This window comes from Pseudomonas sp. ME-P-057, assembly GCF_030208975.1.
GTDB lineage: Bacteria > Pseudomonadota > Gammaproteobacteria > Pseudomonadales > Pseudomonadaceae > Aquipseudomonas > Aquipseudomonas lutea.
On record NZ_JARVSX010000022.1, the window covers coordinates 57,672 to 115,342 of the forward strand.

48 protein-coding genes and 3 pseudogenes (2 of these 51 cut by a window edge) are annotated in these 57,671 nt (G+C 61.3%); 16 read left to right on the forward strand and 35 right to left on the reverse strand.

What is annotated here, in order from left to right; all coding sequences use genetic code 11:
* The 5 genes from QRN48_RS12735 to moaA form a co-directional block, all read left to right on the forward strand.
* Positions 1 to 28, forward strand: partial view of an NAD(P)/FAD-dependent oxidoreductase gene (locus QRN48_RS12735; protein WP_285350932.1) — the end only. 1,181 nt of this gene lie to the left of the window's left edge; only the last 28 of its 1,209 coding nucleotides appear in the window; its start codon lies off the left edge, out of view; the stop codon is at positions 26 to 28.
* Positions 25 to 1,077: an ABC transporter substrate-binding protein gene (locus tag QRN48_RS12740; protein ID WP_285350933.1), complete on the forward strand. Its 1,053-nt coding sequence runs from the start codon at positions 25 to 27 to the stop codon at positions 1,075 to 1,077. Before QRN48_RS12735 ends, QRN48_RS12740 begins: the two co-directional genes overlap by 4 nt.
* Before the next feature lie 364 nt (positions 1,078 to 1,441).
* Positions 1,442 to 2,812: a cation:proton antiporter gene (locus QRN48_RS12745; protein WP_285350935.1), complete on the forward strand. Its 1,371-nt coding sequence runs from the start codon at positions 1,442 to 1,444 to the stop codon at positions 2,810 to 2,812.
* Between the two features lie 306 nt (positions 2,813 to 3,118).
* The gene (locus QRN48_RS12750; RefSeq protein ID WP_191943332.1) at positions 3,119 to 3,946 is read left to right on the forward strand and encodes a formate/nitrite transporter family protein; all 828 of its coding nucleotides are present in this window, start codon (positions 3,119 to 3,121) and stop codon (positions 3,944 to 3,946) included.
* Between the two features lie 76 nt (positions 3,947 to 4,022).
* Entirely contained in the window at positions 4,023 to 5,021 is a 999-nt protein-coding gene (gene moaA, locus QRN48_RS12755) for a GTP 3',8-cyclase MoaA (protein WP_037010387.1), read from the forward strand.
* Positions 5,022 to 5,068: 47 nt separating this feature from the next.
* Here the strand turns inward: moaA and QRN48_RS12760 are convergent, their stop codons facing one another.
* From QRN48_RS12760 to mrdA, 27 genes and pseudogenes are all read right to left on the reverse strand, one after another.
* Positions 5,069 to 5,398: a thioredoxin family protein gene (locus tag QRN48_RS12760; protein WP_285350938.1), complete on the reverse strand. Its 330-nt coding sequence runs from the start codon at positions 5,396 to 5,398 to the stop codon at positions 5,069 to 5,071.
* Positions 5,399 to 5,562: 164 nt separating this feature from the next.
* Positions 5,563 to 6,384, reverse strand: a complete 822-nt coding sequence (locus QRN48_RS12765) for an alpha/beta fold hydrolase (protein ID WP_037010390.1) — start codon at positions 6,382 to 6,384, stop codon at positions 5,563 to 5,565.
* Positions 6,385 to 7,094: 710 nt separating this feature from the next.
* On the reverse strand, positions 7,095 to 9,101 hold the full coding sequence (locus tag QRN48_RS12770) for a methyl-accepting chemotaxis protein (protein WP_285350940.1): 2,007 nt from the start codon (positions 9,099 to 9,101) through the stop codon (positions 7,095 to 7,097).
* Between the two features lie 138 nt (positions 9,102 to 9,239).
* Positions 9,240 to 9,989 (reverse strand): phosphonate metabolism protein PhnP, encoded by a 750-nt coding sequence (gene phnP / locus QRN48_RS12775; RefSeq protein WP_285350941.1) that lies wholly within the window; start codon positions 9,987 to 9,989, stop codon positions 9,240 to 9,242.
* Complete coding sequence (gene phnN / locus QRN48_RS12780; protein ID WP_285350943.1) at positions 9,980 to 10,546, reverse strand: phosphonate metabolism protein/1,5-bisphosphokinase (PRPP-forming) PhnN; 567 nt, start codon at positions 10,544 to 10,546, stop codon at positions 9,980 to 9,982. The genes phnP and phnN overlap by 10 nt, the downstream gene beginning before the upstream one ends.
* Complete coding sequence (locus QRN48_RS12785; protein WP_285350945.1) at positions 10,546 to 11,709, reverse strand: alpha-D-ribose 1-methylphosphonate 5-triphosphate diphosphatase; 1,164 nt, start codon at positions 11,707 to 11,709, stop codon at positions 10,546 to 10,548. Before QRN48_RS12785 ends, phnN begins: the two co-directional genes overlap by 1 nt.
* Positions 11,703 to 12,461, reverse strand: a complete 759-nt coding sequence (gene phnL, locus QRN48_RS12790; protein WP_285350947.1) for a phosphonate C-P lyase system protein PhnL — start codon at positions 12,459 to 12,461, stop codon at positions 11,703 to 11,705. The genes QRN48_RS12785 and phnL overlap by 7 nt, the downstream gene beginning before the upstream one ends.
* A 22-nt stretch (positions 12,462 to 12,483) precedes the next feature.
* Positions 12,484 to 13,314, reverse strand: coding sequence for a phosphonate C-P lyase system protein PhnK (phnK, locus tag QRN48_RS12795; RefSeq protein ID WP_285350949.1), 831 nt, complete (start codon positions 13,312 to 13,314; stop codon positions 12,484 to 12,486).
* Positions 13,311 to 14,210: an alpha-D-ribose 1-methylphosphonate 5-phosphate C-P-lyase PhnJ gene (locus QRN48_RS12800; RefSeq protein ID WP_052075086.1), complete on the reverse strand. Its 900-nt coding sequence runs from the start codon at positions 14,208 to 14,210 to the stop codon at positions 13,311 to 13,313. The genes phnK and QRN48_RS12800 overlap by 4 nt, the downstream gene beginning before the upstream one ends.
* A complete protein-coding gene (locus QRN48_RS12805) occupies positions 14,207 to 15,280 on the reverse strand; it encodes a carbon-phosphorus lyase complex subunit (protein WP_191943342.1) in 1,074 nt (357 codons plus the stop codon). Before QRN48_RS12805 ends, QRN48_RS12800 begins: the two co-directional genes overlap by 4 nt.
* Complete coding sequence (gene phnH, locus QRN48_RS12810) at positions 15,280 to 15,912, reverse strand: phosphonate C-P lyase system protein PhnH (protein ID WP_285351039.1); 633 nt, start codon at positions 15,910 to 15,912, stop codon at positions 15,280 to 15,282. The genes QRN48_RS12805 and phnH overlap by 1 nt, the downstream gene beginning before the upstream one ends.
* A 26-nt stretch (positions 15,913 to 15,938) precedes the next feature.
* Positions 15,939 to 16,418, reverse strand: coding sequence for a phosphonate C-P lyase system protein PhnG (phnG, locus tag QRN48_RS12815; RefSeq protein ID WP_052075088.1), 480 nt, complete (start codon positions 16,416 to 16,418; stop codon positions 15,939 to 15,941).
* A gap of 14 nt (positions 16,419 to 16,432) precedes the next feature.
* The gene (gene phnF, locus QRN48_RS12820) at positions 16,433 to 17,110 is read right to left on the reverse strand and encodes a phosphonate metabolism transcriptional regulator PhnF (protein WP_285351042.1); all 678 of its coding nucleotides are present in this window, start codon (positions 17,108 to 17,110) and stop codon (positions 16,433 to 16,435) included.
* A gap of 126 nt (positions 17,111 to 17,236) precedes the next feature.
* The gene (gene phnE / locus QRN48_RS12825; protein ID WP_037010404.1) at positions 17,237 to 18,025 is read right to left on the reverse strand and encodes a phosphonate ABC transporter, permease protein PhnE; all 789 of its coding nucleotides are present in this window, start codon (positions 18,023 to 18,025) and stop codon (positions 17,237 to 17,239) included.
* A 95-nt stretch (positions 18,026 to 18,120) separates the two neighbouring features.
* Positions 18,121 to 19,125, reverse strand: a complete 1,005-nt coding sequence (gene phnD, locus QRN48_RS12830; protein WP_285350954.1) for a phosphonate ABC transporter substrate-binding protein — start codon at positions 19,123 to 19,125, stop codon at positions 18,121 to 18,123.
* Between the two features lie 59 nt (positions 19,126 to 19,184).
* Complete coding sequence (phnC, locus tag QRN48_RS12835; RefSeq protein WP_285350957.1) at positions 19,185 to 20,018, reverse strand: phosphonate ABC transporter ATP-binding protein; 834 nt, start codon at positions 20,016 to 20,018, stop codon at positions 19,185 to 19,187.
* Positions 20,019 to 21,651: 1,633 nt separating this feature from the next.
* Positions 21,652 to 22,416 (reverse strand): methyl-accepting chemotaxis protein, encoded by a 765-nt coding sequence (locus tag QRN48_RS25400; RefSeq protein ID WP_420806895.1) that lies wholly within the window; start codon positions 22,414 to 22,416, stop codon positions 21,652 to 21,654.
* Between the two features lie 93 nt (positions 22,417 to 22,509).
* A pseudogene (locus QRN48_RS25405) lies at positions 22,510 to 23,544 on the reverse strand (HAMP domain-containing protein); the annotation flags it as partial.
* 760 nt (positions 23,545 to 24,304) lie between these two features.
* Positions 24,305 to 25,288, reverse strand: a complete 984-nt coding sequence (locus QRN48_RS12845; protein WP_285350961.1) for an oligopeptide/dipeptide ABC transporter ATP-binding protein — start codon at positions 25,286 to 25,288, stop codon at positions 24,305 to 24,307.
* The gene (locus tag QRN48_RS12850) at positions 25,285 to 26,325 is read right to left on the reverse strand and encodes an ABC transporter ATP-binding protein (RefSeq protein ID WP_285350963.1); all 1,041 of its coding nucleotides are present in this window, start codon (positions 26,323 to 26,325) and stop codon (positions 25,285 to 25,287) included. Before QRN48_RS12850 ends, QRN48_RS12845 begins: the two co-directional genes overlap by 4 nt.
* Complete coding sequence (ddpC, locus tag QRN48_RS12855; RefSeq protein ID WP_285350964.1) at positions 26,322 to 27,221, reverse strand: D,D-dipeptide ABC transporter permease; 900 nt, start codon at positions 27,219 to 27,221, stop codon at positions 26,322 to 26,324. Before ddpC ends, QRN48_RS12850 begins: the two co-directional genes overlap by 4 nt.
* Entirely contained in the window at positions 27,222 to 28,238 is a 1,017-nt protein-coding gene (locus QRN48_RS12860) for an ABC transporter permease (protein WP_285350966.1), read from the reverse strand. It lies immediately after the preceding gene.
* Positions 28,239 to 28,360: 122 nt separating this feature from the next.
* The gene (locus QRN48_RS12865; protein ID WP_285350968.1) at positions 28,361 to 29,917 is read right to left on the reverse strand and encodes an ABC transporter substrate-binding protein; all 1,557 of its coding nucleotides are present in this window, start codon (positions 29,915 to 29,917) and stop codon (positions 28,361 to 28,363) included.
* 256 nt (positions 29,918 to 30,173) lie between these two features.
* Positions 30,174 to 30,728 (reverse strand): D-alanyl-D-alanine dipeptidase, encoded by a 555-nt coding sequence (gene ddpX, locus QRN48_RS12870; protein ID WP_285350969.1) that lies wholly within the window; start codon positions 30,726 to 30,728, stop codon positions 30,174 to 30,176.
* 194 nt (positions 30,729 to 30,922) lie between these two features.
* A complete protein-coding gene (locus QRN48_RS12875) occupies positions 30,923 to 31,774 on the reverse strand; it encodes a MurR/RpiR family transcriptional regulator (RefSeq protein WP_285350970.1) in 852 nt (283 codons plus the stop codon).
* A gap of 488 nt (positions 31,775 to 32,262) precedes the next feature.
* Positions 32,263 to 33,984 (reverse strand): ubiquinone-dependent pyruvate dehydrogenase, encoded by a 1,722-nt coding sequence (gene poxB / locus QRN48_RS12880; protein ID WP_191943352.1) that lies wholly within the window; start codon positions 33,982 to 33,984, stop codon positions 32,263 to 32,265.
* 597 nt (positions 33,985 to 34,581) lie between these two features.
* Positions 34,582 to 36,516, reverse strand: coding sequence for a penicillin-binding protein 2 (gene mrdA, locus QRN48_RS12885; protein WP_052075091.1), 1,935 nt, complete (start codon positions 36,514 to 36,516; stop codon positions 34,582 to 34,584).
* A gap of 517 nt (positions 36,517 to 37,033) precedes the next feature.
* On the opposite strand from mrdA, the gene QRN48_RS12890 reads away from it, so the two are divergent.
* The 4 genes from QRN48_RS12890 to QRN48_RS12905 all read left to right on the forward strand — a co-directional run bounded on the left by QRN48_RS12890 (position 37,034) and on the right by QRN48_RS12905 (position 42,260).
* Complete coding sequence (locus tag QRN48_RS12890; protein ID WP_191943353.1) at positions 37,034 to 37,780, forward strand: gluconate 2-dehydrogenase subunit 3 family protein; 747 nt, start codon at positions 37,034 to 37,036, stop codon at positions 37,778 to 37,780.
* Positions 37,781 to 37,786: 6 nt separating this feature from the next.
* On the forward strand, positions 37,787 to 39,550 hold the full coding sequence (locus QRN48_RS12895; RefSeq protein ID WP_285350975.1) for a GMC family oxidoreductase: 1,764 nt from the start codon (positions 37,787 to 37,789) through the stop codon (positions 39,548 to 39,550).
* The gene (locus tag QRN48_RS12900) at positions 39,547 to 40,773 is read left to right on the forward strand and encodes a c-type cytochrome (RefSeq protein ID WP_285350977.1); all 1,227 of its coding nucleotides are present in this window, start codon (positions 39,547 to 39,549) and stop codon (positions 40,771 to 40,773) included. Before QRN48_RS12895 ends, QRN48_RS12900 begins: the two co-directional genes overlap by 4 nt.
* A 365-nt stretch (positions 40,774 to 41,138) precedes the next feature.
* Positions 41,139 to 42,260 carry an SMP-30/gluconolactonase/LRE family protein gene (locus QRN48_RS12905; protein ID WP_285350979.1) on the forward strand — a complete coding sequence of 374 codons (1,122 nt, stop codon included), beginning with the start codon at positions 41,139 to 41,141 and terminating at the stop codon, positions 42,258 to 42,260.
* Positions 42,261 to 42,407: 147 nt separating this feature from the next.
* Here the strand turns inward: QRN48_RS12905 and QRN48_RS12910 are convergent, their stop codons facing one another.
* The 7 genes and pseudogenes from QRN48_RS12910 to QRN48_RS12940 all read right to left on the reverse strand — a co-directional run bounded on the left by QRN48_RS12910 (position 42,408) and on the right by QRN48_RS12940 (position 50,695).
* Positions 42,408 to 42,758 (reverse strand): hypothetical protein, encoded by a 351-nt coding sequence (locus QRN48_RS12910; RefSeq protein ID WP_285350981.1) that lies wholly within the window; start codon positions 42,756 to 42,758, stop codon positions 42,408 to 42,410.
* A gap of 219 nt (positions 42,759 to 42,977) precedes the next feature.
* Positions 42,978 to 43,427 carry a hypothetical protein gene (locus QRN48_RS12915; protein WP_285350983.1) on the reverse strand — a complete coding sequence of 150 codons (450 nt, stop codon included), beginning with the start codon at positions 43,425 to 43,427 and terminating at the stop codon, positions 42,978 to 42,980.
* Positions 43,428 to 43,791: 364 nt separating this feature from the next.
* Positions 43,792 to 43,956: pseudogene (locus QRN48_RS25410) on the reverse strand (RHS repeat-associated core domain-containing protein); the annotation flags it as partial.
* A 65-nt stretch (positions 43,957 to 44,021) separates the two neighbouring features.
* Positions 44,022 to 44,429: a hypothetical protein gene (locus QRN48_RS12925; protein ID WP_285350985.1), complete on the reverse strand. Its 408-nt coding sequence runs from the start codon at positions 44,427 to 44,429 to the stop codon at positions 44,022 to 44,024.
* A gap of 420 nt (positions 44,430 to 44,849) precedes the next feature.
* On the reverse strand, positions 44,850 to 45,269 hold the full coding sequence (locus tag QRN48_RS12930; protein WP_285350986.1) for a hypothetical protein: 420 nt from the start codon (positions 45,267 to 45,269) through the stop codon (positions 44,850 to 44,852).
* Positions 45,270 to 45,604: 335 nt separating this feature from the next.
* A pseudogene (locus QRN48_RS12935) lies at positions 45,605 to 49,857 on the reverse strand (RHS repeat-associated core domain-containing protein); the annotation flags it as partial.
* Positions 49,858 to 50,281: 424 nt separating this feature from the next.
* Positions 50,282 to 50,695 carry a winged helix-turn-helix transcriptional regulator gene (locus QRN48_RS12940; RefSeq protein ID WP_285350987.1) on the reverse strand — a complete coding sequence of 138 codons (414 nt, stop codon included), beginning with the start codon at positions 50,693 to 50,695 and terminating at the stop codon, positions 50,282 to 50,284.
* 81 nt (positions 50,696 to 50,776) lie between these two features.
* Here QRN48_RS12940 and QRN48_RS12945 point away from each other — a divergent pair, with 81 nt between their 5' ends.
* From QRN48_RS12945 to QRN48_RS12960, 4 genes are all read left to right on the forward strand, one after another.
* Positions 50,777 to 51,634 carry an SDR family oxidoreductase gene (locus QRN48_RS12945; protein ID WP_285350988.1) on the forward strand — a complete coding sequence of 286 codons (858 nt, stop codon included), beginning with the start codon at positions 50,777 to 50,779 and terminating at the stop codon, positions 51,632 to 51,634.
* 220 nt (positions 51,635 to 51,854) lie between these two features.
* Positions 51,855 to 52,163 carry an RcnB family protein gene (locus QRN48_RS12950; RefSeq protein ID WP_285350990.1) on the forward strand — a complete coding sequence of 103 codons (309 nt, stop codon included), beginning with the start codon at positions 51,855 to 51,857 and terminating at the stop codon, positions 52,161 to 52,163.
* 80 nt (positions 52,164 to 52,243) lie between these two features.
* The gene (locus QRN48_RS12955) at positions 52,244 to 52,564 is read left to right on the forward strand and encodes an RcnB family protein (RefSeq protein ID WP_037010448.1); all 321 of its coding nucleotides are present in this window, start codon (positions 52,244 to 52,246) and stop codon (positions 52,562 to 52,564) included.
* Positions 52,565 to 52,714: 150 nt separating this feature from the next.
* Positions 52,715 to 53,644, forward strand: a complete 930-nt coding sequence (locus QRN48_RS12960; RefSeq protein WP_285350993.1) for an AEC family transporter — start codon at positions 52,715 to 52,717, stop codon at positions 53,642 to 53,644.
* A gap of 298 nt (positions 53,645 to 53,942) precedes the next feature.
* Here the strand turns inward: QRN48_RS12960 and QRN48_RS12965 are convergent, their stop codons facing one another.
* Positions 53,943 to 54,860 (reverse strand): LysR substrate-binding domain-containing protein, encoded by a 918-nt coding sequence (locus QRN48_RS12965; RefSeq protein ID WP_191943362.1) that lies wholly within the window; start codon positions 54,858 to 54,860, stop codon positions 53,943 to 53,945.
* A gap of 186 nt (positions 54,861 to 55,046) precedes the next feature.
* Between QRN48_RS12965 and QRN48_RS12970 the strand changes: the two genes are divergently transcribed.
* The 3 genes from QRN48_RS12970 to QRN48_RS12980 all read left to right on the forward strand — a co-directional run.
* Positions 55,047 to 55,796 carry an SDR family NAD(P)-dependent oxidoreductase gene (locus tag QRN48_RS12970; RefSeq protein WP_191943363.1) on the forward strand — a complete coding sequence of 250 codons (750 nt, stop codon included), beginning with the start codon at positions 55,047 to 55,049 and terminating at the stop codon, positions 55,794 to 55,796.
* Positions 55,797 to 55,893: 97 nt separating this feature from the next.
* A complete protein-coding gene (locus tag QRN48_RS12975; RefSeq protein WP_037010455.1) occupies positions 55,894 to 57,195 on the forward strand; it encodes an MFS transporter in 1,302 nt (433 codons plus the stop codon).
* An 18-nt stretch (positions 57,196 to 57,213) separates the two neighbouring features.
* On the forward strand, positions 57,214 to 57,671 hold the 5' portion of the coding sequence (locus QRN48_RS12980) for a transketolase (RefSeq protein WP_285350995.1). The gene runs 391 nt beyond the window's last position; the window shows 458 of its 849 coding nt (coding positions 1-458); its start codon is at positions 57,214 to 57,216; its stop codon lies beyond the right edge, outside the window.

Genomic DNA, 57,671 nt, shown 5'->3' on the forward strand with positions numbered 1-57,671 from the left:
ATTGCTCAGAGGAAGGTCGAACCCATGATCCAGATGAAACGTTTTGCCCTGACCGGCGCGTCCTGCCTGCCGCTCGCCCTGCTGCTCGGGTCTCTGCCGGCCCAGGCCGAGCCGACCCTGTATCTGGGCATGAACGGCGGCACCATGGAACGCCTGTATGCCGACCATGTGTTGCCAGCGTTCGAGAAAGCCAACAACGTCAAGGTGGTCATCGTGCCCGGCACGTCTTCGGACATCCTCGCCAAGGCACAGGCCAGCAAGGACAATCCGCAGATGCACGTGATGTTTCTCGACGACGGCATCATGTACCGGGCGATTTCCATGGGCCTGTGCGGCAAGCTGAACCCGAGCGCGGCGCTGGCGGACATTCCGGCCAAGGGCAAGATCAAGGAAGAAGCGGTGGCGGTGAGCCTTGGCGTCACCGGGCTGGCTTACAACAGCAAGATGTTCCAGGAAAACGGCTGGAGCGCGCCGACGTCCTGGGCCGACATGGCAGACAAGCGCTATAAGGAGAAGCTGGTGTTCCAGTCACTCGCCTCCTCGACATTCGGGCTGCACGGATTCCTGATGTTCAACCGGCTGCAGGGCGGCGACGAGACCAATGTCGAGCCGGGCTTCAAGGCGTGGCCGAAGACGGTCGGGCCCAACGTGCTTGAGTACATTGCCAGCTCGGCGAAGATTTCTGAAATGGTGCAGACCGGCGAAGCGGCCTTGTTCCCCCTGACACCGACCCAGGTCACGGCGCTCAAACTCAAAGGCGTCCCGGTGGAGTACGCGCCGCCGAAGGAAGGCGCCGTGGTGCTCAACGTCGCCGAATGCACGATTGCCAACAACGATCAGCCGGAACTGGCGCAGAAACTGGCGGCCTTTCTCCTGACCCCGGAAGCTCAGGCGCCAGCGCTGGAAATGGGCGACCAGATCCCGTCCAACCCCAAGACCCCGACCACCGACAAGACCCGCGGTCAGGTCGAAGCGATGAACAAGTACCTGGAAACCGCCGTCACCATAGATTGGGACCAGGTCAACCAGGTCCGGCCGGAGTGGAACGCGCGCTGGAGCCGCACCATCGAGCGGTAGGACGGGCAGTTTGCGCGGAACCCGGCGTGCGCAGTGGTCAGTGGTGTGCTGATCGTCCCCAACGGCCTCTTCCCGGCTGAAGCCGGTCCCACACTGGTCCGCGTCGCTGGTTGATCGTCCCCACGCTCCGCGTGGGAATGCCGCCCGGGACGCTCCGCGTCAATCGCTCTGACGCAGAGCGTCAGCAAATGCATTCCCACGCAGAGCGTGGGAACGATCGGGTCTGTCAGGTCCGGCGTAACGCAACGGCGTATGCGGGCACGCCCGGGCGCTGCTTATAAGCTCAATCCCACATCCGTTCCAACTATCACCGCCTCGTACAGTCACACAGTCATTCCCGCCCATTGACTGATGACGAATCCGGATGAGTTTCATTCTTTGCACGACCGTCTTCGGTGTCCTGCTGATGCTGCTGGCACTGACTTCTTCCTACCTGCGCTGGCTGCCGGTGACCACCTCGGCGGTGTGTCTGGCGTTTGGCGCGGCGATTGGCCCGTGGGGCCTGGACATCGCGCAGCTGGATGTGCGCGACGCGCGCCACTGGCTTGAACGGCTGACTGAAATTGCCGTGTTGTTTTCACTGTTCAACACCGGCATCAAGCTGCGCCTGCCGCTGCACCGGGGCGCCTGGTATTCAGCGTATCTGCTGGCCGGGCCAGTGATGCTGGCGACCATTGCCGGCGTCAGTCTGGTCGCGCACTACTGGCTTGAGCTGTCATGGCCGATCTCGCTGTTACTCGGCGCAATGCTTTCGCCCACCGACCCGGTGCTGGCAGGGCTGGTACAGGTCAACAGCGCCCAGGACCTGGACCGGGTGCGCTTCGGCCTGTCCGGCGAGGCCGGGCTCAACGATGGCACGGCGTTTCCGTTCGTGATCTTCGCCTTGATGTTCATCACCCATGGCTTCTCGGATTTCAACTGGACCCAGGCCTGGCTGCTGAAGAACATCATCTGGGGCGTGCCGCTCGGATTGCTGCTCGGCTATGGACTCGGCCGCGGCGTCGGCCACTTGATGATCTACCTGCGCATCAAGAACGCCGACAGTACCCAGTCGCCCAATGACTTCCTTGCCCTCGCGCTGATCGCCATCGCCTACGTGACCGCCGAAGGCCTTGGCGCCTACGGGTTTCTGGCGGTGTTCGCGGCCGGCATCGGCTTGCGCCATGCCGAGGTCAAGACCACGCAGTCAGAGGTCCCGGCCGAGCACGTGGCGATTCCGGTGCTGGGCCACACCCACAGCGATCCTGAGTCGGCCATCATGGGCGATCGCGAATCGCTGTCGGACAGCCAGCTGGCGGCCGGGGTAATGATGGGTGACATGATGGTCTTCGGCAGCCTGGTCGAGCGCGCCATGGAAGTGTTGCTGATCACGCTGCTGGGCGCCGCGCTCGCTACCTACTGGGACTGGCGCGCTGTCGGGTTGGGTCTGGCATTGTTCTGCATCATCAGACCGCTGAGCGTGTGGCTGATGATCAGCGGACGCCTGCTGACCCGGCCCCAGAAGGCACTGGTCGGCTGGTTCGGCATTCGCGGCATCGGCACCCTGTATTACCTGTGCTACGCGCTCACCCACGGCTTGCCGGCCGAAGCGGTACACACCACCATCAGTCTGACGCTCTCAGTGGTGGCGCTGAGTATTCTGGTACACGGCATCAGCATTCAGCCGCTGCTGGAGTGGTACGAGCGCAGCATCGCCGGTGACGCAGAAGCTGAAAAGACCGACCGGGCGGACTGACTGCGTTTCAAAATCTCATCCGCTTCAGCTGCCAAAGCCGCGTGATAGACAGTGTCGATGAAGCCATCAGAACAAGCGATTGGACGCTATAGACCCCGATCGGTAGCGTGCTCACTAATTGATCGGGTCTTTTGGGCGTCTTCTGCCCTGCGGTTTAACGTCGCAGCGGGGCGCTCATCGGCGATCGGCGCCGTGTCGGCTGACACCTTCGCGCAACAAGACTGGATGCTTGAACCCCTCCTTCATTACCGCGTCGCTGGCTCAGACAGTCGCGACGCCGTTCATTGCGTGCGAGCCCGGAAGCCTATGTCCATCAATACTCCCCAGCAGATCGCCGAGATCACCATCGAAGCCGGCGTGAAGAAGTCTCACATGGCCACTCCGGCGATTCTGGTGCTGGGTTTTCTGGCTGGCGCGTTCATCGCCCTGGGCTTTTTGCTGGACATCCACGTCAGTACCATGATCCCGACGCAATGGGCCTCGCTGGGTAACCTGCTGGGCGCTGCCGTATTCCCGATTGGCCTGATTCTGGTCATTCTGGCCGGTGGCGAGCTGCTGACCGGCAATATGATGAGCCTGCCCACCGCTATGTTCGCCGGGCGCATCCCCTTGTCGGCGGTGGTCCGCAACTGGGCGCTGGTGACGTTGGCCAACCTGCTCGGCGCGCTGTTCGTCGCTTATTTCTTTGGTCACGTCCTGGGCCTGACCGAAGGCGCGTATCTGGCGAAGACCCTGGCCATCGCCAAGGCCAAGGCCAGCGCTGACTTTTCGCAGGCCTTTATTTCCGGCATTGGCTGCAACTGGCTGGTGTGTCTGGCGGTCTGGTTGTCATATGCGAGCAAGGACGTCACCGGCAAGATCCTTGGCATGTGGTTCCCGATCATGGCCTTCGTCGCCATCGGCTTTCAGCACGTGGTAGCCAACATGTTCGTGATCCCGGCGGCGATTTTTGCCGATGCCCTGAGCTGGACCGATTTCGTCGAGAACTTCGTCGCGGTGTTCCTGGGCAATGCCGTGGGGGGTGCAATTTTCGTCGGGCTCGCGTATTACGTGTCCTATTCCAAAGCCATTCAGGCTTCGGCCACCGGCGCCCAGGCGGCGGTCATCGAACCACAGGCTGCCGGGAAGATTTAACGCCGTACTCGCGGGCCGTCTATGCAGATGGCTCGCGCGCTGTTTCTGCCACGCAACACGCTGTCGAGAGGAAGTAATGTCAGATCGAGTCCTGATGGACAGCTATTCACGCAAGGTTGATTACGTCCGCCTGTCGGTCACTGATCGCTGTGATTTCCGCTGCGTGTATTGCATGGCCGAGGAAATGACCTTCCTGCCGCGTCAGCAGATCCTCTCTCTCGAAGAAATCCATCAAGTGGCCGAGCGCTTCGTTGCGCTGGGCACCAAAAAGATTCGCCTCACCGGCGGTGAGCCGCTGGTGCGTTCCGGTATCGTCGGATTGTGCCGCAGCATCGCCGCCCTGCCCGGCCTGCGCGAGCTGTGCATGACCACCAACGGCTCGCAACTCGACAAGCTGGCAGTGCCATTGTTCGAAGCCGGCCTCAAGCGCCTGAACATCAGCCTGGACAGCCTCGACCCTGCGCGTTTCAAGGAACTGACCCGCACCGGTGACCTGAGCAAGGTCATTGCCGGGATCGACGCCGCCAACGCGGCAGGCTTTCAGCGCACCAAACTGAACTGCGTGGTGATGCAGGGCCGTAACGACCACGAGATCAACGACCTGGTGGCGTTCGCGATTGATCGCGGCGTCGACATCACCTTCATCGAAGAAATGCCGCTGGGGGTTATAAGCGAGCACAGCCGCGCCGAGTCGTTCTTCTCCAGTGAGCAGGTGCGCGAGCGTATCGCCGAGCGCTACACCCTGGTGCACTCCACCGAATCGACTTCCGGGCCATCGCGCTACTGGCGTGTGGCCGAGGCGCCGAATATCCGCATCGGCTTTATCTCGCCCCACAGCCACAACTTCTGCGCAACCTGTAATCGAGTGCGCGTCACGGTCGAGGGTCGCCTGTTGTTGTGCCTGGGCAACGAACACTCGGCGGATCTCAAAGCCGTGCTGCGGGCCAACCCCGGCCAACCGGAGAAGCTGGAAAACGCCATCGTTAACGCCATGCAGCTCAAGCCCTGGAAGCACAACTTCGAGCTCAACGACGATGTGCAAGTGGTGCGCTTCATGAACATGACCGGGGGCTGAGGGCTTCCTGAAGCTCCCCCGCTCAGGCGCAGCTGAGCCGTCGCGCCCTAGCCTTCCTGTACCAGGGTTTCGAACGCTTCTTCAAGGTCGCTTCCGCGAGTGGGCCTGACCAATCTCAACACTTCCTGCCCGTCACGCATCAACACCAGCGTCGGCCACAGCTTCACTTTGAACGAACGCCCCAATTTGCGACCGCTGCCATCTTCGATCTTGATGTGGCGCACCTGCGGGTAATCGGCGACGACCTTCTCGATCAACGGCTGCGCCGCGGCGCAGTGCCCGCACCCGTTGGTACCGAAGTCGACCACGACGCAACCGGGCATGGCATCCAGTTCGGCGCGCGACAGGGTTTCGGGGAGATAAGGTTCGGTGGGCATGGCGGTGCTCTCTCTCTCTGCCAGGACGATGTTGTCAGTCTAGCGACGCGTGTTGCCGATGGGTATCGCCAGCACGCGTGAGTTTGCAGGCCAGCATCCTGGTTGGCCAGGCATCGGTGTGCCGACGGTTACCGAAACCGTCGGCACACGCCCTTACAAGCGGGTCAGCCCTGGATGAAGCCCAGCAGGATTTCGTTGATCTCTTCATGCTGCACAGTGCACATGCCGTGGGAGCCGCCTTTGACGACGTGCAGGGTCGAGCCTTTGACCAACTCGTGGCTCTTGTAGCCAGACGCGGCAATCGGCACGATCTGGTCGTCGTCGCCATGCAGGATCAGGGTCGGCACATCGATTTTTTTCAGGTCTTCGGTGAAGTCGGTTTCCGAGAAGGCCTTGATGCAGTCGAACTCGCCCTTGACGCTGCCGAGCATGCCGATGGACCAGAACGAGTCGATGGCGCCCTGTGAGGTTTTCGCACCGTCGCGGTTGAAGCCGAAGAACGGAACGGCGAGGTCTTTGAAGAATTGCGAGCGGTCAGCGGTGAAGCCGGCGCGGATGCCGTCGAAGACGTCCATCGGCAGGCCTTCGGGGTTGGCCGCGGTTTTCAGCATGATCGGCGGTACGGCGCCAATCAGCACGGCTTTGGCGACGCGGGCAGTGCCATGGCGGCCGATGTAGCGGGCGACTTCGCCGCCGCCAGTGGAGTGGCCGATCATGATGGCGTCGTTGAGGTCCAGCGCTTCAAACAGTTCGGCGAGGTCGTCGGCATAGGTGTCCATGTCGTTGCCTTCCCAGGTCTGGCCGGAGCGACCGTGGCCGCGGCGGTCGTGGGCGATGACGCGGTAGCCTTTCTGGCCGAGGAAGAGCATTTGCGCATCCCATGCGTCGCCGTCGAGCGGCCAGCCATGGGAGAAGACGATCGGCTGGCCGGTGCCCCAGTCTTTGTAGAAGAGTTCGGTGCCGTCTTTCAGGGTCAGGGTGGACATGGGGCGCAATCCTCAAGAGGGGGTTTGGGGGAAGGTTGAGCGTAGTCGGTGATTCAGATGCTGGATTGCTGATATGTGCTTGTTTGCGTATGGCAGGGTCTGAGGCAAATCAAGATCTACAGCTAGATCAATATCTACAGCTAGATCAAGGTCAAAAGCGGTTCGGCCTAACGGCCTCGGGTTTCGCCTTCGGCGAGTTACTTGATAGAGCCCCAAGTAACCAAGGGCTTGTGCTCCTGGTTTGGCCCCTCCTTCGTCGGGGTTCCTTCACTCCGGTCTTGCTCCGTGGGCCCGCGCCGAACGGACATCCATGTCCTGACGGCGCTCTCGCCGCATCCATGCGGCTCGACCCACTGCGCAAAACCTGCGTTCAGCCTGCACCCAAGTCGCGTTTTGCGGTGTCTGGAATTTTTGCGGATGAAGAGCAGAAGCACAGCAACAGCAGAACAACAGCAGAACAACAGCAGAGCAAGTGCGGAGCAAATGCGGAGCAAAAGCAGAGCCAAAGCTTCCCGGCTAAAGCCGGTCCCACAGGGTGTACGCGGTGCTGCTAGTGGGACCGGCTTTAGCCGGGAAGAGGCCGGTGTGGGCGCCATCAATTTCGGGGCAGACACCATCAACGTGGGAGTGAGCTGGCTCACGAAGACGGCGTTTCGGACGCTGAAGGTCTGGTCGTGCTCACGCCCAGCCTGGGCAGCGCACCAAGTGCTTCAGGCCTGATTGCCACCCCGGCTCAATGCCCCCAGACGACCGGAGATGGACTGCATGCCTTTGCCCAGTTCGCGCAAGGTGCCGGCGTCCCTGGCGCCTTGTTCGCTGGAGGCGTGGATGCGCACCGCCAGTTCGTTGATTTCGTGGGTGACATGGCTTTGCTCCTGGGCGGCGACGGCAATCTGATGAGCGCGCTGGACGATGTCGTCGAAGCTGAACACGGTGGTGCCCAGTGTGGCGGCGACGCTGACGGCTTGCTGCACCGACTCACGGGTGCGGGTGGCACCGCTTTGCATGGTCGAGACGGCCGCGGTGGAGGCCTGACGCAATTGCGAGATCATCTCCTGAATCTCGTTCGCCGACGCCTGGGTTCGCCCGGCGAGGGTACGCACCTCGTCAGCCACGACTGCAAAACCGCGGCCCTGCTCGCCTGCGCGCGCCGCTTCGATCGCCGCGTTCAGGGCCAGCAGGTTGGTCTGTTGGGAAATCGATTTGATCACCTCCAGGACGCTGCCCACGCGCTCGATGTCATCGCCCAGCTGGGTGATGGCGCCGGCCGCCCCGGCAATGTCCGTCGCCAGCACCTCGATGGACTGGCTGTTGTGGTTGACCTGATCCTGGCTTTTTTGGGCGTCGCCCAGGGAACGGCGGGCGGTGTCGGAGCAGTCCGTGGTGTTCTGGGCAACTTCGTTCGCACTGGCCGACATCTCGGTGATCGCCGTCGCCAGCAAGGTGTTGTCTTGACGCTGGGATTCGGCCCGCTCGGCCACGCCTTGGGACAGCTGCGCCAGTTCGTTGGCCTGGCGCTCCAGGGACAGCGATTCCTCGGCGATGCGATGCAGCATGTTGCGCAGCGAGCCGGCGTATTGATTGACCGACTCACGCAGCGCGCCGATCTCGTCGGCGCGCAAAATCGCCAGCTGGGTGTCGGTCTGACCGCCCTGCCCCAGACTCGAGATCTGTGCAGTGGTTTCCTCCAGTTGCGCCAGCAGCCGTTTGCCGGCCAGCCAGGCCAGACCCAGCAGCACGCCAAGCAGCGGCAGCAGGAACAACAGAATCTGTCCGGTGAGGCGGTTGGCCAGGCCGACGACGCGGGCTTCCGGCGTCACCAAGCCAATGCGCCAGCCCGTGCCAGCCATGGTCGCCAGCGTGACGTACGCCGGACCGTCAAGCCGACCATCGTGCTCGATTCTCAGGGTCGACAGTGCTGAGGTGTTATTGGCGAGCTGATCAGCCACCGGCTTGAACCAGGCGTGTTCCTGGCTCAGCCCGCTAACGGTCAACAGGCCCTTGGTGCCTTTCGCGTCGGGGAAATACAGCAGGTTCCCTGAAGGATCGACCGCGAATGCGTAGCCGTCTGTCACGCCGCCTTTCTCTTTGAGGAAGGCGGCCAGACCGTCAAGCTTGAGGTCGATGGTCGCGACACCGGCGAAGGCGCCCTGCGCCCGATAAGGGACGCTGCAGGTGGTCATTGCCACGCCGCTGACCGGATCCTGATAGGCATCGGACCACACGCAACGACCCGCCGGCGCGGATTTGGCCCCGGTGTACCAAGACTCAGCCTGATACGGCGGTGTCTTGACCTGGTTGTATTCGTCTGAAAAGCCCAATCGATTGCCGGCGTCCCGTGACCAGAAAAAACTGCGGCGCTCGGTGCCTGCGGCGAAGGCGTTGGGCTCCGGCCACACGCCGCCACCGGCGATCGCGGCATCCCCCTGACTGTCGATCAGTCCGGGGAAATTGCTCATGTACAGGGCTTCGTCGCGGGGCAAAGACTCTGCCAGCAGCGCCATGGCAGCAGCCGTGCCTTCGATGCGGCTCAACGGCAGCGCCAACTGACGGGTAATGGCACTGGCTGACTGCTCTGCCGACTCGGTGCCGGCGGCCACCAACTGGGGTTTGCCGCCCAGAGTCATGACCGCGAAAATCGCCACGGCCGTGAGCACCAGCAACGTCAGGATTCCCAGGGTCATTCGTCCAGCGATACGGCAGGGAATCAAAGACATGGTCAAACTCCGAAGAAAATGTAGGGCTACATTTGCAACGGCCATCACAGGCAAAAGTTGAAGCCGCACCGAGGTTTAAGCGACCAGAGCGACAGGTGGTAACAGGACGACTCACCAAACCTCGCCTGCCAGCCCCGTTCAGACCTTCATTGCGTCCCGCGCCACCCGAACGTGTTCGGGCAAATCCTCGGCATGCTCCATTAGCCAGGCATCCAGGGTATGCCCGACATGGGTCAGCACTGCTTGTCCAGGCTTGAGCTCGTCAATGGTTTTGAGCGCGAGGGTCAGGTCATTGTGGTTGCGCGGTGCGTGCGGTTGGGGCGGCATCGAGCAATCCAGAATCAGCACGTCAAGCGCTTCGCGCTGCAGGAAGGTTTGCGTATCGTGGGGCAAGCCGACGGTGTCGGTGAGGTAGGCGATGCGCCGTCCACCGCCTTCCAGCAAGTAACCCAGGGTTGGCCTGGAATGCAGCAGCGGCAGTGCCGTGACCTGGAGGTCGCCCAGCCCGCGGCTTTCGAATGGCATGAAGGGTCGGCTGAAATCCAGAATGCCCGGGTGTTTGTACAGGTCCGCCAGCCCTTCCGGGTCCGCCGGGCCGTGGACCGGAATAACCAGGCCTTGCCCCCAGCGCAGGTGCAGCAGGCCCTGGGCGTGGTCGGCGTGGTAGTGGGTTTGCAAAATGCCGCTGAGGCTGCGCGGTGGGAAACGTTCGGTGAGGTCGGTCAGGCCGCTGTCGATCAACCAGCGTTGTTCGCCCACTTCGACCAGCGCACAGCAGGGGCGCCGGCGCAGTCGCTCATCGTGACGGGCCGCGTGGCAGGCGGCGCAGTCACACCCGTAAACCGGGACTTGCCGCGCATCTCCTGTGCCCAGCAAGGTCAGGCGCATGCGTCGGCGCGCTCCAGGTGTTGCATGAGCCTGCCGACCGTTTGCTCAAGGGGCCCCGAGTTGTCGAGCACGATTAATTCCGGGTCATCGGCGAGCAGGCCTTGGGTGAACTGCGCATTGCGCGCCAGTCGCGTCTCGATGTCTTCGGCCGACTCCCGCGCCCGGCGTTGCAAACGTTCGCGCAGCACGGCTTGATCAACCGTCAGCAGCACTACGCTCATGTGCGGGTAACGCGCGCGCGCCTGAGGCAGGTGGCCGCGCGAGCCGTTGATCAGCACGTCCTGACCTTCCGCCAGCCACTGATCGATCTCTATCGGGATGCCGTAATGCAGGCCGTTGGCGAACCAGTCCAGCGCAAAGGCGCCTTCGGCCTGCAGGGCTTCAAAGCGCTCGACGCTGACGGCCTGAGCCGCCTCGCCGGTGGCCTCGGCCGAGCGTGTGATGACCCGCCGCACGATTCGGCAGCCCCGCGCGGCCAATGCCTCGCGGGCAGCGTCCAGCAGGCTGTCCTTGCCCGAGCCCGAAGGCCCGATGAGATAGATCAACCTGCCCGTCATCAAAACACCCTCTTCGCTTGTCGCCATACCTGCTCAATGATCGGCAGCGTGCCCACCGCCTGGGCGTGGATCAAGTCAGCCCGCAGGCCTACCCGAATCTCGCCGCGATCGTACAAGCCCGCCGAACGCGCTGGCGCGAGGCTGACCGTGCTGACCGCGCGTGCCAGTCCCGCGCCTGTCGATCCGCCTGCCGCTTCCAGCTGCGCACCCAACGTGAACGCCGCCTGCAACAGACTGGCCGGATAGTAATCGCTGGAGAGGATATCCAGTAGCCCTTCTTCGGCCAATCTCGCCGCTGCGATGTTCCCCGAGTGCGAGCCGCCGCGCACGATATTCGGCGCGCCCATCAGCACGCTCATGCCCAGACGACGGCAGCCCTGCGCGGCTTCCAGTGTGGTCGGAAACTCGGCGATGGTCATGCCGTACGCCGCCGATTCCTCCACGTGGGCCAGAGTCGCGTCATCATGGCTGGCCACCGACAAGCCACGCTCCAGACAGATATCGACAATGGCGCGGCGGTATCGGTCGCTGTAGGTTTTCGAATTGGCCACCTGCTCGACGATGAACGCGTCCATCTGCTCGCTGCTCAAGTGGTACTTGCCCATGTAGTACTCACGGTATTTGGACTCAAGGGCGAACTGGCGCTGGCCCGGCGAGTGGTCCATGGTCGAGACGAGCTGTACCAGCGGTTGCTCCACCAGGTCGCGGAACACGCTCAAGGTATCGGGATGACACACTTCGCAGCGCAGGTGCAGACGGTGCTCGGCGCGGGTCATGTTGGCGGCGTTTGCCTGGGCAATCGCCTCGACCATGCCCGGCAGTTGCTGCATGCGCTTGCCCTTGGGGTTGACGTCGCCGATGGACAGCGCGTCGAAGACCGTGGTGATGCCAGCCGCGATGATTTGCGCATCGTGGCTCATCACCGCCGAGGCCGACGGCCAGTCCACACCGGGCCGCGGGCTGAGGTGTTTTTCCAGGTTGTCGGTGTGCAGCTCCACCAACCCTGGCAACAGGTAGTCGCCGTTGAGGTTCTGCGCCTGGGGCAAGTGGCTGACGCGGTCGTCGACCTCGCTGATCAGGCCGTTACGCAGCACCACGGTGCCGAGGAACACGCCCTGGGCAGAAACCACACTGGCGTTGGTCAGGATCTGTTCGTTCAGCATTGTGCGGCCTCCTTCAGCGCCGAAGTTTCGGTGGTCGCGCGTGCCGGATTGGCAGCTGAATCGAGCGCAGACGGTGTCATGTCCAGATGCCGGTCGCAGACGGCTTCACGGGCGACGCGGTCATGGAAGATGCCAATCACCGCAGCGCCTGCGTGTTTGGCTTCATTGATCAGTTCAAGCACTACCTGACGATTATCGTCGTCCAGCGAGGCCGTTGGTTCGTCGAGCAGCATCACCGGCCACGGCACCATAAAACCGCGCGCGATGTTGACGCGCTGCTGCTCCCCGCCGGAGAACGTCCCCGGCGCCAGTTGCCACAAACGCTGGGGAATGTTCAGGCGAGCGAGCAGATGCTCGGCCCGCGCCTGGGCGTCTTGCCGGGTCCAGCCCCGGGCCAGCGCTGGCTCCATCACCACGTCCAGCGTCGCGACGCGCGGGATGACCCGCAAAAACTGGCTGACGTAGCCCAGGGTCTGCTGGCGCACCTGCAATACCTGGCGCGGGGTGGCACCGACCAGTTCCAGCCACTCGCCCTGATGCTGCACGCGAATACTTCCGCCTGCGGGGAGATAGTTGCCGTACAGCGTGCGCAGCAACGTGCTTTTGCCTGCCCCGGAATGGCCGTGCAGGACCAGGCATTCGCCGGCACTGACGGCGAAATCAAGGCCATCCAGCACGTTGAGGACGACACCGCTCTGCTGATGCAGGGTGAAAGTTTTCGAGAGGTCACGGACCTCGATCAGCGTGTTCATTGAAAGCACCCCGGAAGTCGGATCATGGCTGCAGCACCGAAGACACCAGCAGCTGCGAGTACGGGTGTTGCGGATCGTCGAGGATCTGATCGGTCAGGCCGGTCTCCACCACGCGGGAACGGCGCATGACCATCAGGCGATCGGCGAGCAGGCGCGCCACGGCCAGGTCGTGGGTCACGAGCACCACTGCCAGGTCGAGCTCGCGCACCAGCCCGCGCATCAGGTCGAGCAAGCGCGCCTGCACCGACACATCGAGGCCGCCGGTGGGCTCGTCCATGAACACCAGTCGTGGGCCGGACACCAGGTTTCGAGCAATCTGCAAGCGCTGCTGCATGCCGCCGGAGAATGTCCGTGGCAAATCGTCGATGCGCGCCGGATCGATCTCCACCTGATTCAGCCAGTCCAGCCCCGCCGCGCGCAGCGCCTGATAATTGCGCACGCCCTGGGCCATCAAGCGCTCACCGATGTTGGCGCCGGCCGACACCGCCATGCGCAGGCCGTCCCGGGGGTTCTGCTCGACGAACCCCCATTCGGTGCGCAGCAGGGTGCGCCGCTCGGCCTCGCTGGCGCTGTACAGATCCAGCCACTCACCGGCGTGTTTGTGGCCGTCGGCGCGGCGGTAGTCGATGACGCCGCTGTCCGGCGGGCAGCGGCCACTGAGCAACGACAGCAGGGTCGACTTACCCGAGCCCGACTCACCGACGATGCCCAGCACCTCACCGGGGTACAGCTCGAAGCTGACGTCCTGACAGCCTTTCTCCGGCCCGTACAGTTTGGTCAGGCCGCGCACTTTGAGCAGCGGCTGGGTGCGATCGCTGACGACGTCACGGTCGATCTGTTGAGCAACGTTCATTGTGCGGCCCTCCCCTGACTGACGCGTTGTGCGCAGTAATCGGTGTCCGAGCAGACGAAGCTCTGGGTGCCCTGATCGTCGAGGATCAGCTCGTCGAGGAATGACTCGCGGCTACCGCAGATGGCGCAGTTGTGCGCCCATTGCTGCACTTCGAAGGGGTGGTCCTCGAAGTCCAGGCTGGTGACGCGGGTGAACGGCGGCACGGCATACAGGCGCTTCTCGCGACCCGCGCCGAACAGCATCAACGCCGGGCTCATGTTCAGCTTGGGGTTGTCGAATTTGGGGATTGGCGATGGGTCCATGACGTAGCGCTCGTCCACGGTCACCGGGTAGGCATAGGCGGTGGCGATGTGGCCGAAGGTGGCGATGTCTTCGTAGAGCTTGACGTGCATGACCCCGTAATCATTCAGCGCGTGCATGGTCCGGGTCTCGGTTTCCGAGGGCTCGATGAAACGCAGCGGCTCGGGAATGGGCACCTGATAGACCATGATCTGATCGGCGTGCAGCGGCGTTTCCGGTATCCGGTGACGGGTCTGGATGATCGTCGCTTCGGGGGTTCGCTCGGTGGTGGCGACGCCGGCGGTGCGGGCGAAGAAACGCCGGATCGACACGGCGTTGGTGGTGTCATCGGCGCCCTGATCAATCACTTTGAGTACGTCTTCGGCGCCCAGAATCGCGGCGGTCAGTTGCATGCCGCCGGTGCCCCAGCCATACGGCAGCGGCATCTCGCGACCACCGAACGGCACCTGATAACCGGGAATCGCCACCGCCTTGAGCAGGCCGCGCCGGATCATGCGTTTGGTCTGCTCGTCCAGATACGCAAAGTTGTAAGCCTCGTCGCGCGGCAGCTGGGGTTGTGGCTGCGGGTGCGGCCGAGGTTGCGTGGCGGCGTTCATTGGGCCTGCTCCTTGGAGGGCGTGCGCAGTTTGCGGATCAGTTCCAGTTCGGCCTGGAAGTCGACGTAGTGCGGCAGCTTGAGGTGGGAGACGAAACCGGCGGCTTCGACGTTGTCGCAGTGCGCCAGGACAAATTCCTCCTGCTGCGCGGGCGAGACGATTTCTTCGCTGTATTCATCGGCGCGCAGTGAGCGGTCCACCAGCGCCATGCCCATGGCCTTGCGCTCGGCGTGACCGAAGGCCAGGCCATAGCCGCGAGTGAACTGCGGCAGCTCGGTGGCAGAGCCGACGAACTGGTTGACCATTTCGCACTCGGTCACTTCGATGGCGCCGATGCAGATTGCGAAGCCCAGCTCTTCCGGCTCGATCCAGACGTCGACGTCGCCCACTCGAATCTCGCCGGCAAACGGGTGGTTGCGCCCGTAGCCACGTTGGGTCGAATAGCCCAGCGCCAGTAAAAAGCCCTCGTCACCGCGGGCCAGCGCTTGCAGTCGCTCGGCGCGGCTGGCCGGGTATTCCAGTGGCTCGCGGGTGATGTCCGCCACCGGCGCACCGGTGTCGGTTTCCTCCTTGATCAGCCCCTCTTTGGCGAGCAGCCCGGAGACCCGTGGACACGCCTGCACGGTCGCCCCGGCCTGCACTTGGGGGCCGGGAAACTCACCCTCGGCCAGCAGGGTGAAATCCAGCAGGCGGTGGGTGTAGTCAAACGTCGGCCCCAGCAACTGCCCGCCCGGCACGTCCTTGAACGTGGCCGACAGACGCCGGTTGAGCTGCATGCTCGCGGTGTCGATCGGCAGACTGGCACTGAAGCGCGGCAGCGTGGTGCGGTAAGCGCGTAGCAGAAAGATCGCTTCAACCAGATCGCCCGCCGATTGCTTGATCGCCAGGGCTGCCAGTTCGGCGTCGTACAGCGAGCCTTCTGTCATCACCCGGGCCACGGCCAGGGGCAGTTGCTGACGGATCTGCTCTACGCCGAGTTCGGCGACGGCGGTATCGCCCCGACGCTTCCTGGCCAGCAGCGCGTGAGCATTGTCGATGGCCTGTTCGCCACCCTTGACGGCAACGTACATCAGGCAGCTCCTCTCGACGGTTGGAGATTGGCGGGCTGCGACTTGAGCAGCACCTGGGTGCTGCGCGGCAGGCCCAGCAGTTCGCTGCCGGCGACGAAGAACACGTCGATGCCACGGGGGAAGTCGTTGCGGGCTTCGCGCTCGCGCCAGAACGCTTCCTGCAGCGGCAGGCTGACGTGGTTTCGGGTTTCGATGCCCGGGCCTTGCCAGGCCAGCTGGGTACCGCCCTGCAGGCTCGGCAGCTGAACCAGCAGCGTGCAGGACTGGTCCGGGTAGCGGTCGTTGCCAAGGTCGAAGCCGCTGAGGTCATGCAGCTGGCTGTCATCAAGCAAGGCGAAGCGTGCGTTTTGCCGGTCGCTGACAATCGGACAGCCGCAATGGAACGTCAGGTTGGCGCGAATCGCCTGAGTGTCGAAAGTCGGGGCAAGCCACAGCGGCGTGTCGACGTCCAGCAACGCCAGGCACAAGGCGTGGCTGGCGGCGGCGAGACCCTCCAGGTGCGGCGGGGTCTGGGTGGCGAGCAGACTCTGGGCCACACCGGGACCGGCCAGGGCCTTGAGCGCGGCGCGAAAGCTGCGCTGGGCGTCCAGCACCGGATCGGCGAACGCGGGCTGCAACAGCGATGCAGGCAAGGATTGAGTTGCGAGAGAGGTGCTCATCAGTTTTCTCCTCTGACCAGGGTGAAGAAGTCCACTTTGGTCGCAGCGGTTTCGGCGTGTTGTTGAGCCCGGCGCAGGTCTTGCGCCCGGGCCAGCGGGTCAATCAGGTCACTGATCCAGTGCGCCCGGCGTGCGCCCTGCAAATGCGCGTCGGCCAGAGCGGCGAGCTCGGCGTGGGCCTTGTCGCGGCCGGCCAGGTAACTGAAGCCGGTACGGCCATCGGCCAGGCGCACCACGCAACGTGTCACGGTCATTTCGCCGACGTTGAACGGCGCGCCGCTGCCGCCCATGCGGCCTCGCACCAGGGCCATGCCGATTTCCGGCGCGCGGATCAGTTGGTAATCGGCGTCGCGCAGCGCAGCTTCGTGGGGCAGCAGTTCGGCGCGACGGCTGCGCGCGAGCACGCCAATCCAGTGCTGGCGGGCAGCCTGGTCAGACGCTGGAGCATCGGGTGTGTCATGGGCAGGTGTGGCAGTCATCGAGGGCATCTCCATCAGGTGACGATCTGATACTGGAAGCGGTCGGAACGGCTGGTGGAATGGGCAATCTCCACCGCGTTTCCAACTGCGTCATGGGAAAGGGTGAGCACCGTCAGCGCAGGCAGATGGCGCGGCATCAACAGCACGCTGGCTTCTTCGCGACTGGGCAAGCGCGCACCGATCAGGCTGAACGTCCGGGTCAATGGCAGCTGCCGCTCGGCCAGGAACTGGCGCACCGAACCGCTGGTGTAGTCGGCAATCAACGGCGCGCGAGTGGCGCAATAACGATGGCGAATCAGGCAAACCGGCTGGCCGTCGAGGCGGCGCAGGGTCTGCAGTTCTATGAGTGGCGCGTTGAGAGGCAGGCCCAGATGCTCGGCCTCCTCCGCGGTGGCGGTGCAGTGCCGACGCTGCAGCAACACCGCCTCGACGCCATGACCCAATGCCGACAGCGATTCGCTGTAGGCGCTGCCGGCGGCAACCGGGTAGACCAGCGGCCGCCCCAGCACCTGCGTGCCTTTGCCCTGGCGGCGCAGCAGGCTGCCTTCACGCACCAGTTCGTCGACGGCACGGCGCAACGTGTGACGATTGACCTCAAAGCGTGCGGCCAGCTGCACCTCGGCGGGCAGGTAGTCCCCGGCGCTGTAGCGGTTGAGTTCGCTGCGCAGGGTGTGCGCCAGTTCGAGGTACATCGGTTCGCGCTGCGCGGGCTGGCGGCTAGAGGCTGCCAGCGGCGCAGCGGGGTGAAGCAGGACTTCGGTTTGTCTAGACAACTGCATGGCTAAAAAAAGGGTTCGCACCCTCTCCTGTCGTGGTCGTTAGATGAACTGCTTGCGCAGGCGCTGGGAGAAGATGTCGATGACGCTGACCACCACGATGATCACCAGCAACACCGAGCAGGTCTGGGTGAACTGGAACGCCCGGATGTTTTCCCAGAGGATCACGCCGATCCCGCCGGCACCGACCATTCCCACCACCGTCGCCGAGCGCACGTTGGATTCGAAGCGGTACAGCGCATAGGAGATCCACAGCGGCATGACTTGCGGGATGACCCCGAAGATCACTTCCTGCAGGGCACTGGCGCCCGTGGCACGCACGCCCTCGACCGGGCCGGGGTCAATCGCTTCCACCGCTTCGGCGAACAGCTTGGCCAGCACGCCGGTGGTGCTGATCCACAGCGCGAGGACGCCCGCGAAAGGCCCCAGCCCGACGGCCACCACGAACAACATTGCGAAGACCATTTCGTTGATCGAACGGAAGGCATCCATGACCCGACGCAGCGGCTGGTGAATCCACCAGGGTGTGATGTTGTCGGCACACAGAATGCCCAGCGGCACCGAGCAGACGATGGCCAGCAGCGTGCCCCACAGCGCGATCTGCACGGTGACGATCATTTCCTTGAGATAGGCCCGCCATTCGTGGAAGTCCGGCGGGAAAAAGTCGGCGGCAAAGGTGGCCATGTTCCCGGAGTCGCGGTACAGCGCCAGCGGGTTCATCTCGGCGCCGTGCCAGGCCCAGGCCATCATCGCCAGGAACAGGCCCCAGCCCAGGTATTGCGGCCAGGTCCGTTTGCCGGCGGTTTGCAGGTAAGCAGCGTGAGTGGTCATAAGAAGTCCGGTTGCGAACGGGTGAACGGTCATGCCGGGCGCGCTGAGCCGTGACGCTTGAGGCAGCGTCGTGAGGCGCCAGCGCGCCGGGTGCATCAACCCGCCTTGGCGGTGCCTTGTTTTTCCAGCTCGGTGATGCGGTCCTGCAGCTTGGCGAGACCGGCGTCGATGTCTTTCAGGCGCGTGGCCTTCTCATCGGCGCTGAGGGTGGTGCTGGCCGTGGTTTCGGTTTTCTGCTTGAAGAGCTCAAGCTGGCGGATGGTCAGCAACTGGTCGTCCGAGGATTTGAGGAACTTGCTCATCTGCATGTTCTTCAACACGGCCTTTTCTTCATCCGTGTCGCCGTAGTTGGCGAAGAAGTCGCGGATCTTGTTCTTGTCCGCGTCCGACAGGCCCTTGCGCCAGACCATCGGGTCGGCCGGGATCAGCGGCGATTTCCAGATCACTTTGAGCAGCGCGGCTTTGTCTGGCTGAGTGACTTCCAGGCGGTCCCAGCTTTCGGTGTTGAAGGTCGCGACATCCAGCTGCCCTTTCGCCACGCTCAGTGCGTTGACTTCATGGCTGGAGTTAAGCGTGCGCTTGAAGGCGGTGGCCGCATCGACATGGTTCTGGGCGAAGACGTAATAGCCCGGCACCAGATAGCCCGAGGTGGAGTTCGGGTCGCCGTTGCCGAAGGTCAGTTCCTTGGAGTGCTTGAGCATGTCCTCGACCGAATTGATCGGGCTGTCCTTGCGCGCAATGATCACGCTCCAGTAACCCGGCGCGCCGTTGGCCGCAGCGGTCTGAGCGAAGATTTCGCCGCCGGAACGGTCGACCGCCTCCATGGCCGCCTTGTTGCCCAGCCAGGCCACGTCCACCTTGTTGAAACGCATGCCCTGAATCAGGCCGGCGTAGTCGGAGGCGAAAGTGGCATTGACCTTGAGCCCGGTCTTTTTCGACATGTCGTCGATGAAGGGCTGCCAGACGCTTTTCAGGTTTTGCGACGACTCGGTGGACATGATGCCGAAGTTGATGACGTTGTCGTCTGCCTGCGCAGTGCCCATCAGGCAACCGGCAATCACAGCGGCAGACGCGAACACGCGCCCGATACGGTTCAACATGGAGAACTCCTGAAGCGGGGTTGGGGTGAGGGATTCGCGGCGCAAAGCGCCTTGGCTGGTCAGGCCCGGGCCATGACCAGCCGCGCCGGACGTTCGGCAGGACGTGCGTTGCCGTCGAACATCAGGCTGGTATCAGCGTCGGCGCCGTACAGGTCATTGAGAAACTGGCCGTTGAGCTCGGCGCCGTTGCCATCGAAATGAATCCGCCCGCCTTTCAGCGCCACGGCGCGCGGGCAATAACGCACGGCGTAATCGACCTGATGCAGGGTGACCACGACGGTCTTGCCGTCCTGGCGATTGATGTCGGCGAGAATTTCCATGACCTTGCGCGCGGACTCGGGGTCCAGGGAGGCGATCGGTTCGTCAGCCAGAATGACTTCGGCCTGCTGAGTCAGCGCGCGGGCGATGGCCACGCGTTGCTGCTGCCCGCCAGACAGCGTCGAGGCCCGTTGCGGCGCCAGGTCAGCCAGGCCGACGCGCTCAAGATTGGCCATGGCGCGGGCCTTTTCCTCGGCATTGAACAGCCCAAGGCTGCCACGCCAGCGCGGCATGCGGCCCAGACAACCGAGCAGCACGTTGTCGAGCACGCTGAGGCGATTGACGAGGTTGAATTGCTGGAAGATGTAGCCGATGTCCGCGCGCAGACGGCGCACCTTGCTGTTGAGACGGCCCGAGGCCTGCACTTCACGGCCCAGCACCTGGACGCTGCCGCCGTTGTCACGGTCGCAACAGGCAAGGCCGGCGAGGTGGCGCAAAAGCGTGGACTTGCCGGAGCCGGAAGCGCCGATCAGCGCCACCATTTCTCCGTGTTGTATAGACAATGCGAGGTCAACCAAAGCGGTCTTTCGGGCGAATGTCTTGTTCAAGCGGTCGACATGAATGGCTGCGGTCATGGGCTTCTCTGGTCTTGTGATTCCAGCGTCCTGCCGGGAGTGAATGATCAGACGCACGACCGTCCATGGCCGCGTTCGGTGCGAGTGACATTAGGGGCAGCCTGTGGCAGTTCCATGAATCGACGATGACTGTGGGGTTGCACTTCGGAGACGGTTTGATGCGGGATTTTTCGCGAGGATCGTGGACAGGTTGGCGCGCAAGGGCGATCTAGCCGCCGCCCGCGCTAGACAAGTTGCACGGATGTCGAGGCTGAATGGGCGAGTCCGAAGGTGAGGCTGAAACAAATAATTCGTGCCGTTGGTCCGTTGGCCTATCGCGATACAGCAAGTGCGACTGCATTAGCCGTACAGCGTTGGTCGCAGCACTGCAGAACAGATCCCTGGCAGCGGTTCTGCAGAAGCCGACTTGCTGGCGAACGCGGAGGGCCAGAACCGAAAGTGTCGGCTGCCGAAACCGGTTCGCCAGCAAGCCGGTTCCTACAGTTCCGCGTCGTGCCTGGGTTGGTGGGGCTGGCTTTAGCCGGGAAAGCGCCCGGTGTCACACCGCAGAAGTGGCGTGTTGAAACTGGCCTCTTCCCGGCTGAAGCCGGTCCCACTGTGGAATGCGTTTCGTCCAAGAGGGCCGGGTTCAGCTTGCGATGGACGCAGAGCGTCCCGGGATGCATACCCACGCAGAGCGTGGGCACGATCAGATGCCTGGCAGCGGTTCTGTAGGAGCCGGCTTGCTGGCGAACGCGGTGGGCCAGAACCGAAAGTGTCGGCTGCCGAAACCGGTTCGCCAGCAAGCCGGCTCCTACAGTTTTCGCGTCGTGTCTGGGTTGGTGGGGCTGGCTTTAGCCGGGAAAGCGCCCGGTGTCATACCGCAGAAGTGGCGTGTTGAAACTGGCCTCTTCCCGGCTGAAGCCGGTCCCACTGTGGAATGCGTTTCGTCCAAAAGGGCCGGGTTCAGCTTGCGATGGACGCAGAGCGCCCCGGGATGCATACCCACGCAGAGCGTGGGCGCGATCAGATGCCTGGCAGCGGTTCTGTAGGAGCTGGCTTGCTGGCGAACGCGGTGCGCCAGAACCGAGAGTGTCGGCTGCCGAAACCGGTTCGCCAGCAAGCCGGCTCCTACAGTTCCGCGTCGTGCCTGGGTTGGTGGGACCAGGTTTAGCCGGGAAAGCGCCCAGTGTCACACCGCAGAATTGAGCGTATTAAGACTGGCCTCTTCCCGGCTGAAGCCGGTCCCACTGAAAGCACTGCGGATACCTGTGGGACCGGCTTCAGCCGGGAAGCTGTTGCTCTGCTTTTGATTCGCTTTTGATCTTCATAAGCAAAAAGCCCAGACACCGCCAATCGCGACTTGGGTGCAGGCTGAACGCAGGTCTCGCTCCGTGGGCCGAGCGGCATGGATGCCGCGAGAGCCGCCCCCCGCCATGGATGGCGGATGGCGGCGGGCCAACGGAGCGAGACCGGAGTGAAGGAACCCGACGAAGGAAGATCCTAACCAGGAGCAAGCACCCTTGGTTACTTGGGGATGGTGCGACTTTCGACTTTTCCAAGTAACTCGCCGAAGGCGAAACAGTCTGCCCCCAGGCAGGCGCCCTTGATCTTGAGGATCTTGATCTTGAGGATCCTGATCCTGATATGCGATCTAGATCCGAAACGTCCCCACCAAATGCTGCAACCGCGCAGTCTGATGCTCAAGATGAGCACACGCATCCAACGTGGACTTCAGGTTATCCACGCCTTCCTGATTAAGCGTATTGATCTCCGTAATGTCGACATTGATCGACTCCACCACCGCCGTCTGCTCCTCGGTCGCCGTCGCCACCGACTGATTCATACCATCGATCTCGCTGATCCGACGCGTCACGCTGTTCAAGCGCTCCCCGGCCTGATTGGCAATCACCACACTGCTCTCACTCTGACGCTGGCTCTCGGTCATATTGATCACCGCGTCGCGAGCGCCGACCTGCAACTCCTCGATCATCCCCTGCACCTGCTGCGCCGAATCCTGCGTACGGTGCGCCAGGTTTCTCACCTCATCGGCGACCACCGCAAACCCACGACCCGCTTCCCCTGCCCGCGCCGCTTCGATGGCAGCGTTAAGCGCCAGCAAATTGGTCTGCTGCGAGATACCGGTGATGACTTCCAGAATCTGCCCGATATTGGCCGTCTTGTTGTTCAGCGTTTCAATGTTGGCACACGACTCGCTGATCTTCTCGGACAGCTGATTCATTGCCTTGATCGTCTGGCTGACAACGCCCTGGCCTTCGCTGGCCAGTTGCGTGGCTTCGCTGGAGTGCTGCGACGCCAGCGCGGCGTTCTGGGCGATTTCCTGGGCGGCAGCGCCGAGCTGGTTGATCGCGGCAGCCACGCTGCTGGTGCGGCTGGTTTGCTGATCCGAATTGCCCATCGACGAGTTGGATGCGCCCACCACACGAGCGGCCACCTCGCCCAACTGCCCTGCCGTCGAGGCCACTTCGCGAATCGAGCCGTGGATGCGCTCGACGAAGCGGTTAAAGGACTGCGCCAGTGCACCGAATTCGTCCTGCGAAACAATGGCCAGACGCTTGGTCAGGTCGCCTTCACCGTCGGCAATGTCCTGCATCGCGCGGCTCATCTGGTGCAACGGCTGCATCAGCACGCGGATCAACAGCCCCAGCGCCAGCATGATGATTGCCACGGCGATGACCATGGCGAAGATCGCCGAGGAGCGGAATTCGCTGAGCATCGAATAGGCCGCGTCACGGTCGAGGACCAGCGCCACGTACCAGTTGGCCGAAGACAGGCCCTCCACCTTGGTGAGCGAGATGATCTGCGCCTTGCCGCCGGACTCGATTTCCGCAACCCCGGGCGCAATGCTCGGCGCGCCGTTTGGATAGGCTTCGCTGACGTTTTTGAGCAACAGCTTGCTGTCCGGGTGAATCAGAATCTTGCCGTCGGCGCTGACGATGTACGCGTAGCCGTGGCCACCGAAGTTCAGCGAGTTGATGGTCTTGCTGATGGCGTCCAGGGAAATGTCCGCGCCGGCCACGCCGATCATCTGCCCCTGCTGGCGCACCGGCGTGGCCAGGGTCACGACCAGCTTGCCCGACGAAGCGGCAATGTAAGGCTCGGTGACGATGATGCCCTGCGCCGCATCGGCCGCCTTGTACCAGCCACGGGCACGCGGGTCGTAGTCGGCCGCGCGATTGCCGGCGGGCACGGAGAACATCACACCGTCCTTGCCGCCGAAATAACTGAGCTGAAAGTTGTCCGGGTAGACCGGCAGCCCGATGACGCGCTGCAGGCTGCTCGCCGCCGGGCCGTCAACAGCGATCTGCTGGGCCATGGAGTTGAGCAGCTGAGTGCGGCTGTCGAGCCAGGTTTGAATGTTTTGTGTGGTCAGACTGCCCAACTGTTGAAGTTCGGAAGCGACGTTGTTTTTCAGGGTTTCACGTTGGCGATAATCGTTCACCAGAATGAAACAGGAAAAGGCAACTACCACTATCAGTGCAGCGGCCAGCAGGATCTTTCTGCTGAAACCCAGACGTTTGATCATATGAGTATTTCCATAACCGGAGATGACAGCGACGCGAATGCGGTGCCGACAGGTGCGCTGCCCCCTGCACGCGGTCTGCAGGGGAAAAATAGGCACGGCATGAAAGCTGTTTCGGCCGCGACGGTGCGGAATTTAGGGCAGTTATAGATGAAAGTTCGGGGGCGGTTAATTGAGGGAGATCCCAGTCAACTTCCATTCAAACGCACAGCGTTATTTCAATGAGTGGATCCAATAAAGACCATTGCTTATATAAGGCTTAATTAACAGCCGCTAATGTTCAGGCGTTAATTGGTAAAGCTTTGTGTGTGGCTACGTGACGCAGAGCGTCAGGTTCTGCACTCCCGCGCGGAGCGTGGGAACATCAGTGAATTGAAAGGTGTACACGCCCTGTAGGAGCCGGCTTGCTGGCGAACGCATCACCCCAGTCAATATGTCATCGCCTGACTGCCCGGGATTGTAGGAGCGCTTGCCCGCCAAGGCATTTCATCAGGCACTGATGCGCTGACTGACATAACGCATTCGCGGGCAAGCGCGCTCCTACAGGTGTGATGACAGCCCGTGCGGTGAATATCCATGCGACCTGGAGCGTCAGGGTCTGCATTCCCACGCGGAGCGTGGGAACGATCATGTCATCGCCTGACTGCCCGGCACTGTAGGAGCGCGCTTGCCCGCGAAGGCATTTTTCCCGGCAATGATGCACTGACTGGCACACCACATTCGCGAGCAGCCGCACTCCTGCGGGTCTGATGACAGCCCTCCCTTACGACGCCAGATGACAGCGCACCCGCTCGCCTTCTGCTGCGCCTCTGACGGGAAGCAGCGCCTGAGGCTGTTCGCAGCCAGCCGTGGCTTTGGGGCAACGGTCGCGAAAGAAGCACCCGGTCGGCAGCGTGCGGTTGCCCGGCAGCTCCGTGGGCGCCGAGGCCTGCGCCTCATCCACCGCCACGCCCAGACGCGGCACCGCCTCCAGCAGCAGTTGCGTGTACGGATGCCGCGGCCGCTCCAGTACCTCGGCGGCGGTGCCCAGCTCGACGATCTGCCCCAGGTACATCACCGCCACCCGGTCGGCCATGTGACGCACCACCGAGACGTTGTGGGAGATAAGGATGTAAGTGAGGTCGCGGCTGCGTTGCAGTTCGGCCAGCAGGTTGAGGATCTGCGCCTGCACCGAAATATCCAGCGCCGACGTTGGCTCATCAAGGACGATGATGTCCGGGTCCGAAGACAGCGCACGGGCAATTGCAATGCGCTGACGCTGCCCACCGGAAAACTGATGGGGAAAGCGCTCCAGGTACTCGGTACGAATGCCCACCTGAGACGCCACTTTCGCAGCGATGGCACGCATCGCCTGGCGCGGCGCAGACCGCTGCACGAATAGCGGTTCAGTGATGATTTTCCACACTGGCAATCGAGGGTCGAGGGACGACTGCGGGTCCTGAAAGACGATCTGTACGTTGCTGCTGCGCTCTTGCTCGGTGCTGTAAACCCAGGCCAGCCGGCCCGCCGTCGGCTTGATCAGCCCCATCAGCAATTGCGCCAGCGTGCTTTTACCGCAGCCGGATTCACCGACCACGCCCAGGGTTTCACCGGCGCGGACCTGCAGATCAATGCCGTTGAGGGCATGGGCAAAGGCCTTGGGACGACCGAGCCAGTCTTTGCCCATCGGGTAATGCACGCGCACGTCGTGCAGGGCGAGGATGGCCGGGCTTTGGTCCGGCAAGGGTTTGAGGGCCGAGCGGTTCATGTCCGCGACTCCTGTGCGGTGACGGGGTGGGGAACGCTCAGCCAGCAGGCGCTCTTGCGGTCCGCAATGACATTGAGGGTGTGCATCGGCGGACGCTTCACGCATTTGGGCATGGCGAAGGCGCAGCGATCACGGAACGTACAGCCGTCCGGCAACGCCGACAGATTGGGCACCTGACCGGGGATGGTCATCAGATCCTGCCTTGGCTCGACCTGCTCCGGCAAACCACTGAGCAGCCCTCGGGTGTAAGGGTGTTGAGGGTCGGCCATGACCTGCGCCGTGACGCCCTGCTCCACCACCGCGCCGGTGTACATCACGTAGACGCGGTCGCAGAACTGCGACACCAGCGCCATGTCATGGGTGATCAGCAAGATCGCCGTACCGCGTGCCCGCGCTTTCTCGCGCAGCAACAGCAGGACTTGTCGTTGCACGGTCACGTCGAGCGCCGTGGTGGGTTCGTCGGCAATCAACAACTGCGGATCGCAGGAGAACGCCAGGGCGATCATCACCCGCTGGCGCATGCCGCCGGACAGCTCGAAGGGGTAGCTGTTCATCACCTGCTCGGGGTCGGCGATGTGCATGTCGCGCAGCAAAGCGATGGCTTTGGCCTTGGCTTCGGCCTTGCTCAGGCGCTGGTGGTGAATGATCACGTCTAGCATCTGCCGGCCGATCCGGCGGGTCGGGTTGAGCGCGGTCATGGGTTCCTGGAAGATCATCGCCGCGTCACGGCCGCGCACACTTAGCAGGTCCTTCTCTTTGGCGGTCAGCATGTCGCGGCCAAGGATGCTCAACCTGCCGCTTTTCACCTCGTAAGATCGCTCCGGCAGCAGGCGCAGGCTGAGCATCGCGGTGACCGACTTGCCAGAGCCGGACTCGCCGATAACACCGACGATCTCACCGGGATCGACGTGCAGCGACACCCCGTTGAGCGCCTTGACGGTGCTCTTGTAGGCCGGGAATTCAATTCGCAGGTCATCAATGACCAGCACCGGTGCAGGCCCGGCAAGGGGCTGTTGAGCAGTAGCGGTCATGGTCATTTCCCCTGTTGCCGTGGGTCGAGCAGATCACGCACGCCGTCGCCCAAAAGGTTGAAGCCGGTGGCGGTGATCAGAATCGCCACGCCGGGAAAGGTCGAGTACCACCACTGATCGAGGATGTAGTTACGACCCGTGGCGACCATCGCGCCCCACTCCGCGGTCGGCTGTTGCGCGCCAAGGCCGATGAAACCCAGCGCCGACGCCATGAGGATGGCGCTGCCGATGTCCAGGCTCAGCTGCACCAGCAACGGCGGCATCGCGTTACGCGCGACGTGCCAGCTGACCATGTGCCAGCGCCCGGCACCGAAGGTCTCGGCGGCTTTGACGTAACCCATCTGGCGGATACTCAGGGCCTGCCCCCGGGCCAGCCGCACGTAGAACGGAATCCGCACCAGCGTGATGGCGAGCATGGCGTTGAACAGGCTCGGGCCGAGCGCAGCGGCCAGGGCCATGATCAGCACCAGAGACGGCACCGACAGCATGATGTCCATCAGGCGCATGATCAGACCGTCGAAACGTCCGCCAATGATCCCCGACAGGCAGCCGAGCAACCCCCCGGCCAGACACGATGCGAAGGCCACAAACAGCCCGACGCCAACGAATTGCCGGCTGCCGTACAGCACGCGGCTGAACAAATCGCGGCCCACTTCATCGGTGCCAAACCAGTGGGCGGCGGACGGCGCAGCCAGGCGTTGGCTGAGGTTCAGGGCGTTGGGGTCATGGGACGCGAGCCAGGGCGCGAACACCATCACCAACAGCACCATCATTGTGATCAGCAACCCCGCCATGGTCAGCGGACTGCGGCGCACTTGGTGCGCCAGGTAAGCAAACGTGTCTTGCCAGCGCGATGCCGCCGGCAGTGGCGCCACGGCGGGCGCGGTGATCGGAGTGGACATTCAGTTGACCTCGCCAATGCGCGGGTCGATCAGGCGGTACAGCAGATCGATCGCCATGTTCAGCAGCACATAAATGAAGGATACCATGATCGCGAAACCCATCACGGCGGGGAAATCCAGGGACTGGATAGACTTGACCACGTAAGCGCCCATGCCCGGCCAGGCAAACACGGTTTCGGTGAGCACCGCGCCGTAGAGCAGATCGCCCAGGGTCAGGCCCAGCACCGTCACCGAGGGAATCAGCGCGTTGGGCAATGCGTGGCGCAGGATTACCGCCCACTTCGACAGGCCGTAGGCCCGCGCGGTACGGATGTAGTCTTCGCCCAGCTGATCGAGCATCGCCGAACGGATCTGCCGCGCAACCACCCCCAGGTTGACGAAGCCCAGGGTGATGGCCGGCAGGATCAGATGCTGCAATGCGTTGAAGAACAGCGCCGTGTCGCCGGCCAGCAGCGAGTCGATCAGGTAGAAACCGGTGACGGTCCGCGGCGGCTCCAGCCCCTCGTCAAGGCGACCGCTGCCCGGCAACCAGTTCAAATGGCCGTAGAACAACACGATCAGGCCCAGCCCGAGCCAGAATGCCGGGGTAGAAATCCCCGTCACTGCCAGGGTTCGCGCCACCTGGTCGATGAAACGGTTGTGATACACCGCCGACAGCACGCCCAATGGCACGCCCACCAGAATCGACAGGGTCAGCGCGACGAGGGCCAGCTCCAGCGTGGCCGGGAAGAATGCTTGCAGGTCTTCAAGCACGGGACGATGGGTGCGAATTGACGTGCCCAGATCGCCTTGAAGCAGGTCCATCATGTAGCGGCCGTACTGTTGATACAGCGGCAAATCCAGCCCCAGTTGATGGCGGATATTTTCGACAATGGCGTCAGTGGCACGGTCGCCCGCGATCAGCCGCGCCGGGTCGCCCGGGATCAGGTGGGAAATCGAAAAGGTAATCAGGGAAACGCCGAACACGACCAGCAGCAGGCCGCCGAGGCGTTTACGCAGCATATTCAGGAAGGCCATCAGGCACCTCGGTCACGCAGTCGATCAATAACGCGAAACAGCTCGCGGACACAGCGTTGCACCGCATGGGCCGCCAGAGCGACGGAGCCATGCAATGCGACAGCGACTTACCGGTGAAACGCTTACTTGGTGATCGTGCCGACGTTGAACACTTGCTCCAGCATCGGGTTGAACACGTAGCCCTTGACCTTCTCGCTCATCGGCAAGGTGTAGGCCTTCTGATACAGGTAGGCGTAGACGCTGTCGTTGAGCACGATCTTCTGCGCCTGCTGGTAGAGCTCGATGCGTTTGCCCATGTCGTTGGTGGTGGCCGATTCGCGGATCAGCGAGTCCACCGCCGGGTTGTCATAGAACGAGCGGTTGCCCGCCAGCCCCTTCAGCTTCGAGTCGAAGAAGAAGTTCATGAACATGTAGGGGTCGGCGAAGTCCGGGCTCCACGAGCCGATGGCGATGTCGAAGTCGCCGCTGCCCAAGCGTTCACGCATGCTCGCGTTGGCGAGCTTTTCCAGCTTCAGGTTGACGCCCAGCGGCTGCAGTCCCGCTTGCAGGGTCAGGCCTATCGGCTCCCAGTTCGGGTCTTTGTCGGAATACATGAACGTCAGGTTGCTGACCTTCGGCGAAACTTTCGCCAGGTCGGCTTTAGCCTTGTTCATGTCCTGCTTGAAGGCCGGCTGTTTCTCGTCGTACGCCCACATGCCTTGTGGAATCGGGCCGTTCAACGGCTTGGCTTTGCCTTTGAGAATGCCGTTGATGATGCCGTCGTAGTCCAGCGACTCGACAATGGCACGCCGCGCGTCCGGGTTGTTCATCGGCGCTTTTTGCGTATTGAGGTACAGCAGCGTCACGCGCAGTGATGGATAGTCACCCACAACGATGCCGGATTTTTTCGCCAGCGCTTCTAGCTGGTCTTCGGGCATGTCCTCGATGATGTCTAGGTCACCGTGTTCAAGCTGCAAGCGGCGCACCGAGGCCTCACCGATGATCTTCACCACGACCTTTTTCAGCGTCGGTCTGGGGCCAGCGTAATAGCTGTTTTGCTCCATGGTCAGGGTCTGGCCTTTCTGCCAGTTGACCAGTTTGAATGCGCCGGAACCTGCGGTGTGGTTCGACAGCCAGGCTTCCGCGCCTTCGGGTTTCTTGGCCACGTCGGGATTGATGATCGCCGCGCCGTTGTGGGCCAGCGTCGAGAGGAATGGCGCATAGGGTGCTTTCAAGGTGAAGCGCACGGTGAGCGGATCGACCACCGACACCGTCATGTCATCAGGGAAGGCGCCAGAGGGCCCCTGCTTGAGCTTCATTACCCGGTCAAACGAAAACTTCACGGCGTCGGCGTTGACCTCGGCACCATCATCGAACTTGTTGCCCGGCTTGAGCTTGAATTCCCAGGTCAGGTTGTCCGCCGAGGTGGTCCAGCTGCTGGCCAGTTCCCCCGCCACTTCCGTGCTGCCTTTGCCGTTTTCGACTTTGTAGGTGACCAGCCGCTGGTAGGCCGGGTAGGTCACGGTCCAGTCGTTGTTGTCGATGGTCACGGCCGGGTCGAGGGTTTGCGGATCGGACGGTTTGCCGATCATCAGGGTGTCCTGGGGGACGGCTGCGCTGGCCGACTGCCAGGCGCCGAGGCCCATGGCGGTGCAGAGGACTGCCATCGCCAGCGTGCGTGGAGTAACGATTGATTTCATGCCGGTTCCTTGATCATTCGATGTATGGAAGTTCGTCAGGTTTGTTATTGAAGCTATACCGGGCAGTTTAAGCTCACAGGCCTGAGGCCTGCGAAATGGCGCACCTTGCTCATGCAAGTTGAGGTGTCGCCAGATTCAGCCGGGATTCATGGTCGTCCCGGTCGTGTGTGTCAGGTTTGTGCGGTGTGCTGCTCTACTCTCCCTTTTGCTGCTTGCCGCTTGCCGCCTGCTGCTTGCCGCTTGCCGCTTGTCCATCTCAGCCCGCCGGCCCCACCGAACCGTCGTTAATCAGCGGATAGGCGTCTGCCTCGGGCAGTTCGTAGTGCCACCACTCGCTGTCGATGTAGGTAAAGCCTGCCGCCAGCATGATGCCCAGCAACATCAGACGATTGCGCTGTACCTCGGCGGGCAGGTCGGCGAAGAACTGATGGGAATGCTCGCGCATGTCATCGAACCCGGTGCCCATGTCCAGGGCCTTGCCGCTGGCATCAATCAAAGTCAGGTCCACCGCCACACCGCGGGTGTGATGAGAACCCAGGCTGGGGTCGCGCACGTACTCGGGGTTGGGCAGCGCCTGCCAGAGCAAATATTGCGCATACGCCGGGCGATAGGCATCGAATACGCGCAGGCGCAAACCGGCCTGTCGCGCCAGAGTGCTGGCCTTGCGCAGGCAGCGCTCGGCATCGCGGTGCAGCAGGCAACGCGGGTCCTGGTAAATCTGCTTGCCGGCGAGGTTGTCGGCGCCGGCATAAATCAGGTCGATCTCGACCTCAAGCGCATCGGCGTCGACTTCGACGAGGGGGCTGTTCACGTAACGACTCTCCAGATCTGCGTGTTGATTCAGTGTTGCCTTGTGGATGAAGCTTCCCGGCTAAAGCCGGTCCCACTCCTGGTCCAAATCATTGCGCGGCACCGACCGCACGTAGCCCCGGTTCTAGCCCTGTGGGACCGGCTTCAGCCGGGAAGCTGTTGCTTGTGAAACCCGCTACAGCCGGGCAATCCTGCTTACTCAAACTGGCCAAACACCTGCTGCAGCTCACGGTTCTTCGCCAGGCGCTGATCCAGACGCTCGCCAAATTTCTCCGCCACCGCCGACACCATCAGGTTGAACAGGCAGGTCAACGGCGCAAGGGAATCCCAGAACTGGCCCACGTCGGAGTTCAGCTGCAACAAGTCGCTCGGGTAATCACGGGCCCACGGGCAGTGAAAGTCGGTGACGAAAGCCAGCCCCACGTTCTGCTGATGAGCGACTTCGCAAAACGTACGCGTCACGGCTGAATACGTGCGGAAGTCGGCGATCACGGCATAGGGGTCTTGAAACTGCGAATTGAGGGATTCGGCATAAGTGCCGGACAGGCCATCGACGTAGTACACCTTGGGCCGGATGTACTCCAAGTGGCTGAAAAAGGCGTTGAGAATGCCGCGTGTGGTCTGAATGCCAACGATGAACACGGCCTCGGCGCTGTACAGTCGGTCCACGATGCGGGCGAAGGTTTCGCTGCGGGCCAGGGCGTACACCCGCTGAATGGCCTCAAGCTCGCGGTTCATTGAACGCTCCAGCGCATCGCCCTGGGTGTTTTCTTCGCGAAAGGCACCCAGCCTGTCAGTGATAACCCAGGGGCTTGCGCTGTCACCCCGCAGGCTCTGTTTGACGTCGTCAAGGTTGCGGTAGCCCAAAGAGCGCAGAAATCGCCCCACCGAAATACCGGTGGTTCCGGTCTGCTGGGCGATGCTGTCGGCCGTTTCGAAAGGCAGCTTTTGTGGATTGGCCAGCAGATAGCCTGCGATGCGCTTGCCCGTAGGCGTCAGGTCACTGAAGCGTTGCTCCAGCGCATCGAGAAAAGGGGTTTTCTGCATGGGTGTTCCGCTTCTGAAGCGTGGCGCGCAGGCGTCGGAAATGTTATCCGGCGGTCATTCTGCGACAGGATGTTAGCAACATAACATCGCAATTCTCGCCCTTACAACGGTTTTTTCCAAAGATTTCAAGTAAGGGATTTTGGTGAATCAGGGTGGTGCGAGGGTTAGGCCAGATGCGCGATTGGGGGGCAAAAATGGGGGCTTGGTAGGGAGATAATGTAGGGCGCGAGGGTTGCCTCTTCCCGGCTAAAGCCGGTCCCACAAGGACATGCGATCCATTAGCGGGCCCTACAAGGACACGCGATCCATTGGTGGGAATCGCATGGAGATCCGGTTCATTAGTGGGATCCACGTGGCGATGCGGTGTATTAGTGGGACCGGCTTCAGCCGGGAAGAGGCCCGTGTGAACACCCCGAATCTTTAGGTGTCACCAAGCTACCCTTCCCGGCTAAAGCCTGTCCCACATGGGAACGCGGGCCCCCGTGAAATCAGCGCAGGTTGGTCTTCGCCAGCTCCAGCACCATGTCGGCCTTGCCATTCATCACAGCCTTGAGCATGAACAGGCTGAAGCCCTTCGCCTGTGCCAGCTTGATCTTCGGCGGCATGCCCAATTCCTGTTTTGCTGTCACAACGTCCACCACCACAGGCCCCGGATGTTCAAACGCTTTCTTCAGCGCGTTCGGCAGGTCTGCGGAGTCTTCAACACGAATGCCCAGAATCCCTGCACCGATGGCGATGTTGGCGAAATTGGTGCGATCGAAGTCGGTGTCATGGGGCACATAGCCGCCCGCCTGCATCTCCATCGCCACGAAGCCCAGCGAGCTGTTGTTGAACACCACCAGCTTGACCGGCAGGTTCAACTGGCGGATCGACAGCAGATCGCCCATCAGCATCGACAACCCGCCATCGCCGCACAGCGCCACCACCTGCCGCTGCGGGAACGCCGCCTTTGCACCGAGTGCCTGAGGCATGGCATTGGCCATGGAGCCGTGGTTGAACGAGCCCAACAGCGAGCGCTTGCCGTTCATGGTGAGGTAACGCGCCGCCCACAGTGTCGGCGTGCCAACATCGACGGTAAAGATCGCGTCCGGGTCGGCGTAGGCATCTACCAGGCGAGTCAGGTACTGCGGATGGATCGGCTCGCCGTGGCCTGATGGCGTGGCCAGTTCGTCCAGTTCTTCGCGCGATTTGGCGTAGTGGTCCAGCGCTTTGTCGAGGAACTTGCGGTCGGTGTGTTCTTTCAGACGCGGGAGCACCGCATCGAGGGTCTCGGCAATGCCGCCAGCCAGACCCAGCGCCACGGGCACACGGCGGCCGATTGCCGTGGGGTCGATGTCGATCTGAACGACCTTGGCTTTATCCGGGTAGAAATTACGATACGGGAAGCTGCTGCCCAGGATGACCAGCGTGTCGCAGGCCATCATGGCGTGGTAGCCGGAGCTGAAGCCGATGAGGCCGGTCATGCCGACGTCGAAGGGGTTGGCGTATTCGATGTACTGCTTGCCGCGCAGCGCGTGGACGACTGGCGCGGAGAGTTTTTCGGCCAGCGCAACCACTTGATCATGGGCGTCGGCGCACCCGGCACCGGCGAGAATCGTCACTGCCTTGGAGCCGTCGAGCAGGTCAACCAGCCGCTGCAGGTCGGCTTCTGCCGGGATCACCCGCGCAGGTGCATGATCGACCCATTGAGGCTTGATGTCTGGTGCCGCGCTCAGGGCGACGTCGCCGGAGATCACAATCACTGCCACGCCGCGTTGGCTGATCGCTGCACGCATCGCCCGCTCCAGCACGCGCGGAAACTGCTCCGGGGTGCTGACCGTTTCGACGAAGTGGCTGCACTCTTTGAACAGGTCGGTGGGATGGGTTTCCTGAAAGTAATTCAGGCCGATTTCGGAAGAGGGAATCTGCGCAGCAATGGCGAGCACCGGCACACCGCTGCGGTGGCAGTCATACAGGCCGTTGATCAAATGCAGATTGCCCGGACCACAGCTGCCTGCGCACACCGCCAGTTTGCCGGTGGACGCCGCCTCGGCGCCGGCCGCGAACGCTGCGACCTCTTCGTGACGGGTGTGCATCCACTGGATCTTGCCCAGGCGCTGCAGGCTGTCGGTCAGCCCGTTCAGGCTGTCGCCGCTGACGCCCCAAATCTTCGAGACCCCGGCAGCAGCGAGGGTTTGGGCGAGGTAATCGGCGATGGTTCTGCTGGACATGGGGCAAATTCCTTGTCGAGTCGAATGAGCGCGCGAGGCCTTGGATAGACCGTGCGCGTGGTCTCAAATCGACCCGCAGCGCCTGACACAGTTCAGTGCGTGTGGGTGGGTGCCATTTTTGAGCGCGCTGGAATCCGTAGATAGTCGGCTTGCTGGCGAACGCGTTGTGTCAGTCAGCTTCTGCGTAACTGGCAGATCGGGTTCGCCAGCAAGCCGGCTCCTACAGGTTCGTGCGCCATGTGTGAGGCCCGCGTTAAGGGCGTGCGCCATGTGCGAGGCCAGCGTCAAGGGCGTGCGCCATGTGTGAGGCCCGCGTCAAGGGCACGAACCATGCGCGAGGCCAGCATCAAGGACGTGCGCCATGTGCGAGACCAGCGTCAAGGGCGTGAACCATGCGCGAGGCCAGCGTCAAGGGCGTGAACCATGCGCGAGGCCAGCGTCAAGGGCGTGCGCCATGTGTGAGGCCCGCGTCAAGGGCACGAACCATGCGCGAGGCCAGCGTCAAGGGCGTGGGCCATGTGCGAGGCCAGCGCCAAGGGCATGCGCCATGTGTTAGGCCAGCGTCGTTCGGGAAGCGAGCATTGGGGCCTTTCAATCTCACACCGGCGGCTGCACCACGGTTTTGCTCGGCGCGGCGATCTGCACTTTCGGGTTGACCGGGGTGGCGGCAGGCGTGGCGTACTGCTGTTTCAGGTGACCGTCCTGATCGAGCAGCCAGGCGTCGAGAATCTCCCGCACCACCGGCCCGGCCACGCGACCGCCCGCCTCGCCGTTTTCGATCATTACCGAAACCACGATCTTCGGATTGGCGGCCGGTGCAAAGCCGACGAACAAGGCGTTGTCGCGATGCCGTTCCAGGGTCTTCTCACGGTTGTAGCGCTCGCCCTGCTTGATCGCCACCACCTGCGCGGTACCGCTCTTGCCGGCGATACGGTATTGCGCGCCTTGCGCAGCGGCGCGCGCGATACCGCGCGGGTCGTGCATCACCGCCTGCATGCCGTTATTGACCTGATCCCACTCGTGGGGGTCACGCAACACGATGTTCGGCATCGGGTGTTCGTCTACCGGCGAGACCCCGCCTATTTCCCTGGCCAGGTGCGGACGGTGCCAGATGCCCTTGCTCGCGATCAGGGTGGTCGCCTGGGCCAGTTGCAGCGGCGTGACCTGCATGTAGCCCTGGCCAATGCCGAGAATCACCGTTTCGCCCGGGAACCAGGCCTGGCGTCGGGTGATGCGCTTCCATTCCTTGGACGGCATCAGCCCTGCCGACTCCTCGAACATGTCCAGCGAGACCTTCTGGCCGATGCCGAACATGGTCAGGTAATCGTGCAGACGGTCGATGCCCAGCTTGTGCGCCAGGTCGTAGAAATAAGTGTCGTTGGAACGCATGATCGCTGCGTTCAAATCAACCCAGCCGTCGCCGCTGTGGTTCCAGTTCCGATATTTGTGATCGAAATCCGGCAACTGGAAATAGCCCGGGTCGAACACCCGCGTCGACGGCGTCACCACGCCGCTGTCCAGACCGGCAATCGCCACCTCAGGCTTGATCGTCGAGCCGGGCGCGTACAACCCGCGCAGTACGCGATTGAACAGCGGCCGGTCAACCGAATCACGCAGCGCCGAATACTCCTTGAAGCTGATCCCGGTCACGAACAAATTGGGGTCGAAACTGGGCTTGCTGACCATTGCCAACACTTCACCGGTGGCCGGGTCGATGGCTACCACCGAGCCGCGGCGGTCACCGAGCGCCTCTTCGGCGGCCTTCTGCAGCTTGATGTCCAGACTCAACGTGATGTTTTTACCGGCCACCGGGTCGGTGTGCTTGAGCACCCGCAACACCCGCCCCTGAGCGTTGGTTTCGACTTCTTCGTAGCCGACGTGGCCGTGCAGCTCGCTCTCGTAAAAACGCTCGACGCCGGTCTTGCCGATCGATTGAGTGCCGCGGTATTCGACCTGATCAAGCTGGGTCGCTTCTTTTTCATTGATACGCCCAACGTAGCCAATCGAGTGCGCAAAATGCTCGGCCAACGGGTAATGACGCACGAACTGCGCCTCGACATCCAGCCCTGGAAGGCGGAACTGGTTGACCGCCAACAGGGCGATCTGCTCTTCGGTCAGCTCATAGAGCAAGGTCACCGGCACAAACCGATGCGGCGAGTTCTTCATGGCCTTGTCGAAGATGATGCGATCCTCGTCCGGCAGATTGAGAATCTGCATCAGCGTGTCGATCACCGCATGCCAATCGCCGGCGCGCTCGCGGGTCATGGTGAGGTTAAAACTGGGACGGTTGTCGGCGAGAATCACGCCGTTGCGGTCGAAAATCAGTCCGCGCTCCGGCGGAATCGGCAACACGTGAACGCGGTTGTTTTCAGAAATGGTCGAGTGATAAGCGAATTCGGTGACTTGCAGGAAGTACATGCGGCACACCAGGGCGACGCTGAGCATGGCCACGAAAACAGCACAGGCGATCAAGCGTTTATTGACCAGCCGGGTTTCCTTCTCGTGGTCTTTAAGGGGTATTGGATCGGGCATTTCTGCAGCTACTCGGTGAACAGAAGGACGGCATACACAGCAACCCGCAAGGGAAAGCGGGACGCAAATGGCGTGCACGATACCAAGAAGTCGCCTCGGCAACGGGGCCGGCTTTATGAAGATTCTGTCAGGTTGGCGCGATTGCCCAAGTTAGGACGAAGCGAGCCTGCTCCTGCGTGGCAGCGCAAAGCGCCGGGACCCACAAAACTGACTATCGAAAAAACGTCACTGTTACGGGATCTGTAAAAGTCATTTACCAAATCCGCCGCCGCAATACGTCGTAACACATCTATCATGGATATCGGCATCAAAAGATGATGAGCGGTTATGGCACCTCCCTGCCTAGCGTGCGCCTTTCGTGCGCTGGCTTGCCAGAGACCCAATGTCACACCCTGCCAAGAGCCACCTGCCGAGCACATCGTATGCGCGGCAATACCCGTGATAAAGAACGCAGAGTACAGCCCCGGCACGGACCATCTTGATGGCCTGTGGCGGCGCGGTTTTGCAGGAGCCCAGAATGACAGAGAAACCCAAAGGACTGACCCGGCGCCAGCTGCTGAAGTCTTCAGCCACCACCCTGGCAGTTGGCGCCGCCGCGACCGCTCAGGCGGCCACCGTCGTCGGCGTTCCACAGTGGGTGCCCTTCGACCATAACGGCCCCATGCACTACGACACGCCCGGCTGGCAGTTTTTCACCGACGCCGAGGCCGCGACGGTGGAAGCCATCGTGGCCCGGTTGATCCCTGCCGACGACCTCAGCGTCAGCGGCAAGGACGCCGGTTGTGCCGTGTTCATCGACCGCCAGTTGGCCGGCGAGTACGGCACGTTCAGCCGTTTGTACATGCAAGGCCCCTTCGTACAAGGCACGCCGATGCAGGGCGATCAGTCGGAACTGGTACCGCGCCAGCGCTACCGTCTGGGCCTGGCCGGCCTGGAAGCGTATTGCCAGAAGCAGTTTCAGAAAGGCTTTGCCGCCCTCGCCCCCGAGCAGCAGGACAAGGTCCTGACCGGTGTGGAAAAAGGCGAGATCGCGCTGGACGGCATCGACAGCAAATTATTCTTCCAGCAAGTGCTGGGCAACACCATGGAAGGCTTCTTCGCCGACCCCGTGTATGGCGGCAACCGCGACATGGTGTCGTGGAAAATGATCGGTTTTCCCGGTGCGCGCTACGACTACCGCCCCTACATCGGTCTGCACAACCAGAAGCTGAATCTGGTGCCGCTCTCCATCATCGGCAGCTCCGCCTGGAACAAGAAGGGTTAATTCGACATGGCCAAAAAACTACCATCCACGGACGTCGTGGTTGTCGGGCTCGGCTGGGCCGGATCCATCATTGCCAATGAACTGGCGGACGAAGGCCTGAAGATTATCGGCTTCGAACGCGGCCCATGGCGCGACACGGCGGTTGACTTCAACCTGGCCTCGGCGACGGACGAACTGCGCTTCGCGCGCCGTCAGGACCTGATGGTCAGGACCCGGCAAAACACCACCACCATTCGCAACAACGTCAACGAGACCGCACTGCCCATGCGCAGTTGGGGCTCGTTTCACCCCGGCAACGGCACGGGCGGCGCGGGCAATCACTGGGCCGGCATCACCTTTCGTTTCCAGCCACACGAGTTCCGGCTGCACAGCCACCTGACCGAACGTTACGGCAAAGAGCTGTCGCCCGAGCTGACCCTGCAGGACTGGGGCACCGACTGGGACGAGATGGAGCCTTTCTACGCCAAGTTCGACCGCCTGGCGGGCATCTCCGGTAAAGCCGGCAACATCAAGGGCGTGATCCAGGAAGGCGGCAACACCTTCGAGGGCCCGCGCTCCGAGGAATACCCGAACCCGCCGACCGCGCAGACCTACGCGCCGACGCTGTTCGCCGAAGCTGCAAAGAACCTGGGCTACAAGCCGTTCCCGGTGCCTTCCGCGCTGCTGTCACGCCCTTACGTCAACTCGCTGGGCGTAGCGATGGGCGAATGCACCTTCTGTGGGTTCTGCACCAACTACGGTTGCGCCAACTACTCCAAGGCCAGCGCCATCACCACCGTTCTGCCGGTGCTGGTGCGCAAGCCGAACTTTACCGCCATGACCAATTGCGAAGTCCTGCGCGTGACCATGGACAGCAGTGGCAAGCGCGCCACCGGCATCGTCTACATGGATTCCAACGGCGAGGAATGGGAACAGCCGGCAGAGCTGGTGGTGATCAGCGCCTTCATCTTTGAAAACGTGCGCCTGATGCTGCTGTCCGGCGTCGGTCAGCCGTACGACCCGGTGACCAATACGGGCACCACGGGCCGCAACTACGCGTACCAGACCGCCAACAGCGTGCGCATGTTCTTCGATGACAAGAACTTCAACCCGTTTATCGGTGGCGGCGCCATCGGCATGGGCATCGACGAGTTCAACAACGACAACTTCGACCACTCCGGCCTGGGTTTCGTCGGCGGCGGCAGCACCCGGGTAACCCCGATCGGCGCTGCGCCCATCGACTCGCGCCCTCTCCCGCCCGGCACCCCGGCGTGGGGTTCGGAATGGAAAAAAGCCACGGTCAAGAACTACGCCAGCACCATGTCCATCGGCTGTGAAGCGAGCAGCTATGCGACGCGCACCAACTACCTGTCGCTGGACCCGACCTACAAGGATCCGCTGGGCCGTCCGCTGCTGCGTATCACCTTCGACTTCCCGGACAACGACCGCAAGATGGCGGCGTACGTCACCGGCAAGGTCGGCGAGATTGCCAAGAGCATGAACCCGCGGCAGATGGTGCCCAATTCTCAGCAAGGGCACTGGAACAGCGCGCCGTATCAGTCTTCGCACATCGTTGGCGGCTTCATCATGGGCGCTGACCCGAAGAACAGTTCGGTGAACAAATACCTGCAGGTGTGGGGCGTGCCTAACCTGTTTGTGGTCGGCTCATCCGCCTTCCCGCAGAACCCGGGCTACAACCCGACCGGTACGGTGGCGGCACTGGCATTTAAAGCAGCGGACGCCATTCGTACGCGCTACCTCAAGCGTCCAGGGGAGATGATCAGCGTATGAAGACTCTTCTGACTGCTTGCGCAGGCGTTATCGGCCTGTCTGTGTCTCTGGCTCATGGGGCAACCGGCGCCGATTCCTACAACATTGTCGAGAAGGGTCGCTACCTGACCACCCTCGGCGACTGTACGGCGTGCCACACCATCCCTGGCAAACCGCTGTTTTCCGGCGGGGTCATCCTCGACACGCCGTTCGGCAAACTGGCGGGCGCAAACATCACCCCCGACCCGGCGACCGGTATCGGTCGCTGGAGCTTCGAGGACTTCCAGAACGCCATGTCCAAAGGCCATGGCCTGGACGGCAAGCGTCTGTACGGCGCCATGCCCTTCACCGCTTACACCAAGGTGCGGCGTGAGGACAATCTGGCGATCTTTGCGTACCTCAAAACCGTCGACCCGGTGGACAACAAGGTCGAGACCAATCAGCTGCCGTTCCCGTTCAACGTGCGCACCAGCCTCATCGCATGGAACCTGATCAACTTCAAGGAGGGCGAATTCAAGGCCGATCCGAACAAGTCCGAGCAGTGGAACCGCGGCGCTTACCTGGTCGAAGGCCTGGGCCACTGCGGCACGTGCCACACGCCGAAGAACCTGATTGGCGGGGACAAGAACGATCAGTTCCTCAGCGGTGCGAACCTGCAGAACTGGGTGGCGCCGAACATCACCTCCAACGGCCATGACGGCATCGGCGCGTGGAGCGAAGCCGACATCGTCAGCTACCTGAAAACCGGCGCAAACCGTTTTGACATTGCGTCCGGGCCGATGGCCGAGGAAGTGGAGCACTCTTCGCAGCACTGGAAGGACGAGGACCTGCTCGCCGTTGCGGTGTACCTGAAGGACGGCGCCAAGCCGGTCGAGGCCGCCAAACCGCTGGCGGAGACTGACGCGGCCATGGTCGCGGGCAAGGCCATCTATGGCGACCGCTGCTCGGCCTGCCATACCCCGAACGGCGAAGGTGCGACCAACCTGTTCCCGAAACTGGCGATGGCGCCGCTGGTAAACAGCAACGATCCTTCATCGCTGATTCGCGTAGTGCTGGCCGGTAGCCGTGCCGGTGCAACCGACGCAGCGCCGACGGCTCCGGCCATGCCGGCATTTGGCTGGAACCTGTCGGACGAGAATGTCGCGGACGTGCTGACGTATGTGCGCAACACCTGGGGCAATGCCGCCCCGGCGGTCTCGGCGTCAGACGTGAAGGATGTGCGTGAGGGCTTGCGGCCAAAGTAGGTGTGTTGGCTCGCTGATGCTTAAGGAAATGCCTGGCCGCAGAAGTGGGGCCAGGCATTTTTTTCGGCCTGGGGAAATTGGACATCACTAGCATCTGCCTAACGACAGAGCACAGACCTCCCCAGCTAGAGCCGGTCCTACGGGAGCGCGACACTTTTTTGTGGGACCGGCTCACGCGCCGTTGTCTGTGCCACAGACTCAAGCGCCGCTGTCAGTGGGACCGGCTTTAGCCGGGAAGAGGCCCGTGCTGGCAGCCAATCCTCGTGAATGATCTACATACCCGACCCACCATTCACTTGTACGATGTCTTATCACGAGGTATTACTAGGGTCCCCGTAAAAAAATAAAACAACGGAGATTGCTACATGGACTCATCCCTGTCCGCCTTGCCCGAAAGCCTTGATCGTAACCAGGGTAATACCCGCCGCAGCTTCCTGAAAAAATCCCTCGCCGTTTCCGCCACGCTCGCCACCGTTGGCAGCGCCGCACTCCCCCGCCTGGCCGACGCCGCCGAGCCTCTCAGCCAGCGCTACCCCGACCCGCTGATTCATATCCTCGATGACAGCTTCCTGGAGTTGCGCGTGTTCAACGCCAGCGTGGAGAAACTCGCCACCGGCATGCGTTGGGCCGAAGGGCCGGTCTGGGTCGGCGATGGCCGCTATCTGCTGGTCAGCGACATCCCCAACAACCGCATCATGCGCTGGGACGAGATCACCGACACCTTCTCCGTGTACCGCGAACATTCCAACTTCTCCAACGGCCTGTGCCGAGACCGACAGGGCCGTTTGATCGCCTGCGAAGGCTCGACCACCACCAGCGAAGGCCGGCGCATCACCCGCACCGAATACAACGGCACCATCACCGTGCTGGCCGACAGTTTCGACGGCAAACCCTTCAACTCGCCCAACGACATCGTCTGCAAAAGCGACGGCTCGATCTGGTTCACCGACCCGCCCTTCCAGACCAGCAACAACTACGAAGGCCACAAAATCACCCCGTCCCAGCCCCACGCGGTTTACCGCATTGACGGCGACAGCAAGAAGGTCACGCGGGTCATTGACGACCTCGCCGGCCCCAACGGCCTGTGTTTTTCACCCGATGAGAAAACCCTTTACGTCGTCGAAGGCCGCGCCAAGCCCAACCGTCTGGTCTGGGCCATCGCGGTCAAGGACGACGGCACCCTCGGCGAACGACGCAAGCACATCGAGGGCCTGGATTACGCCGCGATCGACGGCATGAAATGCGACGAAGCCGGCAACCTCTGGTGTGGCTGGGGCGGCAACGGCGATCCGAAAGCCGACCTGGAAAAACTGGACGGCGTGCGCGTGTTCAACCCCCAGGGGAAAGCCATTGGGCATATCTCGCTGCCAGAGCGCTGCCCCAACTTGTGCTTTGGTGGACGTGAAGGGAACCGGCTGTTCATGGCGAGCAGCCATTCGATTTACTCGCTGTTTGTGAATACGCGTGGGACGTCGTTTGCGTTGTAGAGGTTTTTAGTTGGGGCGACGGCCGAACGGCCGTCGCACATGAAGCGCTACACTCAGGTCCGGGCGGAATCGTCGAACTGATGTGTTATCGGAAATAGCACGACTGCCCGAAAACTCTTTCCATTGGACCATTTCGAAATGAGCGCATCACTGACTCCAACGATTACGCTCCGGCTGCGCAATGTTTCTGATCAAGAACGCCTCGCTCAAAGTTATCTCATTATCAACATCGCCATCTTCCAAACACCTAAATTGGCATTCACCGATTGCAGCGCGCACTACATCGCATAGCGCCAGCGACTTCAAATTCACTTCGAGCCACAGTGAGCGCTGGCCCTCATGGCTCATCCGCACATCATAAATAGCCTCGGTTTTTACGACTTGGTCCTTTAAATAGATGAATTCTTCGTCCGCAGCGACACACGAATCGCTTTGCTTCAAAACCTCTAGAACGTGCCCGGTCATCGTCTCACTGGAAAAACCCAAGTCTGTATGCATGACTCATGAACCGTGCTTCCTCGCTCTAACGGTAGAAATATCGATTGGGTTACGAACCCCGATATAGAATAAAGGGGGCCGTCCCCTTTACTATACTCAGACCTTGATTAAACAGAACCGAGACCTAAGACCTAGGGCGGCTGTTACATCGAATCAGCAATAACCCGAGGCCAGCCCTTTTAGACAATCACAGAAAATAAAGAGGCCGTTATTCAAAGCCTAATCCTTGGTGAAGAACTCAATTAAAAGCGGGTGAATCCCGGGAATAACTCCCTTTAAGTAGACCCAGTAGAGATATACCGCTGTTGGCTCAGTTGAGTCTCCTTTTTCCCATTCCTCTTGAGTTCCATAGCAGACGATTACACACCTGGCAAGATTTGAAAGGTCGGCGTTTCGTCCACATTGCTGGTCGTGCAAAACCCAGAGTTCATGCATCATCTTTATTATTGCTGGGTCGCGTCGATCTATTTTTCGACAAGCGACCGCTTTTTTTAGATGAGGAACAAGACTTGGCGTTCGCTTGTCAAAAATGCTGGAAAATGTTCCATTGTCAAACAGCTCTAGCAAGAACTTTCCAAACAGACGTCTAACTGTGTCGTATGACAATCCCTCCTCAACGAACCGTTGTTCGAGTGCTGCCATCTCTAGATCTTCTATCTCATGAATCATATTAATGCTCCATCCTTGATACCAAGGGCCTTCATTACTCGCGTGCAAGAACGGCAGAAAGGCAACGCTTTTCCGTCATTCCTCAGTGTGGTGAAGGTGGCACCTTTAACAAGTTTTTCAGTTGAGGTACGGTCTGAACGTTATGTTGCTTCGCAATAAGGCTGAGAAGGTCTGCCTCCCCACATTGACTGTGATAGAGAGCAGTGCGCTTATCTTCGGGAACGGAAGCGTAGAGTTGTTCCACGACAGGATGATGCGCACCGCCTCCACCCGCCGCTCCGCTGTAACCGACCTTAGGCTCGGGGAGGGGCCAATCCTCACCGGTTGTACGAGCGCCTTTATTATTCGGTGTGATCCCCTTTAGACGGGCAAGTCCCAGCGGGTCAAACCACGCTGTCGGATTCGGCACGTATTGGTAAAGGTTAAGCCCACCCTGATAACCGATAGGGTCTTTACTGATAAACCGGCCAACCCCCGGATCATAGTACCGATGCCGGTTGTAGTGCAGGCCGGTTTCGGGGTCGTGGTATAAGTTAGCAAAAGGTGTCCGTCCCGTTTAGCTCGAAAATTCCTCAGCAGACGTACTTATCTTCATCAGTGGCTGATTTTTCTATCATCAAGATTCAGTCTAGCCACGCTCACTACATCTTTATCCGGGTCGGTTAGCAACCTCTCTAAAATAGCGATTGGCGTTTTTCTATTTGCGGCTATCGCCACCCTGACAACATCACTAACATCTCTAGAAAGCATTTCAAACATTGGCGGCGATAACTTCCTTTTTCTCGCCACAGATTGCCTGATAGTACTGTCATAAGCGCACAATTCTTCAAGTATCTCCAGTGGCACGGTTTTGTTATGCGAAATCCACCGTCTAAAGCTTGGGTGATTTATGATGATCTCGCGCCAAACATCTATCGGAGCCTCTTCCGTGGCAGCTCTGTCATACTCACTTTTCAACTCGCTGGTTCGGAGCGCGATGAATTCTTCAGCAGAACTAATCATTTACTGTCCTTGCATTTTAAAGACCTGAAGTCAATGTTCTTTCCGATGCCACTTTTGTGTTTACTCATGTGATCACCGTATATGTCTGCGTCGGCAACCCACGTACCAATTTTATCGTAAACTTTCCACGCGCTCTCTCCGTGGCCTGTTTTATCTACTGACCACCATTGTTGTTTTTTAGGGTCCAGATAGTATTTCGCATAACCTACCTCAGCGACATTACCCTCACACACCCGATCGTACCGATTGACCTCCCATTTTTTTCGCATCCGCGTTTGCAGTTTTGATTAGCCTTATCAAATTTTTGGTTTGCGCCCTGGTCCTACGGCTGAAGAAGAGGTTTTCCCCTTTGGCTTTGAGAATAAAGGGGTCCGTCCCTTTAGCTCTCATTTTGCATAATTTGCGGTTTAGATCAGCATTTTAACACTCGTCTAAATTCTTATTTTTTCTAGCGTCGTAGTTAGCCCTCGCGGCAGAGGCCACCTCCTCATTTACATCTTGAGAAAGGCTCTCAAGAATAACCATTGGTGTTTTTTTATTCACACTAATAGCGATCCTGATGTTCGAATCAGTATCTTTTGAAAGAGTTTCAAAGAGCGTGAACGAAAGCTTCCTTTTGCACGCCACAAAATATCTTGTGTCAACGTCAAACCGACATAACTCCTCAAGGATTTCTACCGGCACTGTTTTGTTATGCGCGACCCACCGCCTATGGTCTGGGAATCTCTCTATCACCTCACGCCACACGGCAACTGGAGCTTCCTCCATTGCGGATCTGTCGTATTCGGCTTTTACGTCACTGTCTCGCAGAGCTATAAACTCGTCGGCGGAGCTAATCATTTTATATCCTTACACTTTAAAGATTTGAAATTGATACTCTGACCGGTTTTGCTTTTGTGCTTGCTCATGTAGTCACCATATATATCAGCATCGGCGAGCCACGCGCCATCAGGCTTAAACACTTTCCACGCACTTTCCCCATGGCCTGTCAAGTCGGCGGACCACCAAGATTTTGTTTTGTGGTCGTAGTGGTATTTCGCGTAGCCCACCCCAGCGACATTACCCTCACAAACCCGGTCGTAGCGATTGACCTCCCATTTTTTTCCACAGGCGCGTTTACAGTTTTGATTAGGCTTCTCAGACTTAAGTTTTCGCCCTGGTCCGAGGGCTGAACTTGCCAGCCCTAACGGATCGACCCAGCTGATTGAGTTCGGCCCATATTGGTAGATGTTAAGTCCACCTAAATACCCAATCGGATCCTTGCTGATAAACCGGCCAACTCTAGGATCATAGTACCGATGGCGGTTGTAGTGCAGGCCGGTTTCGGGGTCGTGGTATTGGCCCTGGAAGCGGATCGGGTTTTTTAGGCCGACCTTTTGGGCGGATTCCGAACGCTGTTCGTGGGCCTGGCCCCAAGCCTTGTATTCGGCGCTCCACGCGGTGTTGCCGTCTTGGTCGGTGAGTTCCTGTGGCGTGCCGAGGTGATCGCATTGGTACCAGGCGACAACGTCAATGGGTTGCGCCGTGGGTTTGTAGGTCCACAGCGGGTCTTCTTTTCGGTTGTAGCGCCCTTGGTAGGTGGGTTGGCTGATCAGGCGGATGGTGGCGTGGCGGATCGCCTGGGCGACCGGGACGAAAGTGCCGGGCTCGAAGAGGTAATGCACGGTGCGCCGGTTTCGCCGGGGTGTCGGGCCGGGCTGCTTTCCCATGCGAGGGTGTCGCCGTCCCAGCCGTAGAGCGTGAAGCCGCAGCCCAATTCCTGTTCTTTGCGGGCGTGTTCGTTTTGGTTCCAGCCGGTGCCGGCTTCGGGGCGTGGTCGGTAATGGGCTTTGGAGTGTTTGTAGAGGCGTCTTCCTAGCGGGTCGTAGGCGAAGTCGACGGTGAGGCGCGAATCCCGGAAATGCACCAAGCGATCAAAGAGGTCCCACTGCAGGTCGCTGCGGGCGGCGTTGTTCCAGCGCTGGGTCTGGTTGCCGCGTTCGTCATAGTCGTAATGGGTGCCGGCGTATTCGCGCAGCAGGTTGTCCATGAGTTTGTTGCGCGCGGGTTCCGGGTCGAGTGGTCGGCGGATGGGCGTGGTGGTGTTGAGCAGATTGCTTGCCGGGTCGAAGGCGAAGGTTTCCACGCCCAATCGGCTTGTTGCGCTGAGCAGGCGGCTGACCGGGTCGTATTTATAAGTAAGCGCCCCTCGACGACTGTCATTGATGTCGGTGAGCTGGCCGGCGGCGTCGTAGGTGTAGGCGCGTTTTACGAGAACAGTTTTATCGTCTGCGCTGCCCAACAGCTGTTCTTGCAGACGTCCCGCGGGGTCCCATTGCTGCGTTTGCTTGAGCTGGTTGCCTTGATGCCGAGCGACTTCGCGATGCAGGTCATCGCGCTCGTAGCTGAGCAGTTCGTGGTCGTCGAGCTTCATGCCGAGCAGATGGCCGCTACCGTAGGTCAACGAACTCACGCGATGGCCGTCTGGGCGGACGGTATCGACGCGGTTGTTCAGCTCGTCGTATTCGTGCTGCCAAACCGCAACCAGCGGCCTCTCCAGGCTCAGATAATGCTGGTGCTCGCGCACCAGATTGCCGGCCGGATCGTGGAACCATTGCAGGCAACTGGCGGCGTTGGTGGCTCTGATCAGTTGGCCGTTGCCGTCGTAGGAAAATGTTTCGCTTTGCGATTGCTCACCAAGGGTGGCGTGACGCTCGGTGAGGCGGCCCATGGGGTCGAAGCTCAACCCGATGGCGCGCTGGCCGTTGACGGTCTCGGCCAAGCGGCCGGTTTCGGGGTCGTAGCGGTATCGCGTCGATCGGCCGTCAAAACAGCGTTCTTCCAGCAGTCGCCCGACGGGGTCGTACTGAAAATGCGCGCGGCTGTGGTTTTCATTTTCCAGCGCGATCAAACGACCGAGTTTGTCCCAGCGATAGCGCAGGGTCTGTTCGGCGGCGTCGGTGCGTTCGGCGATGAAGCCGGCGGTGGTGTAGCGCCAGGTGGTGCAGCGTTCGAGGCCGTCGGAGTGCGCCAGCAGGCGACCTTCGGCATCGCGGCTAAAACGCTCTTCAGTCTTATCCGGGTGCTTGGTCAGCACCAACTGGCCAAGTTCGTAGGTATATTCGGTTTTGTGTCCGGCGGCGTCGGTGAAGCAGACCATCTGTCCGCGTTCGTCGTACTCCCAACCGCTGGTTTTTCCAGAACAGTCCACATACTTCAGCAATTGCCCGGCGTCGTTGTAGGCCAAGGTCTTTGTGTTGCCGTTGGCGTCCTTGATCGACGTAGGAAGCCCGAACGCGTTGTAGGCGTATTCGGTGGTGTTCTCCAGCGGATCAACCGCCTCGACCAGATTGCCCCTCTCGTCATAGTCGCGCCGCCAGAGCCCGCCTTCGCCGTCACTGATCTTGATCAGCTGACTTTTGTCGTCGTAGGCATAGTTCATCACGCTGTGGTCAGCGCGGGTGTGTTCGGTCAGGTTGCTGAGCTTGTCGTAGCGATAGTGGTCGGTCGTGCCGTCGGTGTGGACGTGGCGAATGATGTTTTTCGCGTCGTCCCGAAAGAACCACTCCGAGCGCCCGTCGGCGTGGCGAATGCGATAGGTGTAGCCGAGGCTGTCGTAGTAGTGCTGGGTCTCGTGGCCGAGAGCATCGGTGACGACGGTTAGGCGGATGTTTTTGTCCCACGAAAGGCGCGTATCGAAGCTGCCGTCGTCGGCCCATTCGCGCACAGCCTTGGCGTCGGGGCCCGTGCCTTGCCATTGCAGGTTCATGCCGCGATGGGTGCGGTCGGTATAACGGGTGATCAGGTGATTTTCGTACTGATATCGCCACGCCGAACCGTTCTCGTCCTGCGCGAGTACCAGATCGCCTTCGGCGTCATATTCGTACGCACACAGCTGCCGTTTCACCTCACCGTCGCGGATTTCCCAAAGGCCCTTCAGGTGGCCGTGATCGTCAGTCTGAGTGCCGAGGCGCAGATGGACCTTGGTCAGATCGTTCTCCGAGTACGTCACCACCTCGGAAAGCACCGCCTGCTCGCCATGCCGGTGCTCGTAATGCAGCATCGCCCCGGCGCCGCTTCGCAAAACGATGTTGATGAGGACAAAACGCTCACCCCGTCGGACATAGGTTTCCCTGCGCTCAAACCCTCGGCACAGCACCAGCGTGTCGTTGCTGACGCGGATCAGCGTGAAATTTTCGATGGCGTTGTAGTGAGCCAGCTTGACCTTGGGCAGGGTGAACTCATGGCTGCGCCCGTCGGCGTCATGGAACACCAAGCCGTCGTCCACGCAGTCAAACCGTGTGGTAAACGGCGTGATCCAGCGTGCGCCGACGACGTCCTGATCGTAAGCATCCAGCGAGGAACAGTAAGTCCGCGTCCACTCAACAGGAAACGGCCCCGGCAGACTGAAATCGGTGTGTGCGACCGATTCCGACCCCATCGCAAAGTTGATGCTGCGAATCGTCGAGTCGCAGGTGCAGTTTTTCGTCGGGTTGGGACGGCCTTTGGCAGGCGTCTCATGCTGGAAGACCCCCAGTCTGCCCTCACCCCCACGACGCTTGGCCTGACTGACCAGCCCCGGTTTGATATTGACTGACTGCCTATGCCCGTTACGCGAGCGCCAACTGGCCACCGCGCCAGCCAGAGTCATCAGCAAGGCGCCAATGGAATGCTCAGCCGCAGGATCCGCCAAGCCGGCGATCTGGCCGCGAAGCTCTGCACCCATGGCCCGCAAAGATGCCGCCTGCCTGAGCACTTCTTCTTTCAGCGTAGTGGGCACCAAATGGTCCACAACGCTATTAACCGCCCCCTTACCAGCAGCGATGTACACGTCAGCGGCCGCCAAAAAAATGTTGCCAATCGCCGCCGCGGGGTCGTAAGCCCACTGATCGCCAGCCGCCTGGACCAACTGCTCCGCTTCCAGCAAATTAGCCTGGGCATCGAGATCGCCGTTGACCAGCGTCTCCAGACCCTGGGCGATCTGGCACAGCATTTCTTCGCCGAGTTTCCCTGCCTCATCCAGAATGCCGCCCAGCCGGGCCTGCGCCTGCTTTACGAAGTCATCCAGCGTGCCGACAATGTCGGCATTCAGATGCCCGATCAGCACTTCGACCAGCCCGTCGCCCAGCACCAGCTTTCCGGCCTGGCGCATCTCCTGACGCACCAGAAACAGCGTCGGCCGCAGGGTCATGCGCGCTGCCGCCATGGTCGGGGGGAACGGCAGCACACCGATCAAATTGATGCCTAGACTGACCCAATCCAGCGGGTCGCGCTGTTCGCTGCTCGACAGCCTGACGATGTCGTTTAGCGCATCCACCAGCGCCATGATGTTGCCAACGACAGGCAGCGCGCCTGCAGCGGTCTTGATCCTGTCCAGCGTCACGACGCCGCCGCTGATCTCCTGCAGCCAGGCGTCGACGTTGGCCGCGCCCAGCCCGACGTCTTCCAGCTGGATCTGATCAAGGGGAACGATGGCGACTTGAGGGGGACGTGTTTCGCCCGTAGCAGGCTGGGGTGCGGGGGTGGCCAAGGATGCTCTCCGTGCTCGAAAACCGATCCGGCAGGCGTGAATGCCTGCCGGGGGGCGACGGAGATATCAAGGGATGTGCCAGAAAGGACTTAACTAAGGTAAATCAATGATTTATGAGCCGAGAACGGTCGTAAATGCAGATTTCAGCCCGGAGCAAGACGTGCTTATGCGCAACAGCCTGCGCACCCCTGCGCAGTGCGTTGCACACCCGCCCGGGAGGCACGTCGGAAGCTCGCCGACCGAGGCCCCACCCTGCTGGCAAGCAGGTAAGCCCCAAACAGCCGCGCAACACATTGCGCAGCGTGGCTAAACGACAGCGACGGCCCTGAGCGAAAGTGATCAATCACTCCGTGGTCGATACCCTTCCCTCCCGCGCTTCAAGAATGCGCGGCAAGTTCTGCTCGATCCACGTCGTCAGGCCGTCCATCTGCAAGGCCACTTCCTCACCCATCGCCGTCAACCGGTACTCAACGTGCGGGGGCACCACCGGCAACGCCTTGCGGTCCACAAAGCCATCTTGCTCAAGACTTTGCAGCGTTTGCGACAGCATCTTTTCGCTCACCCCGCCGATCTTGCGTCGCAGCTCGCTGAAGCGGTGCATGCCGTCAAGCAACACCACCAGCACCAACACGCCCCAACGGCTGCACACGTGGTTGAGGATGTCTCGCGACGGACAGTCCCGGGCCAACACCTGACCTGTGCGGATGCGCTCCAGCAAAGAGATGCTGCCCACGGAGGGAGAAGAAATATCGTTCATGACACTTACCTTTTCGTACGTACTTACGAAAGGTTAGCACGGTGTCTATGCTGGCCGCTCATTCATCCCCTCGGAGTCATCATGATCGTTATCACCGGAGCATCAGGTCAGCTGGGCCGTCTGGTTATCGCCCGTTTGCTGGAGAAAGTGCCTGCGTCGCAGATCATCGCCGCGGTACGCGATCCGAAGAAGGTCGCCGACCTCGCAGCCAAGGGCGTGCAGATCCGTCAGGCCGATTATTCGCAGCCGGCCACACTTGACGGTGCATTCAAGGACGCAGAGAAAGTCCTGCTGATTTCCTCAAGTGAAGTAGGACAGCGCCTCGCTCAGCATCAGGCGGTGATCGATGCAGCAAAACGCCAAGGGGTAAGGCTGCTCGGTTATACGAGCGTCTTGCACGCCAGTGACTCGGCGTTGGGCCTGGCGGAAGAGCACCGGCAGACCGAGGCGGCACTGGGCCGGTCCGGCGTTCCAGCGGTGGTGCTGCGCAACGGCTGGTACCACGAAAACTACACGGCCGGTGTCGCCCACGCACTGGCCAACGGCGCGCATTTCGGCAGCGCTGGCGAGGGTCGAATCAGTTCCGCATCGCGCGCTGACTACGCGGCGGCGGCTGCAGCAGTGTTGACCTCGAATGAAGATCAAGGCGGCAAGGTGTACGAGCTGGCAGGCGACGAGTCCTACACGCTCAGTGATTTTGCCACCGAGATCGCTCGTCAGTCCGGCAAACCGGTCGTCTACACCGATCTCCCGGAAGCGGACTATAAGGCCGCATTGCTGCAGGCCGGACTTCCGGAGTTCGTGGCGCAGCTGCTGGCCGATTCCGACGCGGCCGCTGCCAAGGGCGCTTTGTTTGACGACAGCCGGCGACTGAGTCAACTGATTGGTCGACCCACCACCCCTCTCGCCTCCGCCATTGCCGAAGCACTGGGCCAATAAGCCGGACGAGTTCACAGCTTTTGAAAGCGCTATCAGAGAAAAGCCTCAGTCACGGCGAATGCTAGCCACGGAGCCTTGCTAGTTCTCCAACAAGCGGGGCTTCGTGTTTGAGCCCCGTTGCAAGGATCAAGGCAGCACGCCATCACCCGCACTGAATGATTTGCCCTGTCAACGGTCCGAAGTAATGACAGCGCACCACGCGCTGGCCTAGGAGTTTCGAATGAACAGCAAATCGCTTATTGCCGGTCTGGCGATTCTGGGTTGTGTGTCCGTTGCCAGTTTTACAGCGCAAGCTGCAACCGCGCCGGAACCCACCATCCAGCCGTCGCGAGACAACATGCGTGAGCTTGAGGTTGGCAGTCGTTCGCCACAGGAGTTTCAGCGTCCAGCCGCAGCGCTTAAAGACTGGAAGGCCAAAGGTCTGGAAGAACCGGCCAAAATGAGCCAATGGGTGCGCATCAACGACAAATACGTCGAAGTGCAAACCACCAACGGCCAGATCACCAAAATCGTCCCGATCGAAAAATAGGTCGGGCGAGTGCCCAGCGCGCCGGGTGTAGGCGGCGCGCAACGTGAAAGAAATCCACAAGAATCACCAAAGGACTTCCCATGAACATAAAAACATTGATGACCTGCGCGGCCCTGGCCACCTGCCTGAGCGGCACCAGTCTGGCGGCAATGGCGCAAACGCCGGCGACCAAAAGCGTGCAAGCCGAGCACACCAATCAGCAGTACAAGGTCGGCGACACCACGCACGATCTGTACAAGGACGAACGCGTTGGCATCAAGGACTGGCAGGACAAGGGTCTGAAAGCGCCGCAGGAAGGTGCTCAGTGGGTGCAGATCAGCGACAAATACGCCCTGATCAACATGGAGGACGGCAAGGTGCTCGACATCGCGCCGGTCAAACTCAAGCCGCTCAGCAAGTGACGCACGCGGTGCCCGACGCCCGTCGGGCACCCTTCTCCCAAGCCTCCCCCCACCGCAACTGCTCTTCTCTTATTGATGTGAAAGGTTGCACCCTAACGATTCTGCCCTCTACTCTGCGCCTCTTGTCTATCGTGCTAAGGCCGGGGTTCGATGTCTTCCGTTTTGAATGTGCTGTTGCCGATCTTCGCGCTCATCCTCGTGGGTTACGTGTGTCGCCGCACCCATCGTCTCGGTCCGACCGCCGCCTCCGAGATCAACCGAATGGTCGTGTGGTTGTGTCTGCCGGCACTGCTGTTCACCGCCACAGCCCACGCTACCTGGGAACAAATCTGGCACCCGGGGTTTGTACTGACCTTCACGCTGTCGACGATGGCGATGTTCGTGGTGACCCTGCTGCTGCGGCGCCGAAAGGCCGGGCATTTTGCCGATGCCAGCATTGATGCGCTCAGTGCGTCCTACGCGAATACCGGCTACATCGGCATCCCTTTATGCATCATGGTGTTGGGCCCGGAAGGGCTGGAACCTGCGCTGATTGCGTCGCTGCTGGTGGTCTGCGTGGTGTTTGGCATCGCCCTGGTGTGCATTGAAATCGGCCTGCAGAGCGAAGCGCGAGTCCACCGAATCGTGCTTAAAGTGCTGCTGGCCCTGGCAAAAAACCCGTTGGTGGTGTCGCCGATTCTGGGTGCCTGCTGGGCTGGAACCGGCGTTCCGCTGCCGGGGGCGCTGGACAAATTTCTCAGCCTGCTGGGCGCTGCCACGACGCCCTGTGCGTTGATCTCACTCGGCCTGTTTCTCGCTCATAAACAACAGGGGCCGCGTCAGGGCACCACGTTGCTGGTGCTGATCAAACTGATCGCCCACCCGCTGCTGACGTGGTTTCTCGCTTTCAAGGTGTTCCACCTGCCGCCGCTCTGGGCCAATTCCGCGCTGCTGCTCAGCGCTCTGCCCACCGGCACTGGCCCATTCATGCTGGCTGAATACTACAAGCGTGAGGCGTCCGTGGTGTCGAGCACGATTCTGGTCTCCACGCTCGGCTCGCTGGTGACGCTGTCGCTGTGCATCTACTACATCAACAGTTGAGCCGTGCAATCATCGCAACGAGCACGGCAGACAGCGTCGGGGGAAACTGCGAGAGAAGTCCGGCGTGGACGCAGACCTCTTCCCGGCTGAAGCCGGTCCCACTGACAGCATGCATTCCGTGGGACTGGCTTTAGCCGGGAGAGCGTCGAATGCTACTGCGAGAGAAGTCCGGCGTGCACACCGGCCTCTTCCCGGCTGAAGCCGGTCCCACTGACAGCGCGCAATCCGGTGGGACTGGTTTTAGCCGATGCGCCCTCACGCTCGCGCTGCGGGGCTGGGTGGCGCGATCATCGACGCATCAGAACACGAAGCTGTCGCCCAATTCGCCTTCCATCCATTCCAGAAACCGCCTGACGCGCGGAAAGCTGGAGTGCGCTTTGGGGAACACCAGGTGATGAGCTGCCACCGGCGCACTGAACGCTTGCGGTTGAACCTCGACCAAAGCGCCAGATACAAGGTATTTGTGCGCAAGCAGCGTGCTTTCCAGCGCAAACCCCAATCCGTGGCCAGCGGCCTCAAGGCTCATGTAGGAGCGGTCGAAGCTGAGCGCATAGGGTTTCTCCGGCCGGGCGAGGCCCTGCTGCGCGAACCACTCCGGCCATTTGAGCAGGGTGGCTTCGGACATGATCAACTCGCGGGTCAACAGGTCTTCCGCATGGGCCACCGGGTGACGTGCCAGGAGGGTTGGCGATGCCAGCACCGCGAAGGTTTCATGGCGCACCGTGCGCACTTCATAGCTCGGCCAGTTGGCGTGACCATGGCGAACATCGACGTCGATTTTGTCGCGACTGAAATGCAGTGACTCGTAGGAGCAGGACAAATTTATCTGGATGTCGGGGTGGCTCAGACGAAAGGCTTCCAGTCGGGGCATGAGCCACAACAATCCGAAACTGGGGGATGAATGCAGCCTCAGGCAGTCCAGGCTGACGTCGCTGGCGGCGCGTTCCGTTGCCACTTCCAGGGTATGCAACAGCCCGGAAATGTCCGCCAGGTATTGCCTGCCCACCGGGGTAAGCGTGACGCCGCGTGCCGCCCGCACGAACAGCTGACGGCCGATCATTGCTTCCAGTTTCGCCAGTTGGTGGCTGATGGCCGAGGGCGTCAAGTCCAGCACTTCGGCGGCGCGGGCCAGGTTGCCGAACCGCGCGGTTTGCTCGAAGGCCTGAAGGGCTCTCAACGGTGGCAGGTTCGTCAGGGGGCTGTCGTCAGGTTGCATTGAAGGCTCCGCTGGATTGTTTTTGTGGGCCGACGCCATTCAACCACCTGCCCGGGCTGATGACGAGAGGTGAATTATTTTCATCAACCAGTGACGGTTGCGTTATTGCTCGCGCACCTCGGGCGGAACAATCTGACCCCATCGATCAATGAATCGACCCCATAAAAACAATCAGAGGTCTTTCTCATGCTGCTTCAAGGCAAAGTTGCAATCATCACCGGTGCTGCATCCGAACGCGGTATCGGCCGCGCCACCGCGATCACATTCGCCAAGCACGGCGCCCGCGTGGTCATTCTCGATCTGGACGAAGCCGCTGCGCGTGATGCAGCGTCGGCGCTGGGCGAAGGCCACCTCGGTCTGGCTGCCAACGTGGCCGACGAAGCGCAGGTCAAACGCGCGGTGGCTCAGGTCGTGGAGCACTTCGGCCGTATCGACGTACTGGTCAACAACGCAGGCATCACCCAACCCATCAAAACCCTCGACATTCGCCCCTCTGACTACGACAAGGTCCTGGACGTCAGCCTGCGCGGCACGCTGCTGATGTCCCAGGCGGTGATCCCGACCATGCGCGCGCAGTCCTCGGGCAGCATCGTTTGCATGTCGTCGGTGTCGGCCCAGCGCGGCGGCGGGATTTTCGGCGGGCCGCATTACAGCGCAGCCAAGGCGGGAGTTTTGGGCCTGGGCAAAGCCATGGCCCGGGAATTCGGCGCAGAGCAGATTCGCGTCAATTCCATCGCACCCGGCCTCATACACACCGACATCACCGGCGGGCTGATGCAGGACGATCGCCGCCACGCGATCATCGAGGGTATCCCGCTCGGCCGCCTGGGCGCGGCTCAGGATGTGGCCAACGCCGCGCTGTTTCTGGCCAGCGACCTGTCGTCCTACCTCACCGGTATTACGCTGGATGTCAACGGCGGCATGCTGATCCACTGACAGCATGCGCCGGGTCGGCAGCGGCCCGCTCTGTTCTGTATCGACGATACGCCCGACCCGAGTCGGGCGGTCTATAACAACAAGAGATCAGACACTCATGATTACCACGATGACGCTTGATGCGGTCTCGACCGTGCGTTCTCACGCCTACCGCAAGACCGCGTGGCGGCTGATGCCGTTCCTGATGCTGTGCTACCTGTGCGCATACCTGGACCGGGTCAACGTCGGCTTCGCCAAGCTGCAAATGATGAATGACTTGTCGCTGAGTGAAACGGTCTACGGCCTCGGCGCAGGGATGTTCTTCCTCGGTTATTTCCTTTGCGAAGTCCCCAGCAACCTGATCCTGCACAAAGTCGGCGCGCGGCGCTGGATCGCCCGCATCATGATCTCGTGGGGCATCATCTCCGCCCTTTTCGCCTTCGTCGAAACCGCCTGGCAGTTTTATGCCCTGCGCTTTCTGCTCGGCATCGCCGAAGCGGGCCTGGCGCCGGGGCTGCTGCTCTACCTCACGTACTGGTTCCCCTCCTATCGCCGCGCCAAGATGACCGTGCTCTGGTTCATTGCCATTCCGCTGTCGGGGATGATCGGCGGGCCGCTGTCGGGCTTCATCATGGCGAAGTTTGCCGGCTTCCATGGCTGGGCAGGCTGGCAGTGGATGTTCGTCATCGAGGCCATCCCGACGGTGATAGTGGGCCTGTTCGTGCTGACGTACCTGAAGGACGGCGTGCACCAGGCGACGTGGCTCACCGAGGACGAAAAGGCCCTGGTCAACAAGGAGCTTGCCGAGGACAACAGCCGCAAGGTCACGCACGGTTCGGTGAAGGAGTTTCTGCGGGACCGTCGCCTGTGGCTGCTGGCGTGCATTTATTTCTGCGTGGTGATGGGTCAGTACGCGATCACCTTCTGGCTGCCGACGCTGATCCGCAATGCCGGGGTCTCCGAACCGCTGCACATTGGTCTGCTGACCAGCCTGCCATACCTGTGCGCCATCTTCGCGATGTTGCTGATGGGTCGCAGCGGCGACAAACACCGGGAGCGTCGCTGGCACCTGGTCGGCCCGATGATTGCCGGGGCACTGGGCCTGACCCTAGCCGCCGTGTTCGGCTCCAGCCTGGTCTTTTCCGTGCTCAGCCTGTGCCTTGCGGCCGCTGGCGTGCTGTCCGCGTCTTCCCTGTTCTGGATGTTGCCGACCACGTTGCTGGGCGGTGTCTCCGCAGCGGCGGGCATTGCCGGCATCAACAGCTTCGCCAACCTGGCCGGGTTCTGCTCGCCCTACCTGATCGGCTGGATCACCACCACGACCGGCTCAAGCGCCATCGGCATGTACCTGATCACCGGAGTGCTGTGCATTGGCGCCTGCCTGGTGCTGCGCATCCCTGCCGCTTCCGTCAATCGTTGAGTCAACGGAGTAATCAACATGACTACCCTTTCATCACCTGTCGCGCACGCTTCATTGATGCAGCGCGCGCACAACATTCGTCGTCACGCCCTGCGCATGGGTCAGGTTCAAGGCCAGGGCTACGTCGGCCAGGCTCTGGGCGCTGCGGACCTGCTCGCGGTGTCGTATTTTCACGCGATGAACTACCAGCCCCATGACCCGGAATGGGAGCAGCGTGACCGTTTCTACCTGTCGATCGGGCACTACGCCATTGCGCTGTATGCCGCGTTGATCGAAGCCGAGATCATCCCGCTCGATGAGCTCGACACCTACGGCTCGGATGACAGCCGCCTGCCGATGTCCGGCATGGCGACCTACACGCCCGGGATGGAAATCACCGGAGGCTCGCTGGGCCAGGGCCTGGGCATTGCGGTCGGTGCGTGTCTGGGGCTCAAGCGCAAGCAGTCCGCGTCCTTCGTTTACAACTTGCTGTCAGA

Coding starts and splice junctions, on each gene's coding strand:
- QRN48_RS12740 (WP_285350933.1), top strand. CDS start 25: ATGATCCAGATGAAACGTTTTGCCCTGACCGGCGCGTCCTGCCTGCCG.
- QRN48_RS12745 (WP_285350935.1), top strand. CDS start 1,442: ATGAGTTTCATTCTTTGCACGACCGTCTTCGGTGTCCTGCTGATGCTG.
- QRN48_RS12750 (WP_191943332.1), top strand. CDS start 3,119: ATGTCCATCAATACTCCCCAGCAGATCGCCGAGATCACCATCGAAGCC.
- moaA (WP_037010387.1), top strand. CDS start 4,023: ATGTCAGATCGAGTCCTGATGGACAGCTATTCACGCAAGGTTGATTAC.
- QRN48_RS12760 (WP_285350938.1), bottom strand. CDS start 5,398: ATGCCCACCGAACCTTATCTCCCCGAAACCCTGTCGCGCGCCGAACTG.
- QRN48_RS12765 (WP_037010390.1), bottom strand. CDS start 6,384: ATGTCCACCCTGACCCTGAAAGACGGCACCGAACTCTTCTACAAAGAC.
- QRN48_RS12770 (WP_285350940.1), bottom strand. CDS start 9,101: ATGTCTTTGATTCCCTGCCGTATCGCTGGACGAATGACCCTGGGAATC.
- phnP (WP_285350941.1), bottom strand. CDS start 9,989: ATGCGCCTGACCTTGCTGGGCACAGGAGATGCGCGGCAAGTCCCGGTT.
- phnN (WP_285350943.1), bottom strand. CDS start 10,546: ATGACGGGCAGGTTGATCTATCTCATCGGGCCTTCGGGCTCGGGCAAG.
- QRN48_RS12785 (WP_285350945.1), bottom strand. CDS start 11,709: ATGCTGAACGAACAGATCCTGACCAACGCCAGTGTGGTTTCTGCCCAG.
- phnL (WP_285350947.1), bottom strand. CDS start 12,461: ATGAACACGCTGATCGAGGTCCGTGACCTCTCGAAAACTTTCACCCTG.
- phnK (WP_285350949.1), bottom strand. CDS start 13,314: ATGAACGTTGCTCAACAGATCGACCGTGACGTCGTCAGCGATCGCACC.
- QRN48_RS12800 (WP_052075086.1), bottom strand. CDS start 14,210: ATGAACGCCGCCACGCAACCTCGGCCGCACCCGCAGCCACAACCCCAG.
- QRN48_RS12805 (WP_191943342.1), bottom strand. CDS start 15,280: ATGTACGTTGCCGTCAAGGGTGGCGAACAGGCCATCGACAATGCTCAC.
- phnG (WP_052075088.1), bottom strand. CDS start 16,418: ATGACTGCCACACCTGCCCATGACACACCCGATGCTCCAGCGTCTGAC.
- phnF (WP_285351042.1), bottom strand. CDS start 17,110: ATGTACCTCGAACTGGCGCACACCCTGCGCAGCGAACTCAACCGCTAC.
- phnE (WP_037010404.1), bottom strand. CDS start 18,025: ATGACCACTCACGCTGCTTACCTGCAAACCGCCGGCAAACGGACCTGG.
- phnD (WP_285350954.1), bottom strand. CDS start 19,125: ATGTTGAACCGTATCGGGCGCGTGTTCGCGTCTGCCGCTGTGATTGCC.
- phnC (WP_285350957.1), bottom strand. CDS start 20,018: ATGACCGCAGCCATTCATGTCGACCGCTTGAACAAGACATTCGCCCGA.
- QRN48_RS25400 (WP_420806895.1), bottom strand. CDS start 22,416: ATGGGCAATTCGGATCAGCAAACCAGCCGCACCAGCAGCGTGGCTGCC.
- QRN48_RS12845 (WP_285350961.1), bottom strand. CDS start 25,288: ATGAACCGCTCGGCCCTCAAACCCTTGCCGGACCAAAGCCCGGCCATC.
- QRN48_RS12850 (WP_285350963.1), bottom strand. CDS start 26,325: ATGACCATGACCGCTACTGCTCAACAGCCCCTTGCCGGGCCTGCACCG.
- ddpC (WP_285350964.1), bottom strand. CDS start 27,221: ATGTCCACTCCGATCACCGCGCCCGCCGTGGCGCCACTGCCGGCGGCA.
- QRN48_RS12860 (WP_285350966.1), bottom strand. CDS start 28,238: ATGGCCTTCCTGAATATGCTGCGTAAACGCCTCGGCGGCCTGCTGCTG.
- QRN48_RS12865 (WP_285350968.1), bottom strand. CDS start 29,917: ATGAAATCAATCGTTACTCCACGCACGCTGGCGATGGCAGTCCTCTGC.
- QRN48_RS12875 (WP_285350970.1), bottom strand. CDS start 31,774: ATGCAGAAAACCCCTTTTCTCGATGCGCTGGAGCAACGCTTCAGTGAC.
- poxB (WP_191943352.1), bottom strand. CDS start 33,984: ATGTCCAGCAGAACCATCGCCGATTACCTCGCCCAAACCCTCGCTGCT.
- mrdA (WP_052075091.1), bottom strand. CDS start 36,516: ATGCCCGATCCAATACCCCTTAAAGACCACGAGAAGGAAACCCGGCTG.
- QRN48_RS12890 (WP_191943353.1), top strand. CDS start 37,034: ATGACAGAGAAACCCAAAGGACTGACCCGGCGCCAGCTGCTGAAGTCT.
- QRN48_RS12895 (WP_285350975.1), top strand. CDS start 37,787: ATGGCCAAAAAACTACCATCCACGGACGTCGTGGTTGTCGGGCTCGGC.
- QRN48_RS12900 (WP_285350977.1), top strand. CDS start 39,547: ATGAAGACTCTTCTGACTGCTTGCGCAGGCGTTATCGGCCTGTCTGTG.
- QRN48_RS12905 (WP_285350979.1), top strand. CDS start 41,139: ATGGACTCATCCCTGTCCGCCTTGCCCGAAAGCCTTGATCGTAACCAG.
- QRN48_RS12910 (WP_285350981.1), bottom strand. CDS start 42,758: ATGCATACAGACTTGGGTTTTTCCAGTGAGACGATGACCGGGCACGTT.
- QRN48_RS12915 (WP_285350983.1), bottom strand. CDS start 43,427: ATGATTCATGAGATAGAAGATCTAGAGATGGCAGCACTCGAACAACGG.
- QRN48_RS12925 (WP_285350985.1), bottom strand. CDS start 44,429: ATGATTAGTTCTGCTGAAGAATTCATCGCGCTCCGAACCAGCGAGTTG.
- QRN48_RS12930 (WP_285350986.1), bottom strand. CDS start 45,269: ATGATTAGCTCCGCCGACGAGTTTATAGCTCTGCGAGACAGTGACGTA.
- QRN48_RS12940 (WP_285350987.1), bottom strand. CDS start 50,695: ATGAACGATATTTCTTCTCCCTCCGTGGGCAGCATCTCTTTGCTGGAG.
- QRN48_RS12945 (WP_285350988.1), top strand. CDS start 50,777: ATGATCGTTATCACCGGAGCATCAGGTCAGCTGGGCCGTCTGGTTATC.
- QRN48_RS12950 (WP_285350990.1), top strand. CDS start 51,855: ATGAACAGCAAATCGCTTATTGCCGGTCTGGCGATTCTGGGTTGTGTG.
- QRN48_RS12955 (WP_037010448.1), top strand. CDS start 52,244: ATGAACATAAAAACATTGATGACCTGCGCGGCCCTGGCCACCTGCCTG.
- QRN48_RS12960 (WP_285350993.1), top strand. CDS start 52,715: ATGTCTTCCGTTTTGAATGTGCTGTTGCCGATCTTCGCGCTCATCCTC.
- QRN48_RS12965 (WP_191943362.1), bottom strand. CDS start 54,860: ATGCAACCTGACGACAGCCCCCTGACGAACCTGCCACCGTTGAGAGCC.
- QRN48_RS12970 (WP_191943363.1), top strand. CDS start 55,047: ATGCTGCTTCAAGGCAAAGTTGCAATCATCACCGGTGCTGCATCCGAA.
- QRN48_RS12975 (WP_037010455.1), top strand. CDS start 55,894: ATGATTACCACGATGACGCTTGATGCGGTCTCGACCGTGCGTTCTCAC.